Source organism: Kitasatospora sp. NPDC034023 (genome assembly GCF_055575795.1).
Window position 1 is genome coordinate 111,167 of the sequence record NZ_JBVIRY010000019.1, and the last position, 53,656, is coordinate 164,822.

At 73.9% G+C, this 53,656-nt stretch carries 59 protein-coding genes (1 of these 59 only partly in view); 25 read left to right on the plus strand and 34 right to left on the minus strand.

All coding sequences use genetic code 11. The features are described from left to right. Positions 1-171: 171 nt before the first annotated feature. On the plus strand, positions 172-885 hold the full coding sequence (locus ACZ52R_RS24755) for an ABC transporter ATP-binding protein (RefSeq protein ID WP_465754152.1): 714 nt from the start codon (positions 172-174) through the stop codon (positions 883-885). 49 nt (positions 886-934) lie between these two features. Next, on the plus strand, positions 935-3,328 hold the full coding sequence (locus ACZ52R_RS24760) for an FtsX-like permease family protein (protein ID WP_465618685.1): 2,394 nt from the start codon (positions 935-937) through the stop codon (positions 3,326-3,328). A gap of 111 nt (positions 3,329-3,439) precedes the next feature. Here the strand turns inward: ACZ52R_RS24760 and ACZ52R_RS24765 are convergent, their stop codons facing one another. The 8 genes from ACZ52R_RS24765 to ACZ52R_RS24800 all read right to left on the minus strand — a co-directional run bounded on the left by ACZ52R_RS24765 (position 3,440) and on the right by ACZ52R_RS24800 (position 10,659). Then, on the minus strand, positions 3,440-4,198 hold the full coding sequence (locus ACZ52R_RS24765; RefSeq protein ID WP_465663813.1) for a MerR family transcriptional regulator: 759 nt from the start codon (positions 4,196-4,198) through the stop codon (positions 3,440-3,442). Between the two features lie 145 nt (positions 4,199-4,343). Further along, positions 4,344-5,348, minus strand: coding sequence for a DUF2332 domain-containing protein (locus tag ACZ52R_RS24770; RefSeq protein WP_465754153.1), 1,005 nt, complete (start codon positions 5,346-5,348; stop codon positions 4,344-4,346). 138 nt (positions 5,349-5,486) lie between these two features. Beyond that, positions 5,487-6,608 (minus strand): SUKH-4 family immunity protein, encoded by a 1,122-nt coding sequence (locus ACZ52R_RS24775; protein ID WP_465754154.1) that lies wholly within the window; start codon positions 6,606-6,608, stop codon positions 5,487-5,489. 153 nt (positions 6,609-6,761) lie between these two features. After that, entirely contained in the window at positions 6,762-7,712 is a 951-nt protein-coding gene (locus tag ACZ52R_RS24780; RefSeq protein WP_465754155.1) for a hypothetical protein, read from the minus strand. An 85-nt stretch (positions 7,713-7,797) separates the two neighbouring features. Further along, entirely contained in the window at positions 7,798-8,388 is a 591-nt protein-coding gene (locus ACZ52R_RS24785) for a DinB family protein (protein ID WP_360508003.1), read from the minus strand. Positions 8,389-8,510: 122 nt separating this feature from the next. Next, on the minus strand, positions 8,511-9,083 hold the full coding sequence (locus tag ACZ52R_RS24790) for a dihydrofolate reductase family protein (RefSeq protein ID WP_360508005.1): 573 nt from the start codon (positions 9,081-9,083) through the stop codon (positions 8,511-8,513). Between the two features lie 104 nt (positions 9,084-9,187). Further along, on the minus strand, positions 9,188-9,925 hold the full coding sequence (locus ACZ52R_RS24795) for an SRPBCC family protein (protein ID WP_465754156.1): 738 nt from the start codon (positions 9,923-9,925) through the stop codon (positions 9,188-9,190). Continuing rightward, a complete protein-coding gene (locus ACZ52R_RS24800) occupies positions 9,922-10,659 on the minus strand; it encodes an ArsR/SmtB family transcription factor (RefSeq protein WP_465754157.1) in 738 nt (245 codons plus the stop codon). The genes ACZ52R_RS24795 and ACZ52R_RS24800 overlap by 4 nt, the downstream gene beginning before the upstream one ends. A 269-nt stretch (positions 10,660-10,928) precedes the next feature. Here ACZ52R_RS24800 and ACZ52R_RS24805 point away from each other — a divergent pair, with 269 nt between their 5' ends. The 3 genes from ACZ52R_RS24805 (at position 10,929) to ACZ52R_RS24815 (ending at position 16,852) form a co-directional block, all read left to right on the plus strand. After that, positions 10,929-11,696, plus strand: coding sequence for a hypothetical protein (locus tag ACZ52R_RS24805; protein WP_465754158.1), 768 nt, complete (start codon positions 10,929-10,931; stop codon positions 11,694-11,696). Position 11,697: 1 nt separating this feature from the next. Next, on the plus strand, positions 11,698-13,446 hold the full coding sequence (locus tag ACZ52R_RS24810) for a DNA polymerase Y family protein (RefSeq protein WP_465754159.1): 1,749 nt from the start codon (positions 11,698-11,700) through the stop codon (positions 13,444-13,446). Positions 13,447-13,537: 91 nt separating this feature from the next. Then, positions 13,538-16,852: an error-prone DNA polymerase gene (locus tag ACZ52R_RS24815; RefSeq protein ID WP_465754160.1), complete on the plus strand. Its 3,315-nt coding sequence runs from the start codon at positions 13,538-13,540 to the stop codon at positions 16,850-16,852. Between the two features lie 102 nt (positions 16,853-16,954). Here ACZ52R_RS24815 and ACZ52R_RS24820 read toward each other — a convergent pair whose 3' ends face one another. Further along, positions 16,955-17,569 (minus strand): hypothetical protein, encoded by a 615-nt coding sequence (locus tag ACZ52R_RS24820; protein WP_465754161.1) that lies wholly within the window; start codon positions 17,567-17,569, stop codon positions 16,955-16,957. A gap of 49 nt (positions 17,570-17,618) precedes the next feature. Beyond that, positions 17,619-18,434 (minus strand): TIGR03084 family metal-binding protein, encoded by an 816-nt coding sequence (locus ACZ52R_RS24825; RefSeq protein ID WP_360508025.1) that lies wholly within the window; start codon positions 18,432-18,434, stop codon positions 17,619-17,621. Positions 18,435-18,581: 147 nt separating this feature from the next. Between ACZ52R_RS24825 and ACZ52R_RS24830 the strand changes: the two genes are divergently transcribed. Continuing rightward, complete coding sequence (locus ACZ52R_RS24830; protein ID WP_465618708.1) at positions 18,582-19,364, plus strand: helix-turn-helix transcriptional regulator; 783 nt, start codon at positions 18,582-18,584, stop codon at positions 19,362-19,364. Between the two features lie 76 nt (positions 19,365-19,440). On the opposite strand, the gene ACZ52R_RS24835 is transcribed toward ACZ52R_RS24830, so the two are convergent. From ACZ52R_RS24835 to ACZ52R_RS24845, 3 genes are read right to left on the minus strand one after another with little or no spacing between them, the layout of a single operon-like run. After that, positions 19,441-20,976, minus strand: a complete 1,536-nt coding sequence (locus tag ACZ52R_RS24835; protein ID WP_465618710.1) for an AMP-binding protein — start codon at positions 20,974-20,976, stop codon at positions 19,441-19,443. Positions 20,977-21,027: 51 nt separating this feature from the next. Beyond that, entirely contained in the window at positions 21,028-21,426 is a 399-nt protein-coding gene (locus tag ACZ52R_RS24840; protein ID WP_465618796.1) for a MerR family transcriptional regulator, read from the minus strand. A 47-nt stretch (positions 21,427-21,473) separates the two neighbouring features. Further along, positions 21,474-22,238: an SDR family NAD(P)-dependent oxidoreductase gene (locus ACZ52R_RS24845; RefSeq protein WP_465618712.1), complete on the minus strand. Its 765-nt coding sequence runs from the start codon at positions 22,236-22,238 to the stop codon at positions 21,474-21,476. Positions 22,239-22,313: 75 nt separating this feature from the next. On the opposite strand from ACZ52R_RS24845, the gene ACZ52R_RS24850 reads away from it, so the two are divergent. The 5 genes from ACZ52R_RS24850 to ACZ52R_RS24870 all read left to right on the plus strand — a co-directional run bounded on the left by ACZ52R_RS24850 (position 22,314) and on the right by ACZ52R_RS24870 (position 24,886). Further along, positions 22,314-22,556: a hypothetical protein gene (locus ACZ52R_RS24850; protein WP_465754162.1), complete on the plus strand. Its 243-nt coding sequence runs from the start codon at positions 22,314-22,316 to the stop codon at positions 22,554-22,556. 43 nt (positions 22,557-22,599) lie between these two features. Further along, on the plus strand, positions 22,600-23,061 hold the full coding sequence (locus ACZ52R_RS24855) for a group II truncated hemoglobin (RefSeq protein WP_465618716.1): 462 nt from the start codon (positions 22,600-22,602) through the stop codon (positions 23,059-23,061). After that, the gene (locus tag ACZ52R_RS24860; RefSeq protein WP_360508042.1) at positions 23,058-23,609 is read left to right on the plus strand and encodes a GNAT family N-acetyltransferase; all 552 of its coding nucleotides are present in this window, start codon (positions 23,058-23,060) and stop codon (positions 23,607-23,609) included. Before ACZ52R_RS24855 ends, ACZ52R_RS24860 begins: the two co-directional genes overlap by 4 nt. 5 nt (positions 23,610-23,614) lie before the next feature. Next, complete coding sequence (locus ACZ52R_RS24865; RefSeq protein WP_465618718.1) at positions 23,615-24,001, plus strand: VOC family protein; 387 nt, start codon at positions 23,615-23,617, stop codon at positions 23,999-24,001. 237 nt (positions 24,002-24,238) lie between these two features. Further along, on the plus strand, positions 24,239-24,886 hold the full coding sequence (locus ACZ52R_RS24870) for an NAD(P)-dependent oxidoreductase (protein ID WP_465754163.1): 648 nt from the start codon (positions 24,239-24,241) through the stop codon (positions 24,884-24,886). Between the two features lie 34 nt (positions 24,887-24,920). Here ACZ52R_RS24870 and ACZ52R_RS24875 read toward each other — a convergent pair whose 3' ends face one another. Next, positions 24,921-25,703 (minus strand): dioxygenase family protein, encoded by a 783-nt coding sequence (locus ACZ52R_RS24875; protein ID WP_465618722.1) that lies wholly within the window; start codon positions 25,701-25,703, stop codon positions 24,921-24,923. A 126-nt stretch (positions 25,704-25,829) separates the two neighbouring features. On the opposite strand from ACZ52R_RS24875, the gene ACZ52R_RS24880 reads away from it, so the two are divergent. Further along, complete coding sequence (locus ACZ52R_RS24880; protein WP_465618798.1) at positions 25,830-26,297, plus strand: MarR family winged helix-turn-helix transcriptional regulator; 468 nt, start codon at positions 25,830-25,832, stop codon at positions 26,295-26,297. Here the strand turns inward: ACZ52R_RS24880 and ACZ52R_RS24885 are convergent. Beyond that, positions 26,294-27,511, minus strand: a complete 1,218-nt coding sequence (locus ACZ52R_RS24885) for an RNA polymerase sigma factor (RefSeq protein WP_465754164.1) — start codon at positions 27,509-27,511, stop codon at positions 26,294-26,296. The two genes, ACZ52R_RS24880 and ACZ52R_RS24885, sit on opposite strands and share 4 nt — an antisense overlap. 190 nt (positions 27,512-27,701) lie before the next feature. After that, positions 27,702-28,067 carry a YciI family protein gene (locus ACZ52R_RS24890; RefSeq protein ID WP_465754165.1) on the minus strand — a complete coding sequence of 122 codons (366 nt, stop codon included), beginning with the start codon at positions 28,065-28,067 and terminating at the stop codon, positions 27,702-27,704. 272 nt (positions 28,068-28,339) lie between these two features. On the opposite strand from ACZ52R_RS24890, the gene ACZ52R_RS24895 reads away from it, so the two are divergent. From ACZ52R_RS24895 to ACZ52R_RS24905, 3 genes are all read left to right on the plus strand, one after another. Further along, entirely contained in the window at positions 28,340-28,801 is a 462-nt protein-coding gene (locus ACZ52R_RS24895) for a molybdopterin-dependent oxidoreductase (protein WP_465754166.1), read from the plus strand. A 355-nt stretch (positions 28,802-29,156) separates the two neighbouring features. After that, complete coding sequence (locus ACZ52R_RS24900; protein WP_360507303.1) at positions 29,157-29,675, plus strand: GNAT family N-acetyltransferase; 519 nt, start codon at positions 29,157-29,159, stop codon at positions 29,673-29,675. Between the two features lie 249 nt (positions 29,676-29,924). Next, positions 29,925-30,962, plus strand: a complete 1,038-nt coding sequence (locus ACZ52R_RS24905) for a sphingomyelin phosphodiesterase (RefSeq protein ID WP_465618728.1) — start codon at positions 29,925-29,927, stop codon at positions 30,960-30,962. A gap of 78 nt (positions 30,963-31,040) precedes the next feature. Here the strand turns inward: ACZ52R_RS24905 and ACZ52R_RS24910 are convergent, their stop codons facing one another. From ACZ52R_RS24910 to ACZ52R_RS24940, 7 genes are all read right to left on the minus strand, one after another. Then, a complete protein-coding gene (locus ACZ52R_RS24910; RefSeq protein ID WP_465754167.1) occupies positions 31,041-32,075 on the minus strand; it encodes a LacI family DNA-binding transcriptional regulator in 1,035 nt (344 codons plus the stop codon). A gap of 182 nt (positions 32,076-32,257) precedes the next feature. Then, entirely contained in the window at positions 32,258-33,037 is a 780-nt protein-coding gene (locus ACZ52R_RS24915) for a GNAT family N-acetyltransferase (RefSeq protein ID WP_465618732.1), read from the minus strand. 173 nt (positions 33,038-33,210) lie between these two features. Beyond that, positions 33,211-34,305, minus strand: coding sequence for a WD40/YVTN/BNR-like repeat-containing protein (locus ACZ52R_RS24920; protein ID WP_465754168.1), 1,095 nt, complete (start codon positions 34,303-34,305; stop codon positions 33,211-33,213). 185 nt (positions 34,306-34,490) lie between these two features. After that, on the minus strand, positions 34,491-35,945 hold the full coding sequence (locus tag ACZ52R_RS24925; protein WP_465618736.1) for a dihydrolipoyl dehydrogenase family protein: 1,455 nt from the start codon (positions 35,943-35,945) through the stop codon (positions 34,491-34,493). Beyond that, complete coding sequence (locus ACZ52R_RS24930; protein ID WP_360507286.1) at positions 35,942-36,397, minus strand: OsmC family protein; 456 nt, start codon at positions 36,395-36,397, stop codon at positions 35,942-35,944. Before ACZ52R_RS24930 ends, ACZ52R_RS24925 begins: the two co-directional genes overlap by 4 nt. 207 nt (positions 36,398-36,604) lie before the next feature. Beyond that, positions 36,605-37,339: an alpha/beta fold hydrolase gene (locus tag ACZ52R_RS24935; RefSeq protein WP_465754169.1), complete on the minus strand. Its 735-nt coding sequence runs from the start codon at positions 37,337-37,339 to the stop codon at positions 36,605-36,607. Positions 37,340-37,507: 168 nt separating this feature from the next. Next, positions 37,508-38,011 carry a thioredoxin family protein gene (locus ACZ52R_RS24940; RefSeq protein WP_465754170.1) on the minus strand — a complete coding sequence of 168 codons (504 nt, stop codon included), beginning with the start codon at positions 38,009-38,011 and terminating at the stop codon, positions 37,508-37,510. Positions 38,012-38,092: 81 nt separating this feature from the next. On the opposite strand from ACZ52R_RS24940, the gene ACZ52R_RS24945 reads away from it, so the two are divergent. Genes ACZ52R_RS24945 through ACZ52R_RS24955 form a run of 3 tightly spaced genes read left to right on the plus strand, consistent with a single transcriptional unit; the run spans position 38,093 to position 40,002 of the window. Continuing rightward, a complete protein-coding gene (locus ACZ52R_RS24945) occupies positions 38,093-38,632 on the plus strand; it encodes a hypothetical protein (RefSeq protein WP_360507278.1) in 540 nt (179 codons plus the stop codon). A gap of 3 nt (positions 38,633-38,635) precedes the next feature. Next, entirely contained in the window at positions 38,636-39,238 is a 603-nt protein-coding gene (locus ACZ52R_RS24950) for a sigma-70 family RNA polymerase sigma factor (RefSeq protein WP_396287933.1), read from the plus strand. Next, on the plus strand, positions 39,235-40,002 hold the full coding sequence (locus ACZ52R_RS24955; protein ID WP_465618742.1) for a zf-HC2 domain-containing protein: 768 nt from the start codon (positions 39,235-39,237) through the stop codon (positions 40,000-40,002). The genes ACZ52R_RS24950 and ACZ52R_RS24955 overlap by 4 nt, the downstream gene beginning before the upstream one ends. Positions 40,003-40,073: 71 nt before the next feature. Here the strand turns inward: ACZ52R_RS24955 and ACZ52R_RS24960 are convergent, their stop codons facing one another. Genes ACZ52R_RS24960 through ACZ52R_RS24975 form a run of 4 tightly spaced genes read right to left on the minus strand, consistent with a single transcriptional unit; the run spans position 40,074 to position 42,842 of the window. Beyond that, positions 40,074-40,787, minus strand: coding sequence for a hypothetical protein (locus ACZ52R_RS24960; protein WP_360507270.1), 714 nt, complete (start codon positions 40,785-40,787; stop codon positions 40,074-40,076). After that, positions 40,784-41,413, minus strand: a complete 630-nt coding sequence (locus ACZ52R_RS24965) for a hypothetical protein (protein WP_465754171.1) — start codon at positions 41,411-41,413, stop codon at positions 40,784-40,786. The genes ACZ52R_RS24960 and ACZ52R_RS24965 overlap by 4 nt, the downstream gene beginning before the upstream one ends. A gap of 41 nt (positions 41,414-41,454) precedes the next feature. Then, positions 41,455-41,967, minus strand: coding sequence for a DUF1990 family protein (locus ACZ52R_RS24970; protein ID WP_465618748.1), 513 nt, complete (start codon positions 41,965-41,967; stop codon positions 41,455-41,457). Further along, positions 41,964-42,842: a YndJ family protein gene (locus ACZ52R_RS24975; protein ID WP_465618750.1), complete on the minus strand. Its 879-nt coding sequence runs from the start codon at positions 42,840-42,842 to the stop codon at positions 41,964-41,966. Before ACZ52R_RS24975 ends, ACZ52R_RS24970 begins: the two co-directional genes overlap by 4 nt. 167 nt (positions 42,843-43,009) lie before the next feature. On the opposite strand from ACZ52R_RS24975, the gene ACZ52R_RS24980 reads away from it, so the two are divergent. Both ACZ52R_RS24980 and ACZ52R_RS24985 read left to right on the plus strand, forming a co-directional pair. Next, positions 43,010-43,279, plus strand: coding sequence for a DUF1876 domain-containing protein (locus ACZ52R_RS24980; protein ID WP_360507261.1), 270 nt, complete (start codon positions 43,010-43,012; stop codon positions 43,277-43,279). Beyond that, positions 43,276-43,479, plus strand: coding sequence for a hypothetical protein (locus ACZ52R_RS24985; protein ID WP_360507258.1), 204 nt, complete (start codon positions 43,276-43,278; stop codon positions 43,477-43,479). The genes ACZ52R_RS24980 and ACZ52R_RS24985 overlap by 4 nt, the downstream gene beginning before the upstream one ends. 191 nt (positions 43,480-43,670) lie before the next feature. On the opposite strand, the gene ACZ52R_RS24990 is transcribed toward ACZ52R_RS24985, so the two are convergent. From ACZ52R_RS24990 to ACZ52R_RS25010, 5 genes are all read right to left on the minus strand, one after another. Further along, entirely contained in the window at positions 43,671-44,111 is a 441-nt protein-coding gene (locus tag ACZ52R_RS24990) for a PPOX class F420-dependent oxidoreductase (protein ID WP_360507255.1), read from the minus strand. A 29-nt stretch (positions 44,112-44,140) separates the two neighbouring features. Continuing rightward, entirely contained in the window at positions 44,141-45,751 is a 1,611-nt protein-coding gene (qcrB, locus tag ACZ52R_RS24995) for a cytochrome bc1 complex cytochrome b subunit (RefSeq protein ID WP_465754172.1), read from the minus strand. Between the two features lie 237 nt (positions 45,752-45,988). Further along, positions 45,989-47,524 carry an MFS transporter gene (locus ACZ52R_RS25000; RefSeq protein ID WP_465618754.1) on the minus strand — a complete coding sequence of 512 codons (1,536 nt, stop codon included), beginning with the start codon at positions 47,522-47,524 and terminating at the stop codon, positions 45,989-45,991. A gap of 193 nt (positions 47,525-47,717) precedes the next feature. Then, positions 47,718-48,398, minus strand: coding sequence for a TetR/AcrR family transcriptional regulator (locus tag ACZ52R_RS25005; protein ID WP_465665704.1), 681 nt, complete (start codon positions 48,396-48,398; stop codon positions 47,718-47,720). Between the two features lie 105 nt (positions 48,399-48,503). After that, entirely contained in the window at positions 48,504-48,974 is a 471-nt protein-coding gene (locus ACZ52R_RS25010; RefSeq protein WP_465618756.1) for a MarR family winged helix-turn-helix transcriptional regulator, read from the minus strand. Between the two features lie 125 nt (positions 48,975-49,099). On the opposite strand from ACZ52R_RS25010, the gene ACZ52R_RS25015 reads away from it, so the two are divergent. The 3 genes from ACZ52R_RS25015 to ACZ52R_RS25025 all read left to right on the plus strand — a co-directional run bounded on the left by ACZ52R_RS25015 (position 49,100) and on the right by ACZ52R_RS25025 (position 50,653). After that, on the plus strand, positions 49,100-49,549 hold the full coding sequence (locus ACZ52R_RS25015; RefSeq protein WP_465665706.1) for an SRPBCC family protein: 450 nt from the start codon (positions 49,100-49,102) through the stop codon (positions 49,547-49,549). Between the two features lie 68 nt (positions 49,550-49,617). Beyond that, entirely contained in the window at positions 49,618-49,746 is a 129-nt protein-coding gene (locus ACZ52R_RS25020) for a hypothetical protein (RefSeq protein ID WP_465618758.1), read from the plus strand. A gap of 121 nt (positions 49,747-49,867) precedes the next feature. Next, complete coding sequence (locus ACZ52R_RS25025) at positions 49,868-50,653, plus strand: VOC family protein (protein ID WP_465618760.1); 786 nt, start codon at positions 49,868-49,870, stop codon at positions 50,651-50,653. A 76-nt stretch (positions 50,654-50,729) separates the two neighbouring features. Here ACZ52R_RS25025 and ACZ52R_RS25030 read toward each other — a convergent pair whose 3' ends face one another. Then, the gene (locus ACZ52R_RS25030; RefSeq protein WP_465618762.1) at positions 50,730-51,182 is read right to left on the minus strand and encodes a hemerythrin domain-containing protein; all 453 of its coding nucleotides are present in this window, start codon (positions 51,180-51,182) and stop codon (positions 50,730-50,732) included. A 147-nt stretch (positions 51,183-51,329) separates the two neighbouring features. Next, positions 51,330-51,926: a TIGR03086 family metal-binding protein gene (locus ACZ52R_RS25035; RefSeq protein ID WP_465754173.1), complete on the minus strand. Its 597-nt coding sequence runs from the start codon at positions 51,924-51,926 to the stop codon at positions 51,330-51,332. A 210-nt stretch (positions 51,927-52,136) separates the two neighbouring features. Between ACZ52R_RS25035 and ACZ52R_RS25040 the strand changes: the two genes are divergently transcribed. Continuing rightward, positions 52,137-52,709, plus strand: a complete 573-nt coding sequence (locus tag ACZ52R_RS25040) for a DoxX family protein (RefSeq protein WP_360507229.1) — start codon at positions 52,137-52,139, stop codon at positions 52,707-52,709. Positions 52,710-53,025: 316 nt separating this feature from the next. Further along, positions 53,026-53,656: the 5' portion of a M9 family metallopeptidase gene (locus ACZ52R_RS25045; RefSeq protein WP_465618766.1), read on the plus strand. Its footprint extends 1,673 nt past the window's final position; only the first 631 of its 2,304 coding nucleotides appear in the window; the start codon lies at positions 53,026-53,028; its stop codon lies beyond the right edge, outside the window.

Here is a 53,656-nt window from a genome sequence, read left to right on the forward strand (position 1 = left end):
GCCGGGGCGGTCGGTGCTCTAGGCCTGAACACCCAGTTCGGGGTGTATCTGAATACACCTGGGAGAGGCCGTCCAGACGGCTGTCCGCACCCCGGCCGCGATTCGTAGCGTCATGTCCCGTCAGCCGGCCCCAGGTCTCCCCGGTGCCGGACCCCGAACCGTGGAGGGCCCGTGAACGCGCCGATCATCCGGATCCGCGGCGTCAGCAAGACGTACGACCGATCCGACGCCGCCCGCCCCGCCCTGGCCGGCCTCGACCTGGAGGTACGGGCCGGCGAGGCGCTGGCCGTGCTCGGTCGCTCCGGCAGCGGCAAGTCCACCCTGCTGAACCTGATCGCCGGCCTCGACCGCCCGAGCGAGGGCGCGGTGGAGGTCGACGGCGTGGCCGTCCACGAACTCGGCGAGGCCGCGCTGGCCGAGTACCGGCGCCGGCGGATCGGCATGGTGTTCCAGTTCTTCAACCTGCTGGACGACCTGAACGTCGAGGACAACGTGCTGCTCCCGGCCCAGCTCGCCGGGATGCGGCGCGACCAGGCCCGCGCCCGGGCCGATGAGCTGCTGGAGCGGCTGGGGGTGGCTCGGCACGCCAAGGCCTTCCCGGGCCGGCTCTCCGGCGGCGAGCGCCAGCGGGTCGCGGTGGCCCGGGCGCTGATGAACCGTCCGCCGCTGCTGCTGGCCGACGAGCCCACCGGCGCGCTGGACACCGCCTCGGCCGCCGACGTCCGCGACCTGCTGCGCGGGCTCAACGCGGAGGGCCAGACGATCCTGCTGGTCACCCATGACACCGCGCTCGCCGACTCCTGCGCGGACCGGACGATCGAACTGCTCGACGGCCGGCTGGTGCGGGACACCACGGCGGTACCGGCCCCCGGGAGCGCGCTGTGAGCGAGCGGCTGAACGAGCGGCTGAACGAGCGGCGGAGCGGGGTGGACGCATGAGTGCGCTCGGCAAGGTGGTCCGGGCGGGGGTGGGCCGCAAGCGGGTGCAGACCCTGGTCATGGTGCTCACCACGATGATGTCCGTGACGGCGTGCATCCTCGCGGTCGGGCTGCTGGTCGCCGCCCAGGGCCCGTACCAGCGGTCCTTCACCGCCCAGCACGGCGCGCACCTCAATGCGCTGTACGACTCGGCCAAGGCGAGCCCCGCCCAGCTCGCCGCGGCCGCCCACGCGGCCGGTGCGACGGCCACGGCCGGCCCGTACCCGGCGGTCACCGTCCAGCCGCGCTCGGGGGAGGACACCGAGCTTCCGCCGCCCGGCAGCCTGCTCCCGCCGATGACCCTGGTCGGCCGGGCCCAGGACGGCCCGATGGACGGCCTGCGGATCACCATGGGCCGCTGGGTCGCGGGCCCGGGCGAAGTGGTGTTCCTGGACGGCCACTCCCCGCTGACCGTTGGTGACAGCATGCAGTTCCCGGACCTGCCCGGGCACCCGACGCTCAAGGTGGTCGGGCTCGCCGCCTCCGTCTCCTGGAGCGCGGACGGCTGGGTCGCCCCCGAGCAGGTCGCCGGGCTGACCGCGCCCGGCACCACCCCCGCCGCCCAGTACCTCTACCGCTTCGCCCACGCCGACACCGACGCCGAGGTGGAGGCCGACCACGCCGCGCTCGCCGCCGCGGTGCCGGCCGGCGCGCTCACCAAGGCGACCTCCTACCGGCCCGCCCAGGAGGAGGCCAACCGGACGGCCTCGACCTTCGTCCCGTTCGTCACGGCCTTCGGGGTGCTCGGCCTCGCCATGTCGGTGCTGATCATCGGCGTGGTGGTCAGCGGCGCCGTCACCGCCGCGACCCGGCGGATCGGCATCCTCAAGTCCCTGGGCTTCACGCCGGCCCAGGTCGCGCGCGCCTACGTCGGGCAGGCCCTGATCCCCGCCGGGATCGGCACGGCGCTCGGCGTGCTCGGCGGCAACCTGCTCTCCGTACCGGTCCTCGGCATTGCCCATAAGGCCCTGCGCGGCGGCCTGCTCGGCATCCCGCTCTGGGTGGACCTCGCCGTCCCGGCGGCGGCCCTGGCCGCCGTGACGGGCACCGCCCTGGTGCCGGCGCTGCGGGCCGGACGACTGCGCACGGTGGAGGCGCTCACGGTCGGCCGGACGGCGCCGGGCGCCAAACGCGCCGCCGCCCAGGGCGACCGGGGCCGGGCCGCGTCGGCAGGCCTCCTGACGAGGGTTCGGAACGGGATCGGCCGACTTCCGGTGCCGCGCTCGCTGAGCCTCGGACTGGCGAGCCCGCTCAACCGACCGGCCCGGTCCGCGACCACGGGGGCCGCGGTGGTGCTCGGCACGGCCGGGGTCACCCTCTGCGTCGGCCTGACGCTCTCGCTCGGCCTCCTCCAGGACGGCCTGGAGGCCGGGCGCGCCGGCAAGGTCGTGGTCCAGACCCCGATGGAGGGCACCGCGAAGTCCGCCGACGGCGTGGACGAGGCGGCCGTGGCCCGGGCGATCGGCGCCCGCCCGGGCACCCGGGCCTGGTACAGCAGCGTCCCGACGCCGGTGTCCGTGGCCGGGAACACCGGGCGCTCCGAGATGGTCGCGTTCACCGGCGACGTCTCGTGGAGCGGCTACCAGCTGGTCTCCGGCCGCTGGTTCGACGGCCCCGGCGAGATCGTGGTCGGATCGGCCTACCTGCGCGCCAACCAGGCGAAGGTCGGCGACACCGTGACCCTCACCGACCACGGGCGCACCACCCCGGCGAAGATCACCGGCGAGGTCCTGGCCACCAACGACTTCGTCTTCCTGGACCGGGCCGCACTGGCCCCGCTCGGCGGCGCCGTCGCCGCCGAGGCGATCTCCTTCCACATCGACCTCACCCCCGGCACCGACGCGAAGGCGTACGCCGACGCGCTCGACAGTGCGGTCCAGCCGATGGGACTGAGCGCCGAGCCCGGCGAGCAGCACATCAACGTCGTGGTGCTGGCGATGAACACCCTGGCCGGGACGCTCACGCTGCTGCTCTCGGTGGTCGCGGGGCTCGGGGTGCTCAACACGGTGCTGCTGGACACCCGGGAGCGGGTGCACGACCTCGGGGTGCTCAGAGCGCTCGGAATGTCGCCCCGGCAGACCGTCGGCATGGTGCTCACCTCGGTCTGCGGCAGCGGGCTGGTGGCCGGGCTGATCGGGGTGCCGATCGGGATCGCGGTGCACCACCAGGTGATGCCCGCGATGGCCCGCGCCGCCGGGATCGGCGTGCCCGACGCGGACCTCGGCGTCTTCGACCCGTCGGTGGTGGGGCCGCTGATACTCGGCGGCCTGGTGCTGGCCCTGCTCGGCGCCGCCCTCCCCGCCACCTGGGCGGCCCGGACCCGGACGGTCACGGCGCTGCGGACGGAGTGACGGCGGCGGGCCGTTCCTGAGGCGGCCGCTCCCGCGGGGCTGGTCCCCCGCAGGAGCGGCCCGCCCAGAGGCAACCGCGCCCAGGGACAACCGCGCTCAGGACAACCGCGCTCAGGAGAGCCGCGCCGCCGCGTACGCCTCCATGGCGGCCCGCTGGTACGCGGCCAGGCCCGGGGCGATGGCCTCGTACGCGGCGCGCCACTGCTCGTTCTCGGTGCAGGAACGCGCCATCGCGCGGTACTCCTCCACCGAGACCGACCGGATCGTGCCGAGCAGCCGGTACTCCTCGTCGATCATGCTCTGCACGGGCTCGGCGCCGGCCGGGTGGCCGGACGCCACCAGCTCGGCCAGCCGGACCATGCGCGCGGTCCGCTCGCGCTGCCCGGCCGCGATCTCGTCCGGGCTCATCGCGGCGGTCGCACGCCGGGCCGCCTCGGCGTGCTCGGGGAAGTCGCGCAGGCCGGCGTCGACATCGGCGGGCTGGATGCCCTCGAACAGGTTCTCGGGGCGGTTGATGGTCATGAGTGTGCCGTCCTTCCGGGAGCGTTCCAGGTCGGCGATCGTGCGGGAAACGGTGGCGGCCAGGGCGTCCAGCCGGTCGCGTTCGGCGACCAGCTGCCGGTGGTGGCCCCGCAGGGCGTGCAACTCGTCCACCTGCTCGCCCAGGATCCGGGCGATCTCGGTCAGCCCCACGCCCAGCGCCCGCAGTACGAGGATCTGCTGCAGTTGCAGCAACTGCCGCTCCTCGTAGTAGCGGTGGCCGTTGGTGCCGATCCGGGCCGGGGGAAGCAGTCCGATCTCGTCGTAGTGCCGCAGCGTCCGGGCGGTCACCCCGGACATCCGGGCGACCTCCGCAATCGGCCAGGCCATGGCCGCCTCCCTCGCTTCCGGGTCCCCACGTTCGTCGTACCGGGGCCGGTTCCTCCGGCCCCGGTACGACGGTAGAAGCTGCCGCTGCGGCAGCTTCAAGCCCGGACTTCCGGGGCTGCCCGCGACCCCGTCCCAGCCCGGCCGGCTACGCCTCGCCGAACCAGTCCAGGGACTGTCCGTGCGGCCCGGTGAAGGCCACCGGCCGCTCGTCCAGGGCGAGCGCGAACAGCCCGGATCCGGCCGGGGCCGGTCGGGGCAGGCGCCGGGAGACGGTCGGCACCACGGAGACCGCCTCGTTGGAGATCCAGTGCCCGGGCAGCTCGCGCATGGTCACCGCGAACTCCTCCCGCGCCTCCGGCGGCAGGTACGCGAGCACGGCGCTGTGGAACACCACCGGCGTCGCCCCCGTCGGCACCCGCTCCACCAATTCCCGTACCGTCGCGTTGAGATCGCCGCGCACCAGCAGCGGCGGCTCGGCCCGGGCGACCCGGACGGCGCCGCGCAGTCGGTCCAGCCGGTGGGTCTGCTCCGGCCAGACCAGCGACTCCAGCCAGCGCATGTCCTCCTCGGCCCGGACATCCAGCGGGTTGAGGTCGACCCCGGCCCGCCACACCACCTCGGGCAGCCGCTCCGGCAGGAACGCGGGGAGCGGCACCGGCCCGCTCACCGCGCAGTCCAGCGTCACCGGGCTCGCCGCGTCGCCGAACTCGGCCGGCGGGGCGCCCACCCCGTCCGCGGGCAGGTAGCGGTAGCGGTACCGGTCCGGGTACAGGCAGAGCCCGGCCGAGGCGCCCACCTCGATCAGCGCGAGCGGCTGCGGCAGGGTCGCCAGCAGCGGCAGCAGGGTGGCGCAGCGGCCCGACTCGTTGGTCTGGGTCAGGCGCTCCAGCATGGTGGCCGACACCTCGTCCCAGAGGGCCGTCACCCAGTCGCGGAAGGCCGGCCAGCCCTCCGACACCGGCCCGCCCAGGTGCCGGACGGCACCGAACAGCAGGTTCGGCTGTCGCTTCACGGCCGGCAGCCCGTCCAGCATCGCGCACAACTGCCCGTCCTCGGCGAGGTGCTCGGCCAGGTCCTGGTAGATCGCGGAGTTGCCGCGAGCCTCTCGCTCCGCGAACGCGCGGTAGAGGTCCCCCGTATCGCTGTGCATCTCTCTTGCACCCTTTCGAGTGATCGAATCGGCACTGCCTACGCCCGCCCACCGCGCCCTCCGGCGCCCCTCCCGGCCGCGTTTCCCGCGGCCGGCACGCTGCCCCAGCGGTGGACAGCGCCGGCACCCCGCGCGCTGTCACCCCAGCATGCCGCCCATGTGCCCGTCCTCGGCGAGCAGCCGCCAGGAGCAGCCCGGCGAGGCGAAGGCTTCCGGGTCGACGGCCTCCACCAGCCGGTCCACCACCGTGCTCAGCAGTGACTGCGGGTCGAACACCGCCCAGGTGTCGTGGCCCCGGCCGTAGTCCCAGCGCTCCCACTCGGCGCGCAGCCGCTCGTACGTCCAGAGGGCGTAGAGCAGGGCGGACAGGTCGCGGTTCAGGTAGGCCTCGGGCTGGCCGTCGTCGTACCAGTCGGGCAGTTCGAGTCGGCCGGTGGCGCCGTCCAGGGCGATCGTGAGGTCCGTCGGCCAGTCCCCGAGGGCGATGAAGTCCCGCTGGTACGGGCGGTCCTCCTCGCCGTCGAAGTACTCCGGGTACGCCTCGCCCATGGTGACCAGCGGTTCCTCGCACACCCCGAACATCGCCCCGCCCAGCGGCAGCCCGACTTCGGTCAGCAGCCGCCGGGTCGGCTCGTGCACCAGGGCGGCGGGCAGGTACTCGGGCCGGAAGCGGTGCACCTGGCCGGGGCCGTCGTCCTCGTCCGTCAGCGCGGCGAGCTCCGCCACCAGCTCCGGTCCGACCTCGTACGCGGGCCCGCCCGGACCGCCCGGCAGCGCGCCCCAGCCCAGCGCGCGCACCAGCAGCGCGGTGCCCCAGTGCGCCGGTGGCGTGGAGTCGCTCGCGAACAGGCCCGGATCGACCTCCCGCATCCGCCGTTCGGCCTGCGCCATGACCTCGGCCACCACGGCCGGGCCGCGCCGCCCGTCCAGGGCCTCCGGCCGCCGGGCGGCCTCGGCGACCGCCTCGACCTCCCGTATCAGGCCGGCCAGCGTGGTCAGGTCGGAGGCCAGCGGATCCCGACGGGGGCCGCCGTTGTCCAGGAACACCTCACCGGTCGCCCCGTCCAGCAGCACCAGGTTGCCGACGGCGGCGAAGGGGGTGCAGTAGTCCGTCTCGCCGAGGACGAACAGCCGCTCCGCGTCCGCCGGGAACGGCCGCAGCACCCCGAACTCCAGGAACGCCCCCGCGGTCGGCAGCCCCTCCCGCGCCAGGAACTCCCGGCTCTCCGCGTGCACCACACCGTCCGGCAAACCCGCCACTTGCTCACACCCCACGAACCCCACCCTTCCCCGGCCCTGACCCCCAGACCCTAGCGGCCCGGCCCGACATCGCCGCGCGGGTTTCGGGGCACACCCCCGGTCCGGCTGCTACACCTCCAGCTCCTGAACCGTCGGCTCCCGCACCTCCGGCCCCTACGCCGCTGCCGCCTGCGTTCCTGCCGCCGGGTCCACGTTCCAGTGCGCGGGCAGGTCCGCGTCGCAGAAGGCGCAGGCGTAGTGCTCCTCGCGGACGAGGTTGCACGCGGTGCACCGGGGGCAGCGGCGGAAGACCGCCGCGTACGTGAAGGCACCCGGGTGCGGCAGGCCGACGCGGGTGAGGGCGGCGGTCACGGCGGGCCAGGAGGTGGTGTCGGGGCAGTAGCCGGTGGAGTGGTTGCTGATCGTCTCGACTTCCCAGCCCCCGCCCGACCGCCGGAACCCGATCTCTCCGGCGCTCAGCACCAACCGCCCGCCCGCGCAGGCCACGTGCTCGCTGCGGCGCGGGGCGAGCAGCAGCGCGCCGCCCAGGTCGACCACGAAGGTGAACGGCTCCGCCAGTTCCTCCGCCGTCCGTCCGTCCACCCAGGCGGTGAACTCGTCCGCCGTCCGGACCGGTCGGCCGCCGGGCCCGGCGGCCGACCGCAGTTCCGGCGGCCCGACGTACCGGTACGCCCGGCCGAAGCCGTCCGCGACCTCCGCGGCGATGCCCCGCTCGGTCAGCCGTACCTTCCAGTACGCCATCTCGACGGCTGTCCCGTGGAGCCCGAAGTCCCTGAGTTCGGCGAGGAGTTCACGGGTCCGCTGCAGGGAGGACGCCGAGCCCTCGCGGAGCGTCCGCAGGGCCGCCAGCGGGTCGGTGAGCGATCCGGCGAGTCGGAGCCGGGCCGGCCCGTGGGTGGTCAGCAGTGCCTCGCGGACGTCCTCCGGTACCGTCGCCGGGCCCCAGTACTCGCAGAGGGTGGTGCCGCAGTGCGGGCAGGAGCTGTCGGCGTCCCACCACAACTCCCGCCCGTGCATCAGGAACTGCCCGACGCTGCGGATGGCGGTGCCCCCGCAGGCCCCGCATCGGACGGTCATCTGCACACCCTGTTCCGCACCGGTCATGCCCGACACCCTACGGCGATCACCGGGCGTGGCAGGGCGCCGGGACGAGGCGCTCCCCGGACGAGCCGGAGGGCGGGCGAGTGGGTCAGGCGAGCCCGCCGGCCTTGCGGGCCCCCTGCTCCACCCGGTCGTGGTGGGCCTGCCACCAGTCCGCGTCGCCCTCGGCGGTGTTGATGCCGTCGGGGCGCTGGCCGATGGCGCCGTCCACGAGCTCGCGGACCAGGTCGGCGTGGCCGACGTGGCGGTGGCATTCGGCGATCATGTGGACGAGGACCCGGTGCAGGGTCTGCTCGGGGCGGTCGCCGAACGGGAGTCGGCCGGTCGCCTCCAGCGGCAGGGCCTCGATGGTGGCGTCCGAGTGCGCCCAGACCCGCCGGTAGCGCCCGACGATCTCCTGGGTGGTCTCGTCCGGCCGCGCCCACAGGTCGGCGTTCGGCTCGGTGTCGCCGGTGAACCACAGCGGGGTCGGCTCGGGGAAGGGGCGCCCGAAGGTGTCGCCGAAGTACATCGCCTCGGCTCCGGTGAGGTGCTTGACCAGGCCCAGCAGGTTGGTCCCGGTGGGGGAGAGCGGGCGGCGCAGGTCGTATTCGGAGAGGCCGTCGAGCTTCCAGAGCAGCGCGTCGCGGGCGTCCTGGAGGTAGATCCGGAGGTCGGTCTTGTCGTCCGTCACAGTCATGGGACCAGTCTGTTGATCGCCGGAGGCCTGTCCATCGATTTCCGGTGCCGGTCCGAGGTGTTCGACAGGTGCCCCCACAGGAAGAATTGACGTACCGTCAATCATCCCTGCGGGGGCGGAAGTCAGCGCACCACGTCGAAGACCTGCTTCTGCAGGCCGTTGCTGTAGACCTCGTGCTCGACCAGCTTCAGCTTCTGGGCGTCCTTGTCCGTGGTGCTGAACAGGCGCTTGCCCGCGCCGAGCAGCAGGGGGAAGACGATCAGGTGGTAGCGGTCGATCAGGCCGGCGTCCGAGAGGGCCCGGTTCAGGGCGGCGCTGCCGTGGACGATGATCGGGCCGCCCTCGGTCTCCTTCAGGGCGGCGACCTCGTCGAGCGAGCGCAGGATGCTGGTCTCGCCCCAGTTCGACACCAGGTCGTCGTTGGTGAGGGTGGTGGAGACGACGTACTTGGGCAGGGCCTTGTAGCGGGCGAATTCCGCCATGTCCGGCCACACCGGGCTGAACGCCTGGTAGCTGACCCGGCCCAGCAGCATCGCGCCGGCCTCCTCCTGCTCCCGGCCCTTGATCTCGAAGGCCTCGGGGACGAACTCGATGTCCTTGAAGGTCCATCCGGAGTTCCGGTAGCCGGGCTCGCCGCCGGGGGAGTCGACGACGCCGTCGAGCGAGATGAAGGCGGTGCTGATCAGGGTGCGCATCGGTGGTTCCTCTGTTCCTCGTTCTCGTGTCTGTTCGGGTGGTTCGGGCGCTCAGGCGTGGCACTCAGGTGTCCGGGCCAGCAAGGGCGCTCAGGCTCGGGCCTTCAGGCGAGGAGCCCGGTCAGCCACCGCTGCCAGGCGGCTTCGGCCTCCTCCGGCGCCGGGCCGAAGAGGTGGTGGAACATCAGCACCAGGCCGGAGCCGTGGTGGAAGGCGTAGAGCCCGTCGGCGGTGCGGACCTCGAAGCGCTCGTCGTCCGACCAGACCACCTCGCCGTCCAGTGGCGGCAGGCCGGCCGGTTCGGCGTGGGCCCGTGCGCCCACGGCGACCGGGAGGGGCAGTGACAGGGCGCCGGCGAGGACCGTCCGGACCTCCGGCTCCGGCCGTCCGGCGGACGGTGCCGCGGCGAAGACCGGGACGGCGGTGCGTCCCGGGAAGTGGGCGAGGTACTCGCGGAGCGTGTGGAGGTGGAAGGGCCAGCCGCGGCGCAGCGCGTCGTACTCGTCCTGCCAGTCGTCGCCGAGCAGGCCGCTGTGGACGACGCGGAGCACGGTGGAGCCGCCGTCCCGGCCCTCGATCAGGTACTCGAAGGCCATGAAGCGGCCGTCCTCGGCGGTGGCCGTGCGGGTGGCCAGGCGCTTGCCGGGTTCGTAGGCGGTGATCACCGCCTCTTCGCGGTGGCCTCCGGTCTCCATGGTGGCGGTGCCGCCTTCGCGCGGGTCCAGCTCGTTGCGGCCCATGAACCAGGAGTCGATCCCCGGCCCGGTGGCGATCGCCTCCCAGACCTGCTCCGGGCTCGCCGGCAGGGCGGTCTCCAGCTCGATCTCGAACGGGTGGGTCATCGTGGGTCCTCCTGTTCCGGGGCGGCCCCGGTCGTTTCTGCGGCGGTCCCGGCGGTCCCGGCGGTCCCGGCGGTCCCGGCGGTCCCGGCGGTCCCGGTCGTTTCTGCCGGGGTCCCGGCCGGCTCCGGCGCGGTGGCGGGCGGCGCCGCCTGCGCGGCCGCGGGGATCTGGTGGAGTCCGACGATCACCCGGTGGCTGCGGCCTCCGGGGGCGGACTCGTCGTGGTAGCGGCTGACGAGGGTCGCCACGGCCTGGGCCAGGTCCTCGGCGAAGGCGGTCCGGTCGGCCGCGGAGGCGAACCGCACCTGGGCGTCGATGCCGAAGGTGGCGACCCGCCGCCGGGCCCGGGCGGCGCCGGTCAGCAGGCTTCCGACCTCCTGCACCAGCCGGGAGCCCAGGGCCAGCAGCCAGCGGGCGGAGAGCTGGTCGGGGGAGCGGTCGGGGTCCGGGCTGACGGCGGCCAGGACGCCGGGGGAGATCACGTAGGAGGCCGCGGTGGCGCGGTACACCCGTTCGGTGACGTTGCCCTTGCGGCGCTCCTCGGCGAGTTCGACGAGTCCGTGCCGCTCCAGTTCCTTCAGGTGGTAGTTGACCTTCTGTCGGGGCAGGGCCAGGCGGCCGGCCAGCATGGCGGCCGAGCCGGGTTCGGCCAGGGCGGCGAGGATCCGGGCCCGGATCGGGTCCAGGGACGCCTCGGCCGCGGCGGGGTCTTCGATCACAGCGACGTCCAGCACCCCTCCAGGATCCGTCCGACAAAAAAATTTGTCAAGGAAAAAAGACTTGTCGGTAGCCCGGTCGGCCGAGTGATATCGCCCGTCCGGCCCCACGCCTCCGCCCGCCCGTCGGCCGCGCCTGCCGCGACCTGGCACGGAGAGTGACGGGAGGGGCTACCGGGTCGGACTTGAATCTTTACGAACGGATGTTCGATCCTGGGGTTGTGCCCGTTTTCGAATCTGTTTTCGAATCTACCGCCGAGCAGCCCGCACGACCCGTGCTCCGGCCGGTGGCGCTCCCGGCTGCCGTGCCGGGGGAGCCGGGCGACGGACAGGCGCAGGCCCGGGGCCTGCTGCCAGTGCCACCCGCGCTACGGGAGGTCCTGCCGGACGGCGGGCTGCGACGCGGCACCGCGGTGTCGGTGGCGGGCGGGGACACCGGGCTGCTGCTGGCGCTCGCCGCCGGGGTACGGGAGACCGAGGGCGGCTGGGCGGCGGCGGTCGGGCTGCCGGACCTCGGGCTGGCCGCCGCCGAGGGATACGGGCTGGACCTGCGCCGACTGCTGGTCGCGGACGACCCGGGGCCGCACTGGGCCGAGGTGGTGTCGGTGCTGGCCGGCGCGGTCGAACTGGTCATGCTGCGTCCGGACGGGCCGGTGCCGCCGAAGCTGGCCGCCCGGCTGGCGGCGGTACTGCGGCGCAGCGGCTGTGTGCTGCTGGTGGCCGGACCGTGGCCGGGCGCGGCGCTGCGGCTGGGAGTGCGGTCCGGGCGCTGGTTCGGACTGGGCGACGGCTACGGGCAGCTCGTCGGCCGGCAGGTCGAGGTGGTGGCCGAGGGCCGCGGCTCGGCGGTGCGCGGCCGGACCGCCCGGCTCTGGCTGCCGGACGAGCACGGCGCGGTGCGCCCGCTTCAGGAACGGCCGCTCCTGGAACGTCCATTCCAGGAACGCCCATTCCAGGAAAGCTCGTTCCAAGAGCGTCCGGCCCAGGAGCAGCCGCAGCTGCAGCTGCAGCCCGTGACGGAACCGGCGGCACCACACGTCGCGGCGGTGGTCTGAGATGCCCGGGAACGAGTGGTCCGAGGTGCCCGGGAACGAGGTGTCCAGGGGCGAGGTGCCCGGGAGCGAGCTGTCCGGGACCGCCGAGGACCGAACCCCCCGGGTGCTCGTGGTCTGGTGCCCGGACTGGCCGGTGGCGGCCGTCACCGGCGACGACCCGGTGGCGGTGACCGAGGGCGGGCGGATCCTCGCCTGCTCGGCGGGCGCCCGGGCGGCCGGGGTGCGGCAGGGGCAGCGGCTCAAGCTGGCCCAGCGGCTCTGCCCGGAGCTGGAGCTGCGCGATCGCGACCCGGAGGCGGAGACCCGCCGCTTCGAGCCGGTGGTCGCGGCGGTGGAGGCGTTCACACCCCGGGTGGAGGTGATCCGTCCCGGTCTGTGCGCGATCCCGGTGAAGGGTCCGGGCCGCTACTTCGGCGGCGAGGAGGCGCTGGCCGCCAAGGTCCGTACGGCGGTGGCGGACGCTCTCGGGCGGCCGCCCGTCCCGGACGCCGTCCCGGGCGCGGTGACCCCCCGGGCCCCCAAGACCCCGGCGACCCCCAAGACCCCGGCGACCCCCAAGACCCCGGCGACCCCCGAGACCCCTGACGCAGCGCCGCCGAACACCCCCCACGCCCAGGTCGGTGTCGCCGACGGCCTGTTCGCCGCCGTGCTGGCCGCCCGTGCCGGGGTGCTGGTCCCGGCGGGCCGGACGGCGGAGTTCCTCTCCCCGTACCCGGTGAGCGCGCTGGGCGACGAGGCGCCGGCCGAGCTGCTCGGGCGGCTCGGCCTGCCCACCGTCGGGGCGTTCGCCGCGCTGCCGCCCGAGGCGGTCGCGGACCGTTTTGGCCCGTCCGGGACGGCCGCGCACCGGCTGGCCCGCGGGTTGCAACCGCGCCCGCTGGTGCCGCGCGACCAGGAGCCGGACCTCGCCGTCGAGCAGCGCTTCGACCCGCCGGAGCCACTGGCCGAGCCGCTGGTGTTCGTCGCCCGCACGCTGGCCGAGGCGTTGCACCGGCGGCTGGCCGGGGCCGGGCTGACCTGCCGCCGGGTGGCCGTCGAGGTGGCCTGCGCGGACGGCCGGACGGCCTCCCGGCTGTGGCGCCACGAGGGCCGGCTGTCGGCGACGGCGCTGGCCGAGCGGGTCCGCTGGCAGCTGCAGGCCTGGCAGGGTGCGGGCGTCTTCGCGGCCGCCGACGAGGGCCCCGACACCGGTTTCGTCCTGCTTCGCCTGGCGCCCGACGGCCTCTCCCCGGACCAGGGCCGCCAGTTGGCGCTGTGGGGCCAGGCCGTCGCCGACGACCGGGTGGAGCGTGCGGTCGCCCGGGTGCAGGCGGTGCTCGGGCACGCCGGGTTGCGCCGGATCGAACCGGCCGGGGGGCGCGGGCCGGGGGAGCAGGCGGTCAAGGTGCCGTGGGGCGAGCCGTACGGGGCGGCGGTGCCGGCCGACGCGCCCTGGCCGGGGCGGCTGCCGGAGGTGTGGCCGGCTGTGGTGCTGCGGGAGCCCACGCCGGTGCGGGTGCTGGATGAGGCCGGGCTGCCGGTCACGGTGGACGGCCGGGCGGGGGTGTCGGCCCGGCCGGCCCTGGTCGTGGTCCGGGGGCGGGAGGAGCCGGTGGACGGCTGGACCGGGCCCTGGCCGGCGGTCGAGTACTGGTGGGACCAGGCGCTCGCCCGCCGCCGGGCGCGGTTCCAGGTCGTGGTGGGCGGCGGCCGGGCGTTGCTGCTCACCGTGGAGGGGGGTGCGTGGTACCTGGAGGCCGGCTACGACTAGCGGCCCCGGGGCCCGAAAGCCGGAGCCCGAAAGCCGGAACCCGGAGCAGGGGGGAGCAGGACGAGCACGAGAACGACGAAGGCGACCCCCGATGGGCTTCACCAGCCACCCCACCCTCCCCTGGAGCGAGCTGCACCGCCGACTGACCGGCGCGGCGCCGGACCGTACGCCCGCGGCGCCGGACCGTACGGTCATCCCGCTGCGCCGCCCCGGTCCGGAGGACCCCCCGGCCGCTCCGAAGAGCTCCGCCGAACCCTGGGCCGAGCTGCACGTCCACTCCGCCTTCAGCTTCCTGGACGGCGCCAGCGACCCGGAGGACCTGGTCGCCGAGGCGGCCCGGCTGGGTGTGGAGACCCTCGCGATCACCGATCACGACGGCCTGTACGGCGCCGTCCGGCTCGCCGAGGCGGCCCGGGGCACCGGTGTGGCCACCGTGTTCGGCGCCGAGCTGACCCTCCGCCACGAAGCGGCCGGACACTCCCCGGGGGCGACCGGACACCCGGAGCGCGAGCACCCGGAGCGCGAGCACCTGGAGACCGAGCACCTGCTGGTCCTCGCCCGCGACCCGGCCGGCTACCGCCGCCTCTCCGCCGCGATCGCCGCCGCCCAGCTGGCCGGCGGCGCGAAGGGCCGCCCGGTGTACGACCTCGCGGCGCTGGCCCAGGCGCACGGCGGCCACTGGGCGGTGCTCACCGGCTGCCGCCTCGGCCGGGTCCCCGCCGCCCTCGCCGGGAAGCGCGGCGCCGATCCGGGCGCGGCCGAGCAGCGACTGCGCACCCTCACCGAGGCGTTCGGCCGCGAGAACGTGTACGTCGAACTGATCGACCAGTGGCTGCCCGGCGACGACCGGCGCAACGACGCCCTCGCCGCGCTCGCCGCCGGGCACGGGCTGACCGCCGTCGCCTCCACCAACGCCCACCACGCCGGCCCCGCCCAGGGCCGCCTCGCGCAGAGCCTCGCCGCGCTGCACGAGCGCCGGACCCTGCAGGACGCGGTGGGCTGGACCCGGGCGGCCGGCACCGCGCACCTGCGCTCGGGCCGCGAGATGGCCGGTCGGCTGGCCCGCTTCCCGGGCGTGCAGCGGGCCACCGTCGAACTCGGCCGGGCCTGCGCCTTCGACTTCGCCGCACTGGACCCGGAGCTGCCGGGCTTCCCCGTCCCCGAGGGCGGGACCGAGATCGGCCACCTGCGCGCCCTGGTCGCGTCCGGCGGCCCGGCCCGCTTCGGCCCCGGCAACGCCGCCGCCCGCCGCCAGCTCGCCAAGGAGCTGGACGTGATCGAGGACCTCGACCTGGCCGGCTACTTCCTGATCGTGCACGACATCGTGGACTTCTGCCGGAGCCGGGAGATCTGGTGCCAGGGCCGCGGCTCGGCCGCCAACTCCGCGGTCTGCTACGCCCTCGGGATCACCGCCGTCGACCCGATCCACTACAAGCTGCTGTTCGAACGCTTCCTCTCCACCGCCCGGGACGGGCCGCCCGACATCGACCTGGACATCGAGAACCGCCGCCGCGAGGAGGTCATCCAGTACGTCTACGGCCGTTACGGGCGCGAGCACGCCGCGCAGGTCGCCAATGTGATCACCTACCGGCCCCGGCTGGCGATCCGCGACGCCGCCCGGGTGCTCGGCTACCCGCAGGGGCAGGTGGACGCGTTCAGTCGGCAGACCGACTTCCGCTCCGCCCCCGGCGCGGACGCCGTCATCCCCGCCGACGTGCTCTCGCTCGCCACCCAACTCCACGGCCTGCCGCGCCACTTGGGCATCCACTCGGGCGGCATGGTGCTCACCAAGGAGCCGATCGGCGAGATCTGCCCGACCGAGTGGGCCCGGATGCCCGGGCGCTCCGTCCTGCAGTGGGACAAGGAGTCCACCGCCGGTGCCGGATTGGTGAAGATCGACCTGCTCGGCCTCGGCATGCTCGCCGCACTGCACGACGCCTGTGACCTGGTCGCGGAACACCACGGCCTGCGCCACGACCTGGCCACCATCCCGGACGACGACAAGGGCGTGTACGCGATGCTGCGCCGGGCCGACACCGTCGGCGTGTTCCAGGTCGAGTCCCGCGCGCAGATGGCGACCCTGCCCCGGCTCAAGCCGGACCACTTCTACGACCTGGTGGTCGAGGTCGCACTGATCCGCCCCGGCCCGATCCAGGGCGGATCCGTCCACCCGTACCTGCGCCGCCGCGCCGGGGCGGAGCCGCCCGGCTGCCCGCACCCGCTGATGGAGAACGCGCTCGGCAAGACCCTCGGGGTGCCGCTGTTCCAGGAGCAGATGATGCAACTCGCCATCGACTGCGCCGGGTTCAGCCCCGCCGAGGCCGACCGGCTGCGGCAGGCGATGGGCGCCAAGCGCTCGCACGAGCGGGTCGCCCGGCTGCGCGAGCGGCTGCTGGGCGGGATGGCCGAGCGCGGCATCCCGCCGGAGGTCGCCGAGGACGTCTACGGCAAGATCGAGGCCTTCTCCAACTACGGCTTCCCGGAGAGCCACGCGATCAGCTTCGCCTACCTGGTGTACGCCAGCGCCTGGCTCAAGTACCACTTCCCCGCGGCCTTCACCTGCGCCCTGCTGGCCAACCAGCCGATGGGCTTCTACTCGCCGCTCAGCCTGGTCGCGGACGTCCGGCGGCACGGCGTGCGGGTGCGCGGGGTGGACGTCAACGCCAGCGGGGCGCGCCCCACCCTGGAGCCGTACCGGGGGCCGACCCCGAAGCCGCCGCTGACCGCCGGCCGCCCGCAGCCGGCCATCCGGCTCGGCCTGGAGACCGTCCGAGGCATCGGCACCCCGCAGGCCGAGACGATCGTGGCCGGACAGCCGTACGCCGACCTGGAGGACTTCGCCCGCCGCACCGGCCTGCCCGCGCCCGTCCTGGAGGCACTGGCGACGGCGGGCGCCTTCGACTGCTTCGGTCTGACGAGACGTCAGGCGCTGTGGACCGCAGGGGCGTTCGCCGGGATCTCGGCCGAACTGATCCCCGGCACCACGCCCGGCACCGAGGCGCCGGACCTGCCCGGCATGAGCCCGGTCGAGGAGACCATCGCCGACCTGTGGGCCACCGGAACCTCCGCCACCAGCCACCCGCTCCAGCACCTGCGCACCCAGCTGGAACGCGGCGGAGCGCTGTCGGCCGCCCAGCTCCCGGACGTGCCACCGGGGACGGCGGTGGTGATCGGCGGCCTGGTCACCCACCGGCAGCGGCCGCCGACGGCCGGCGGGGTGCTCTTCCTCAGCCTGGAGGACGAGACCGGCCTGATCAACGTGATCTGCAACCGCCCGGTCTGGGAGTCCCAGCGCCGCACCGCCCTGGACCGGGCCGGACTGCTGGTCCACGGCCACATCGAGCGCGACCGGGGTGCCACCAACCTGATCGCCACCCGGCTCACCCCGCTGCGGATCGGCCTCTGATCGGCCCACCGAACGGATCGGTTCACCGAACGGATCGGTTCACCGAACGGATCGGTTCACCGAACGGATCGGTTCACCGAACGGATCGGCTCCCCGAATGCATCAGCCCGCCGGGTAGCCGATCTCCGCGAGGTCCTCGGCCAGTTCGTCCAGGTCCGTCTCCGCGTTGAGCGCCGCCACCACGGCCGGGGTGAGCGGGCGCAGCGCCAGGACGTGCCCGATCGCGGTGAGGTCCAGCGCCTGCTCCGGCTCGAAGTAGTCCTCGGCCCACTCCCGGTAGGCCTCGGCCGACCCGTTGGCGAGCAGCTCGAACAGGTGGTCCGCGCCGCGCTCGGCCGCCGCACCCCGCCAGGAGTCGTCGCCCTCGCCGCGCCAGAAGCAGCGGGTGACCGTCGGCCCGTCCTCGTCTCCGAGGGCGGGCTCCTCGGCGAAGCGGCGGAACTCCTCGGGCACGGCCGCGAGCAGCTCCGGGGCGTTGGGCGCCTCGTGGTCGAAGGCCCGCCCGTAGGCGCCGACGGGGGAGAAGATCACGCACCAGTCGTCGCCCTGGCCGTTGCGCATCGAGGCCAGCTCCTCGCCCTCGTCCCAACGGGAGTCGAAGGAGTGGTACCGCGACTCCCAGTCGTCCGGGCTGAGGATCGCGTCGAGCATGGCGAGGCCGCGGCAGCGGTCGCGCAGGGCAGGGACGTCGGGCAGGCGGCTGAGCAGGTCGTTCATGCCCGCCATTGTCCCCGAAAGGCCCGATACCCCTGACGGCCGGGGCCGTTCAGGCGCCGGAGGCCGGCTGCCGCCCCTTGCCGGGAGGCCCCGCGAAGGTCTGGGCGATCGGCAGCCAGGCGGTGGCGACCGGGCCGGTGGCGGTCAGGGCCAGGTCGTCGCGGTGGCGGCGCTGGGTCACCAGCAGGCAGAAGTCCAGGGCGGGGCCGGTGACCACGTCCGTGGCGTCGGCCGGTCCGAGGGGCCACGAACTCCCGTCGGGGGCGGTCAGTTCGAGCCGGACCGGGGCCTCCGGCGCGGGTAGCCCGTGTGCGGCGAAGGCGAAGCCCAGGGTGCGCAGGCCCAGATGGGCGATGTGCCGCAGCCGGTCGGTGGGCTCCCGGGCCGCGCCGAGGGCGTCCGCGACGTCCTGGCCGTGCGCCCAGGTCTCCATCAGCCGGGCGGTGACCATCGAGGTGGGCTTCATCGGCGGGCCGAACCAGGGCAGCCGGACGTCGGCGGGGGCGGCGGCCAGGGCGGCCTGCACCTCCTCCCGGCCGGTGCGCCAGCGGTCGAGCAAGGCGTCGGGCTCGGCGGCCGCGCCCTCCCGGGCACCCTCCTCGACGGGGTCGGCCCCGGCGGCCAGGAGCTCGGTGAAGCGGCCGCCGAGCGAGGCGGTGAAGCCCTCCGGGTCGCGGGCGGCCAGCGCGGTCCAGCCGTCGGTCCAGGCCAGATGGGCGATCTGGTGTGCGACCGTCCAGCCTTCGGCGGGGGTCGGCCGGGCCCAGTCCTCGGCCGGCAGTCCGGCCACCAGCGCGTCCAGGACGGCGGTCTCGGCCCGCAGGTCGGCCAACAGGCCGCGCAGGACCGCGTTCGGGTCGGTCATCGTCTTCCCTCCGGGGCACGGCAGTTGCTACCCGTCGGTAGCCTGCGCCCGCACCCTATGCCCGGCGGGCCGACGGCGTCCGCCACTCCACGAAACACCCACGTCAGGACTCTCGCCACCGGCCGTACCGCGTGTGACAATTCCGCGATGACCAGGGCTGCGGACTCCCTCGCCGCTGCGCGACCCGTCGACGACGCCGCGCGACCCGAAGGCGACCCCGACGTCGCCGTGCGGGCCGCTGAGCTGGTGCGGGACGCCGTGCTCGGCGACCTCGCGCGGCGGGTGGTGGCGGAGTGCGGCGTGGACGTCGGGCTGGTCGGGGTGCCGGAGCCGCTGCCCGGGCGTGGGAAGGGCGGCGAGGGCATGGTGCTGCGCCACTGGGCCGGCACCCGGGCGGACCTGCTGCACAACGTGGCGGTTCCGGCCGGGCTCGGTCTCGGCGGACGCGCGCTCGCCGAGCGCGCGCCCACCTGGGTGCCCGACTACCGTGCGGCGACGACCATCTCGCACCAGTACGACCCGGCCGTCGCCGCCGAGGACCTGTACGCGATGCTGACCGTCCCGCTGATGGACGGCGACACCGTGCACGGCGTGGTGTACGCCTCGGTGCGCGCCGTCGTCCCGTTCGGGGACGTCCGGATCTCCGCCGTCGGCACCTTGGCCCGGGCCGCCGCCCGGGCGCTCGCCGGGGCCGCCGCCTGGAGCCGCGCCAAGCCCCGGCCGGCCGCCCCCGTGCGGCCGTTGACCCCGCGCGAGCACGAGGTGCTGCGCTGGGCGGCGACCGGCCGGACCAACCCGGAGATCGCCGCCCGACTGGGCCTGACCTGCAACACCGTGACCGGCTACCTCAAGTCCGCGATGCACAAGCTCGGTGTCCGCAACCGGACCGAACTCGCCCTGGCGGCCAGGGAATCAGGCCTCGTCCACTGAGTCGCTGCCAAGCCGCTGCCGAGCCGCCGCCGAGCCGCCGCACCAGGTGGGCCGCCGGATCACGTGAGCCGCCGGATCAGTTGACCTGGCGCTCCCGCCCGGTCCAGTACGGCTCGCGCAGCCGGAACTTCTGCAGCTTCCCGGTGGCGGTGCGCGGCAGCGCGTCCCGGAACTCCACCGAGGTGGGCGACTTGTAGCCGGCCAGCCGCTGCTTGCAGTGCGCGATCAACTCGGCTTCGCTGACCGGCCCGTGGCCCTCCCGGAGGACCACCAGCGCCTTCACCGTCTCGCCCCACTTCTCGTGCGGCACCCCGATCACCGCGGCCTCGGCGACTGACGGGTGGCTGTACAGGCAGTCCTCCACCTCGATCGAGGAGACGTTCTCCCCGCCGCTGATGATGACGTCCTTCTTCCGGTCCGAGATGGTCAGTTGGCCGTCCACGAGGGTGCCGCCGTCGCCGGTGTGGAACCACTCGTCGCGCAGCGCCTCGGCGGTCGCCTCCGGCTGCTGCCAGTAGCCGTCCAGCACGGTGTTGGAGCGCACGAGCACCTCGCCCTGGCCGTCGACCCGCAGCTGGGTGCCGAGCGCCGGGGCGCCGGCCTGCACCAGCTTCTCGGCCCGCTCGGCCGCCGGCAGCGCGTCCCACTCGGCCCGCGAGCGGTTCACCGTGACGATCGGCGCGGTCTCGGTCAGGCCGTAGAGCTGCATGAACTCCCAGCCCAGCTGCTCCTCGACCTGCTGGACCACCGAGGTCGGCGGCGGGGCGCCGGCCACGATCATCCGCACCCGGTCGCGGCCCGGCACCGGGCCGTCCCAGTCGGCGGCCGCGTCCAGCACCATCTGGACCACGGCGGGCGCACCGGACAGGAAGGTCACCCCGTGCCGCTCGACCCGGCGCAGGATCTCCGCGCCGTCCACCTTGCGCAGCACGATGTGCCGGGCGCCGAGCCCGGTAAGGGAGAACGGCAGGCCCCAGCCGTTGGCGTGGAACATCGGCAGGGTGTGCAGGTAGACGTCCCGGTCGTTGGCGCCGTAGTGCAGGCCCATCAGCGTCGCGTTCAGCCAGACGTTGCGGTGGGTGAGCTGAACGCCCTTGGGGCGGGCGGTGGTTCCGCTGGTGTAGTTGATGGTGGCGGTGTCGTTCTCGGAGACCGCGTACCGCCGGGGGGAGTTGTCGAAGTCGTACAGCAGGGCGTCGCTGTCCGCGCCGATCACGAACTTGTGCTTGGCCACCACCCCGCTCAGCGCGTCGGCGAGTTCGGGGTCGACCAGGAGGACGGAGGCGCCGCTCTGCTCGACGATGTACGACACCTCCTCGGCCTTCAGCCGGAAGTTCACCGGCACCAGCACCCGGCCGTGCCCGCTCACGCCGAAGAAGGAGGTGAGCAGCCGCGCCGAGTTGTGCGAGACGACCGCGACCCGCTCGCCGGGCCCGACGCCCAGCCGGTCCAGCCCGGCCGCCTGGGCCCGGGCGAGTTCGGCGACACGGCGGTAGCTCAGCTCGCCCCAGGATTCGGCAGGCTGCACCGGCTCGTCGACGATGCCGACCCGGTCGCCGTAGACCAGCTCGGCCCGGTCGAGGAAGTCCATCACGGAGAGTGGAATCTGCATGCGCCTACTGTCCTCTCCCACCTGCTCCCTGCACACCCCCGATCGGGGGTGTCACCCTTCCGCAGCACCTCCGGTCGCCGTCGGGGCGGTCGCTCCGGTCGCTTCGGGAGCGGCCGCCAGGGCCGCCGCCAGCCGGTCCCGCGCCTCGGTCTGGGCGGCGATCCGGCGCTCAAGCACCGCCAGCCGCTCCCGGGCGACCGCCAGCACCCGCTCGGACGGCCGGTTCGCCAGCACGTCCCCGTCCAGGCAGCCGAGCAGCGGCCGGACGTCGTCCAGAGTGAGCCCGGCACCCACCAGCGCGCGGATGTTGCGCACCCGGGCGGCCGCCGACTCCGCGTAGTCGCGGTAGCCGTTCGGCTCGCGCTCGGAGTCGATCAGCCCGGCCTGCTCGTAGTGCCGCAGCGCCCGGACCGTCGCGCCCGTCGCCCGCGCCAGCTCGCCGATCCGCACCCGTACGGCCCCCATCGTCCCTGCACCGGGCATCGCTTCACCGGTCGTCACTGCACCAGCGCGCCCCCGTCGACGGACAACACTACGCCGGTCACGAACGAGGCCTGCGGCGAGGCGAGTTGCACGATCGCCCAGGCCACCTCCGCCGGGTGGCCGATCCGGCCCAACGGGGTGTGCGCGAGCTGCCAGGCCCGCAGCGCCGCCAGCCGCTCGGGGCCGTGCCCCGCGTGCTCGCCGATGGGCGTCTCGATCGCCCCCGGTGCCACCGCCACCACCCGGACCCCGCGCGGGGCCAGCTCCACCGCCCAACTGCGGGTCACCGTCTCCAGTGCGGCCTTGCTCGCCGCGTACACCGAGCCGGAGGGCCAGCCGCGCTGCCCGACGGCGGTGCTGACGTTGACCACCACGCCCCGGCTGTGCGCCAACGCCGGCAGCGCGGCCTGCCCGAGCAGCACCGGGGCGACCAGGTTGGTGGCCAGCAGCGCCTCGACGCCGTCCCGGGTGTACCCGCCGAGCTGCCCGCCGCTGCCGGTGATGCCCGCGTTGTTGACCAGTACGTCCAGCCGCCCGAACCGTTCCAGCGCCGCCCGGACGATCGCCTCCGGCGCGTCCGGCCCGGTCACGTCGACGGCCAGCGGTTCGATCAGCGACGGGTACGCGGCTGCCGTCTCTGCCAGCGGCTCCGGCCGCCGCCCGACCGCCAGCACCCGCGCCCCTTCGGCCGCGAAGGCCCGCGCGGTCTCCCGCCCGATCCCCGTTCCGGCGCCGGTGACCACCACGCCCCGACCCTCTGCTGCGTTCACAGTGTCCATGGGGCAACCCTCCGACCCTGCCGCCAGCGGCAGGGTCAAGCGGGAGTGTCGGAGCCGACCGTCAGAATGCGGCGCATGACCGACCACGACACCGTGCCCGCACCCGTACCCGCACCCGCTGCCGAGGAGGACACCCCGCTGACCGTCCGGGCCGCCGCCCACGGCCTGCCAGTGGTGCGGCGCGGCGTTGTCCCGCCGAACGTCCGGGAGGCGTACGCCCGCTCCCTGGCCGGGGGACAGGAGCCGAGCCCTCCACTTGCTGAGCCCGACGCGAACAACGGGCCCGCAGCGCCTGCCGAGCCGCCGCCCGCCTGCTAGGAAGGTCGCAACGCACGGTCAACCACCTACGGGGAGAACACCCATGAGCGACCAACGGCCCGAGAGCCTCTACGACGCCGTCGGCGGCATCGACGCCCTGCGCCGCCTCAGCCACACCTTTTACCGGGGCGTCCTCGCCGACCCGCTGCTCGCGCCCGTCTTCGCCGACTTCACCCCCACCCACATCGAGCACGTCGCCGTCTGGCTGGCCGAGGTCTTCGGCGGCCCGACCGCCTTCACCGACGAGCTCGGCGGCCACCAGGCCCTGCTGCACGCCCACCTGGGCCTGGAGATCACCGAGGAACAGCGGCTGCGCTGGATGGAGCTGATGGCCGAGGCCGTCCGCCAGGAGCTGCCGGCCGACGAACTGCTGCGCCGCCGGGTGCTGGAGTACTTCGACTGGGGCACGAAGATCGCCGAGGATGTCTCCGCCTCCCCGGCCGGCACCGACCTCGGCGAGCCCGGCCCGACCCCGCGCTGGAACTGGGAGGGGCTGGAGAAATGACCGTCACCGCGCACCCGACGGCCGACGGCCTGCAGCTGCGCCCCTTCGAGGACGCCGACGCGCCGGCCCTGATCGAGGCCTACCGGGACGAGACGCTGCGCCGCTTCACCCGCAACCCGGTGGACAGCGCCGAAGGGGCCGCGCACTGGCTGGCCGCGCAGCACGAGGGCCGCGCGGCCGGCACCCGGTACGCCTTCGCCGTCCTGGACGCCGGCGAGCTGGTCGGCAACGTCGTGCTCAAGCGCGGCACCCCGGGCGGGGAGACGGCCGAGGTGGGGTACTGGACGGCGGGCCCGGCGCGCGGCCGGGGCGTGGCCCCGCGCGCGGTGGAGGCCCTCACCGCCTGGGCCTTCGCCGCCTTCGCCGAGGACGGCCTGTGTCGGATCGACCTGCTGCACGAGGGCGACAACCACGCCTCGTGCCGGGTCGCGGAGAAGAGCGGCTACGCGTTCACGGAGGTCGTCCCGGCCTTCCCGCCGTACCCGAGGGACGGCCACCGGCATTCCCGGAAACGGCTGGACGGATCCGGACGACGCAGTTCAGAGTAGGGCGCATGGCTTCTCTGGCACGGCATGTGACGATCGACTGCGCCGACCCGCACGCCCTGGCCACGTTCTGGGCGCAGGCACTGGACGGCACCCTGGGCGAGGACGACAACCCGGGTGACGAGGAGGCACTGGTGGACTCGGCCGGCGCCTCGCTGCTGTTCATCCGGGTGCCCGACGGGAAGTCGGCGAAGAACCGGGTCCACCTCGACCTGCAGCCGCAGGACCGCAGCCGGGACGAGGAGGTGGAACGCCTGGTCGCCCTGGGCGCCACCGTGCTGGCCGACCGCCGCACCCCGGACGGCAAGGGCTGGTTCACCCTGGCCGACCCCGAGGGCAACGAGTTCTGCGTCGAGCGCAGCAAGGCCGAGCGCGCCGCCACCGGGGACGCGTAGCCGTCCGGCTGTACCGGCCACTGGCCCATGGCCGCCCGTCAGTCCCACGAGGACGTGCGCGGGCGGCCGTTCCGTTCTCTCGGCCGTTCCTTCGGCCGCTCGTCGAACGCAGCTGCGCCAAGCCGTCACACGACAGGCCCAAGCCCCGGGCCGGCGCCGGGGATCCGCCCGATAATCGACCCTGTCCGACGCCCTTCGGCACACACAGCCCCCACCGAGCCACCAGGCAGGTACCCCATGGCCAGGATCGCCGTGATCGGCGCCAACGGCAGCATCGGCAGTGCGGTCGTCGCGGAGGCGGCGGCACGTGGCCACGAGGTCACCGCCGTGGTCCGGGATCCGGACCGCTACCGGGGCGGGGCCGCCGCCGTGGAGCGCGGGGACGTGCTGGACCCAGCGGACGTGGCCCGGGTGGCGGCCGGCCGCGACGTCCTGGTGAGCGCCGTCGGCGGCGGTGACGGCCCGGGCCACCTGGCGCTGATCGAGCCCGCCGCCCACGCCCTGGTCGAGGGCCTGCGCAGGCTCGACGGCGCGGCGCCCCGGCTGATCGCGGTCGGCGGTGCGGGCAGTCTGGAGACCGCGCCGGGCGTGCGGGTCTGGGACACCCCGGGGCTGCCCGAGACGGTCCTGCAGATCATGCACGCGCACGGCGCGGCGCTGGACTACTACCGGACGGTCTCCGACCTCCGTTGGACGGTGCTCAGCCCGGCCGCCGAGATCGGCCCGGGGGAGCGGACCGGCCGCTACCGCACCGGCCTGGAGCAACTGCTCACCGACGCCGAGGGGCGCAGCCGGATCTCGGTGCCGGACTACGCGGTCGTCCTGGTGGACGAGATCGAGCAGCCCGAGCACATCGGCGAGCGCTTCACCTGCTGCTCGCTGTGATCCGTTGCTGCTCGCTGTGATCCGTCGAGTCCGTTCAGCCCAGCTGGATCGAGCGCTTGGCCAGTCCCATCCAGAACCCGTCGATGACGCTGCGCTGGCTGTCCAGGTCGGCCTCGCCGGCGCCGAGGGTGACGAACAGCGGGGCGAAGTGCTCGGTGCGCGGGTGGGCGAGCCGCCCGGCGGGGGCCTTGTGCTCGAAGTCGAGCAGTGCGTCCAGGTCGTGGGCGGCCAGGGCGCGCCGGCCCCAGTCGTCGAACTCGGCCATCACCGAGGTGACCCGGCCGTCGTTGCTGAGTGCCCGCAGGTTGTGGGTGAAGAAGCCGCTGCCGACGATCAGCACGCCCTCGTCGCGCAGCGGGGCGAGCTTGCGGCCGAGCTCCAGCAGCCGCTGCGGGTCGAGGGTGGGCAGCGAGACCTGGAGCACCGGGACGTCGGCGTCCGGGTACATCTCCACCAGGGGGACGTACGCGCCGTGGTCGAGTCCGCGGTCGGGGATGTCCTGGACGGGCGTGCCGGGGGCGCGCAGCAGCTTGCGCACGCGCTCGGCGAGCTCCGGCGCGCCGGGGGCGGCGTACCGGACCCGGTAGTAGTGCTCGGGGAAGCCCCAGAAGTCGTAGACCAGCGGTGTGGTGGTGACGGCGCCGAGGGCGAGCGGCGCCTCCTCCCAGTGGGCGGAGACCATCAGCACGGCCTTGGGCCGGGGCAGGTCGGCGGACCAGGCGGCCAGCTCGCCCGGCCAGATCGGGTCGTCGGCCAGCGGCGGAGCGCCGTGCGACAGGTACAGAGCGGGCATGCGCTCGGGGGCCGCGGTGCTCATGGCGTCCTCCTCGGGACCGGTGGGACCGTTCGTCCGATGGTAGTTCAAATTTGAACGTCTACTCCGATCGACGGTACACCTTTGTTCGAATTTGAACAACAGGAGTAGGCTTCATCCATGTCCTCACTGAACGAACCCCGCTGGCTGGACCCGGACGAGATGGCCGCCTGGCGGGGCTTCGTCACCGCGAGCAACCTGCTGAACCGCCGGCTGGAGCGCCAGCTCAAGGAGGACTCCGGCCTCTCGCACCAGCAGTACGAGATCCTGGTGCACCTGTCCGCCGCCCCCGGCGACTCGCTGCGGATGACCGAACTCGCCGACAAGCTGGTCACCTCCAAGAGCGGCCTGACCTACCAGGTCACCCAGCTGGAGCGGATGGGCCTGGTCTCCCGCCGCTCCTGTCCCAGCGACGTACGCGGCGTCTTCGCCGAACTCACCGACCAGGGACGGGAGATGCTGCGCCAGGCCGCGCCCGGGCACGTCGCCCTGGTCCGCGAGCTGCTGATCGACGTGCTCACCCGCGACCAGCTGGCCGTCCTCGCCGAGGGTCTCGGCGAGGTCAGCGCCCGGCTGCGCCTGGACGAAACCCCCTAGTCTTCCTCGGGCACCCAAGGCCCCCCGAGGCCCGCGGCCCGCTCCCGCAGCAGCTCCCGCTCCCGCTCGTTGCGGGTCAGTTCCGCCGCCCGCTCGAACTCCGCCCGGGCCTCGTCCGCCCGCCCCAGCCGGGCCAGCAGATCGCCCCGCACGCTCGGCAGCAGGTGGTAGCCGCGCAGCGCCGGCTCCGCCGCCAACGCGTCCACCAACTCCAGTGCGGCGGCCGGACCCCGGGCCATCGAGACGGCCACCGCCCGGTTCAGCGCCACCACCGGGGACGGCGACAGCGCCAGCAGCCGCTCGTACAGTGTGGCGATGGTCGCCCAGTCGGTGTCCGCGTAGCGCCGCGCCTTCGCGTGGCAGGCGGCGATCGCGGCCTGCACCGAGTACGGCCCGGTACCCGCCCGCTGCAGGGCGTCGAAGCCGCGCCGGATCAGCAGCCCGTCCCAGCGGGCCCGGTTCTGGTCCGCCAGCAGCACCGGCCGGCCGTCCGGGCCGGTCCGGACGGCCGTGCGCGAGGCCTGGAACTCCAGCAGCGCGGCCAGCCCGTGCACCTCCGGCTCGGCCGGCATCAGCGCGGCCAGCACCCGGGCCAGCCGCAGCGCGTCCTCACACAGCTGGGGGCGGAGCAGGTCGTCCCCCGTCGTCGCCGAGTACCCCTCGTTGAAGATCAGATAGATGACCTCCAGCACCGACGACAGCCGCCGCGCCCGGTCCTCCCCGTACGGCACCTCGAACGGCACCGCCGCCTTCGCCAGCGCCCGCTTCGCCCGGACGATCCGCTGCGCCACCGTCGGCTCGGGCACCAGGAAGGCGCGGGCGATCTCCGGGGTGGTCAGCCCGCCGAGCAGTCGGAGGGTGAGGGCGATCCGCGCCTCCGCCGACAGGACCGGGTGGCAGGCGGTGAAGATCAGCCGCAGCAGGTCGTCGTCGATGTCGTCCGGCTCGACCGGCTCCGGGGGCGCCACGTCCTCCGCCGACCGCCCCACCTCGGCGAGTTTGCGGGCGTAGACCTCCCGGCGGCGGACCAGGTCGATCGCCCGGTGCTTGGCGGTGGCCGTCAGCCAGGCGCCCGGATTGTCCGGGACGCCCTCCTGCGGCCACCGCTCCAGCGCGGCCACCAGCGCGTCCTGCGCCAGCTCCTCGGCGATGCCCACGTCCCGGACGATCCGGGCCACCCCGGCGATGATCCGCGCGGACTCGATCCGGAACACCGTCTCGACGGCCGCCGCCGCGGTCCTGGCTGGCGCAGCGCCGTCCGGCGTAGTGCCGTTCGTCGTAGTGCCGCCCGGCGTAGTGCCGTTCGTCGCAGTGCCGTTCGTCGCAGTGCCGTTTCTCGCAGCCCTCTCCGTCACGGCGACCCATCAGAGCAGCCGACGGCGGGGGAGGCAAACGCACTCACCGTTACGGCTGGGGCATTTCCTCGATCTGCCGGACCTCCGCCTCGACGCTCCACCCCGCCGGGTGGGTCTGCAGGAAGCGCCGGGTCCACTCCAGGGCTTCGGCCTGGTCCTTGCACTGCAGGATGGCGTAGCCGCCGACGACCTCCTTGGTCTCGGTGAACGGCCCGTCGGTGTAGCCGACCTTCCCGTCGTTCCAGGTCACCCGGGTGCCCTGGGAGGTCGGGGTCAGCCCGGCGGTCTCCAGCATCACCCCGGCCTTGGTGATCTCCTCGAACAGGGCCCCCATCCGGTGCTCGAAGCTCGGGTCCGGCTCCCAGTCGGCGCGGGCCTGCTCGTCGATCCGGATCAGTGTCATGAAGCGCGGCATGGTGACTCCTCGGTCGGTCGGGCGGGGCCTCTCCCCGCCTCTCACCCCTGCGTCGAACGGGCCGGCGCCGGATCGACACCCGCCACGAAAAATTTTCCGCAGGTTCCGAGCCCGAGGGTCGGCCGCAGTGCAGATTCGATCGGAACAGCAGATTCGTCATCGCAATTGCGATGAATATCCGTCTTCAGCCTGGCAGCTGCGAATGTCCGAGCGGTCCCTCGGGTAGTCCTCTTCCCGGGCCGCGGCGCAGCGGCCCGGGAAGAGGGAGCACCATGACCCCGGCGAGACCCACCGTCCGGCTGCACGGCCATCTCGAGCGGCCCGCCGAGCTGACCGTCGACCAACTGCGCGCCCTCCCCGCCCACCGGGTCGTGGTCAGCTTCGACTGCCGGACCGAGGGCGAGCAGCGGCACGGCTACGAGGGCCCGGCACTGCTGGACGTACTGCGCGAGGCCCGGCCCCGGATCGACTTCTCCGGCCGCAAGCAGCGGCTGCGCTTCCTGCTCTCCGTGGTCGGCGCCGACGGCCACCGGGCGGTGGTCTCCTGGGCCGAGATCGACCCGGACTTCGGCGGCCGGCGGATCCTGCTGGCCACCAGCATGGACGGCGCGCCGCTGGACGCCGTCGGTCCGCAGCTGGTCGTCCCGGACGACCACTGCGGTGCCCGCTACGTCAGTGCCGTCACCACCGTCTGGCTCGGCCCCCTCGGCGACCCGGCGCACCCCACCGCGTAACGCGCCGCAGTGCACGTCGCACCCCGGAACTGCTCCGGCGCGATGCGGTACGGCCCGGCCTTGCCCGCGTAGTGGGCGAGCAGGTGCCGCAGCATCGGCAGCCGCCCGTCATCCGGGGGGCCTGCGCCGGGGCGGCCGCGACGTTCCGCATGCCGTACGCGGGCGCGTCGAACTCGGCCTGTGCCCAGCTCCGGGCCCAGTTCTTTCGGATCATGACCACGGCGGCGTAGCCGAGGATGCCCGACAGACCGAGGACGAGGTGGGTCACGGCGCAGCATCATCCCTGGTCGCGGGGGTCCGGGCAATGCGGTAAAAGCACTCGCCGGAGCCGGGTTTCCGTGCCAACATGCCCCATATGGGGACGATTCTGCACGGCGCCCTGGTCACGCTGCGACCGGCCACCACCGACGACATCCCGGCCCTGGCGGCCATCCGCGGCACGCCGGAGGTGTTCGCCCGCTGGCGGGGCGGTGACGACCTGCCCGCCGAGGTCGCCAACGACCTGGAATCACCCGACACGGAGACGTTCGCGATCGACCTGGGCGGCCAGGTGGTCGGCGCCATCCAGTGGTACGCCAACAACGACGACGAGTACCGGCACGCCGGGATGGACCTCTACCTCGATCCGACGGTGCACGGCCTGGGTCTGGGGACGGACGCGGTGCGCACCATGGCCCGGTACCTGGTGCACGACCACCACTACCACCGGCTGGTGATCGACCCGGCCGCGGACAACCTCGCCGCGATCCGCTGCTACACCAAGGTCGGCTTCCGTACGGTCGGCACCATGCGCCAGTACGAGCGCGGTTCGGACGGCACCTGGCACGACAACCTGCTGATGGATCTGCTCGCGGACGAACTGCTCGACGGCTGACGGCGGTTCGCGCGGGCCCGGCGGGCGGCGCGTGGCGGCGCGTGGGCGGTGCAAGGGTGTACAGACATCTTGTCGCCTACCCGCCCAGACCTGTACAGACATCTCGCGGCCACATGATCGGCCGGAACTGATCTCCTGGCGTTCTTCCCGACGTACCGATCGGTAGCTAGCGTTCGTCCGCCAGTCCCCGACCGCCGGCCACCCCGGCGCCGGGCCCCGCAGGGTAGACGAATCCCCAGGAGAACGCCCATGCTCTCGCGTCGCACGGCCACCGCCCTCACCTCGGCGGCCGCCGCCGCACTGCTGGTCGGCGGCACCGCCCCGGCCGCCACCGCCGGCACCCCGGCGAGCCCCACCACGCTGTCCGTCTTCGCCTTCAACGTCGACCTCGGCACCGCCGTCGTCGACAGCACCCAGAACGAGCAGGCCGCCCGTCGCACGCCGGTGATCGAGCAGATCGTCCGTCAGCACAACGCCGATGTCGTCATCCTGGACGAGCAGTTCAACAACAGCTCGACCGCCGACATCAACGCCAAGCTCGCCGACCTCTACCCGTACCGCACCCCGGTGGTCGGCGGCACCTGCTCCGGCGGCGGCTGGACGGGCATCAGCGGCAACTGCTCCAACTCGTGGTTCGTCATCAACGGCGGCACGATGATCCTCTCCAAGTACCCGATCGCCGCCCAGTACGCCCACGTCTTCGCCAACTCGACGTACGGGACCTGGGACTACCACGCCAACAAGGGCGCGGCGCTGGTCAAGGTGACCAAGAACGGCAGCGCCGCCTGGGTGGTCGGCACCCACCTCCAGGCCGACGAGTCGGACGTCTCCACCGACACCACCCAGTCCACCCGGCTCGGCCAGCTCTCCGAGATCCGCGCCTGGGTGGACGGGATCGTCGGCAGCGGCGCGCCGGTGCTGATCGGCGGCGACCTCAACGTCGAGTACGTCCACGGCCAGGGCCGCGGCGACTACACCAACGCCCAGAACGCGGTGAACGGCGTGCTCGGCACTCCGGCCACCGACCCGGGCCAGAACCTGACCACCATGGACTGCTCGGTCTCCGCCTGGTGCCAGTACATGTCCGGCGTCGAGACCTTCCCCAAGGACTACCGGGACGACCTCGACTACATCGGCTACCTCAACGCCCCGGGCCGCCCGGTGCCGACCGGGATGTCGACCGTGAAGGTCGACTTCGACCCGCAGGCGGGCTGGGCGCCGGGGCAGCTCGACACCAACGCGCCCAGCGACCACTACCCGGTCGAGGCCACCTTCCAGCTGAACTGACGCCCGGCGGCCGAACCGACGCGCGGTGCTGAACTGACGCGCGGTGCTGAACCGACGCCCGGCGAGGTCGAGCAGCGGTCAGTCCAGGGCCGCCCGGTCCGGTGCCGGGCAGCCGCAGGAGCGCCGCACCACCAGTCGGGCCGGGAAGGTCCGGGCGCCGGTGGCGCGGCGCTCGGCCCCGCCGAGGACGAGCTCCAGCGCGGTGCGGGCCATCTCGTCCTGCGCGGTGGTGACGGTGGTCAGCGCGGGCCCGGCGATCACCGCCTCGGCGATGTCGTCGAAGCCGGCCACCGCGAGGTCCTCCGGCACCCGGATCCCCAGGTCGTCGGCGGCCCGCAGCAGGCCGATCGCCTGGTCGTCCGTCGCGCAGAACACGGCGGACGGCCGGTCGGGGCGGGCCAGCAGGGCGAGCGCCTCGGCGTGCGCCCGGACGCGGTCGAACGGCGCCGGGGTGAGCCGCCCCTCGGTGGGCAGCCCGGCGTCCTCCATGGCGGCGACCCAGCCGGCCGTCCGCCCGGTGACCGGGTCGTGCGGGCTGAGCGCGCGGGTGCCGCCGAAGCAGTGCACCTCGGCGTGCCCGTGCCCGAGTAGGTGGCGGACCACCTCGCGGGCGCCGCCCTCGTCGTCCGCGACCACGGCGACGCCGTCGGCGCTCTCCGCACGGTGGTGCAGCAGCACGACCGGGGTGCCGTCGGCCACGTCGAAGCCGGTCAGCCCGGGGGTGGCCGGGTCCTGGGTGACCAGGATCAGGCCGTCCACCTGCATCCCGAGGAAGGCCCGGATGTAGTGCGCCTCCCGCTCGTCGGCGTAGTCGGAGTTGCCGATCAGCAGCAGCCGGCCGTGCTCGGCGGCGGCCTGTTCGACGGCGTGCGCGAGCCCGGCGAAGAACGGCTGCCGGGCGTCCGGCACGACCATCCCGAGCAGGTTGGTCCGCCGCCGCGCCATCGCCTGGGCGACCCGGTTGGGCCGGTAGCCGAGCTCCTCGACCGCCGCGAGCACCCGCGCCCGGGTCGCCGGCGCCACCGGCCGCGGCCCGTCGTTGATCACATAACTCACGACCGCCGTGGACGTCCCCGCTGCCCGCGCCACATCGTCCCGTGTCACCCTTGCCATGACCGTTGAGCCTACACACCGCCTCCGACCAGCCGGTTTCCCGTGGGTCCGGCGGTCCCCGATCGGCTTGCCGAAGTCGGCCCGGCCGTCACTGTCCCGGCTGTGAGAACCCCCGGCCGTGAGCACCCCCGGCCGTGAGCAGCCCCGGCCGTGAGCAGCCCCGGTCCTGAGCGCACCCGGGCTCAGTCGGCGTCCGGGACGAGCACCGTCAGCGAGGTCTCCTGCAGCAGGAAGCCCAGCGACTCGTAGAGGCGGCGGGCCGGGTTGCCGTCGGTCACCGCCAGGTGCAGGTCGGCGATCCCGCGCGCGGCGGCGTCCGCGACCGCCCGGCGCAGCAGGTCGGCGCCGAGGCCGCGGTAGCCGCGCTGTGGGTGGCGGAAGACCTCGGCGACCCACGGCCGGCCGTCGCGGTCGGTCAGGATCACCCCGGCGACCACGCGGTCCTCGGCGTCCACGGCGAGCAGGCTGGACGGCAGGACCGGGCCGATGGCCTTCCCGGCGAGCAGCAGGCCGAGTCGGTCGGAGAGCGCCTGGGCGTCGTCGCCCGGGAAGCGGTCGACGTGCCCGGGCCCGAAGGCGGCCCGCCAGGCCTCGAACAGCTCCTCGGGCGCCCGGTCGCAGGGCACCGCCCGCAGGCCGTCGCGCAGTCCCCCGCGCAGGCCGTCGGGCAGCGGCGCCCCGGCCCAGTCGGCGGGCGGGGGGTCGGCGCGCAGGTCCCGGCGGAAGGTGTGGGCGTGCCGCAGGACCGTCGCGCCGTCCGCCGCCAGGCGCTGCCCGAGTTCGGGGCTGCCGGAGACCACCCACCCGGGCAGCTCGGCCCGGATGAACCCGGCCGCGTCCACCGACTCGTCCAGCACCTGCAGCAGGTCGGCCCAGGGCAGGCCCTCCCGCTCGCCCGGCTGGTAGCGCAGTACCGGATTGCCGTCGCCGTCGTGCCTGACCACCCAGTCGGCCTCAGCCATGGCCCACCCCTTTTCGCGAGTTCGCCGGAGATCGTTCGTCGGCGGCTCATGCTGGCCAGAACCGGGCGCTCGGGGCAACCGGTTTTCCGGCAGCGGGCTTCGGGACAGCGGGCTTCGGGGCAGCGGACTTGGGGGCGGCAGGCCGTCGGGAAGCGCGGCGGCCGGCGCCGGGCTCAGGCCACCACCGCGGCGCGGACGCAGAGCACGTCCGGCAGGTGGGAGATCAGCAGCGACCAGTTCTCGCCCTCGTCCCGGCTGCCGTACACGTCGCCGGTCCGGTTGCCGAAGTAGATCCCGGCCGGGTCGGCGTCGTCGGTGCGCAGGGCGTCGCGCAGCACGATGCCGTAGTGGTCCTCGCCGGGCAGGCCGTCGGCGAGCTGCTGCCAGCTGGTGCCGCCGTCGGTGGTGCGGAAGACCCGGCAGCGGCGGTCGGGCGGGATGCGGTCGTCGGAGCCGCCGAGCGGGAAGAGGTAGGCGGTGTCGCCCCGGCGGGGGTGGGCGGCGACGGCGAAGCCGAACTCGGCGGGCAGCCCGTCGACGATCGAGCGCCAGCCGGCGCCCCAGTCGTCGCTGCGGTAGACGCCGCCGTGGTTCTGCAGGTAGAGCCGGTCGGGGTTGACCGGGTCCGGGGCGATCTTGTGCACGCACTGGCCGAACTCGGGGTACTGGCTCTCCTGCGGGAGGAACTCGGCGCGCAGCCCGGTGTTGGAGGGCTCCCAGCTGTCGCCGCCGTCCTTGCTGCGGTAGACGCCGCCGCTGGAGACGGCGACCAGCAGCCGTTGCGGGTCGTGCGAGTCTGTGAGGATGGTGTGCAGGCCCTGGCCGCCGTAGCCGGCGCCCCACTGCGGCCGCTGGGGGTGTTCCCAGAGCGACTCCACCAGGGCGAACGTCTCGCCGCCGTCGGTGGAGCGGAACAGCGCGGCGGGCTCGGTGCCCGCGTAGACGACGCCGGGGGCCTCGCCGCCGGCGGGCTGCAGCTGCCAGACCCGGGTGAGCGAGGCGCCGGTGGACTCGGGGAAGCGGATGGCCGGCTGCGGCGGCTCGTACCAGTGCGCGCCGAGGTCGTCGGAGCGCCAGACCGAGGGCCCCCAGTGGCTGCTGTCGGCGCCGACCAGGATTCTGGTGCGGCCCTCGCGGCGGTCGACGGAGACGGAGTAGATCGCGTTCATCGGGAAGTGCGGCCCGCTGAACTCCCACGTCAGCCGGTCGCGGCTGCGGCCGAGAAAGAGGCCCTTCTCGGTTCCGACGGCCAACAGCACTTCGGTCATGCCTCACACCACCCTGGTCACGAGCGCGGCCCCCGGGACGGCCCCCGACTGCCAGTGTCCCGCCGTCCACCGGTGGTCACATCTCGCCGCGCCGTTCACCCGGGAGGCCGTCCTTGACCCGGAAGGCCGTTCGCCCGGCCGGGGGCCGCACTTGCGGCCAGGGGCCCTACCCCCGGCCAGGGGCCCTACCCCCGGCAGCCCTCCAGCAGCCGCAGCCAGACCTCGCTGATCGTCGGGTACGCGGGCACCGCGTGCCAGAGCCGGTCGATGGGCACCTCGCCGACCACCGCGACGGTCGCCGAGTGCAGCAGTTCGGCCACGCCGGGGCCGACCAGGGAGGCGCCGACGAGCACCTGGCGGTCCAGGTCGAAGACCACCCGGGCCCGGCCGCGGTAGTCGTCGCCGTACAGCGAGGCCCCGGCGACGGCGCCGAGGTCGTGGTCGACGGTCTTGACCCGCAGCCCGGCCTCCTCGGCGGCGGCCAGGGTCAGGCCGACGGCGGCGACTTCCGGTTGCGTGAACACGACCTGCGGCGCGCCCGCGAGGTCGGCGGACGCGGCGTGCGCGCCCCAGCGCGCGGTGTCCAGCGGGCGCCCCTGGGCGCGGGCGGCGATCGCCGCGCCCGCGATCCGGGCCTGGTACTTGCCCTGGTGGGTGAGCAGCGCCCGGTGGTTGACGTCCCCGGCGGCGTACAGCCACTCGCCGTCCACGCCGAGCACCGTGCAGCTGTCGTCCACCTCCAGCCAGTCGCCCGGCTTCAGCCCGACCTGTTCCAGCCCGATGTCGGCGGTGCGCGGGGCCCGGCCGGTCGCGTACAGCACCTCGTCGGCGGTCAGCTCCGCGCCGTCCTCCGCGCCGCTCCTGAGCGTCAGGGTCACCGGCCCGGAGCCGTCCGCCCGCTGCACCCCGGTGACCTCGGTGCCGAAACGGACGTCCACCCCGGCCTTGCGCAGGCCCTCGGCGACCAGCTCGCCCGCGAACGGCTCCATCCGCGGCAGCAGCCCCTCGCCGCGAACCAGCAGCACCACCTCGGCGCCGAGCGCCCGCCAGGCGGCGGCCATCTCCACCCCGACCACCCCGCCGCCGACCACCGCCAGCCGCCCGGGCACGGCCGGCGAGCCGGTGGCCTCCCGGTTGGTCCACGGGAGGGCCTCGGTCAGCCCCGGCACGTGCCCGGGCAGCACCGGACGGCTGCCGGTGGACACCACGACGGCGTGCCGGGCGGTGAGCACCCGCTCGCTGCCGTCCTCGGCCTCCACCGTCACCGTCCGCTCGCCGGCCAGCCGGCCGTGGCCGCGGACCAGGTCGATGCCGGTGTCCCGCAGCCACCGCACCTGGCCGTCGTCGCTCCAGTGCGAGGCGAAGGAGTCCCGCCGGGCCAGCACCGCGGCCGGGTCCAGCCGTCCGTCGCCGACCGCCTCCCGGGAGCCGGCCACCGCGCGGGCGTCGGCCAGCGCGGCCGACGGGCGCAGCAGCGCCTTGCTCGGCATGCAGGCCCAGTACGAGCACTCGCCGCCGACCAGCTCGGCCTCCACGATCACCGTGCGCAGCCCGGCGGCGACCGTCCGGTCCGCCACGTTCTCGCCGGTCGGGCCGGCCCCCAGGACGATGACGTCGTACTCCTCGGCGGTGCTGGTCATGCCCGGTCCTCCGTGGTCTCGATGGCCACCCCGGCCCGCAGGGCGAGGGTGACGGGCGTGCGTTCGCAGATGTCGAGCAGTCGGGCGCGCTGGGCCCCGTCCAGGTCGCCGGTCAGGGCGACCCGGCGGGAGATCCGGCCCCGGCTGCCGTCCGTTTCGTACCCGAGCCTCACCCGGACCGCCTGCAGCGGCCACTTCTTGCGGTCGGCGTACATTCGCAGGGTGATCGCGGTGCAGGAGCCGAGGGAGGCGAGCAGCAGCGCGAACGGTTCCGGCCCGCTGTCCGAGCCGCCGCGCCGCACCGGCTCGTCCGAGGTCAGCGCGTGGGTGCCGGCCTTGACGTCCACGTGGTACGGCGGGTCGGCGGCGCTCCCGGTGACCAGCGCGGTGGTGACCCGTCCGAACTCGGGCCCGGCGGCAGGCGGTTCGGTACGGCCGGTCTGCTCGCTCATGAGTCTCGCTCTCCGCTCGGGTACGGCGTTGGGCCCATCCTGCCGGGTCGGGCGTGCCTTCGCGACGGTCGGACACGCGCAGGACGCGCAGGGGACACGCCCGTGCACGCGGGGGACAGGCCTGCGCACGCGGGGGCACCCAAGACACGCGGGGGCACCCCAGGACACACGGGGGACGGGCCCGGGCATGGGGGACAGGCCGGGGGCTCAGATCGCGGCGAGCTCCGCGAGCACCGCCGCCGTGTCGGCCGGACGGGAGAACATCGGCCAGTGCCCGGTGGGCAGTTCGCGCAGTTCCCAGTTCGGCGCGGCCATCCCGGCGAAGTACGGGTGGCCCGCCGCGATCAGCTCGCGGACCTGGGAGAGCGGGAAGGAACAGGACACCAGCGCGTGCGGCAGGGCGCCCCCGGCGCCGGTCAGCCGGAGCTCGTCCCGGTACGCCCCGGCCGGGTGCGGGGTGGCGAGGGAGCGGACCCGCGCCAGGGTGGCCTCGTCCAGGCCCCCCAGGCCGGCGCCGTGGGTGTCCAGGTACTCCCAGGACGGCATCGGGAACCGGCCGTCGACCACCGAGGCCTCGGCCATCTGCCGGTAGTCGGGCTGCCAGAGGTCGTGGAGCGCGGAGCCGTCGACCAGCGGGACGCTGTCCAGGTAGACCACCCGGCGGATCCGCTCCGGCATCCGGTCCGCGAGCCCGCCCACCGGGGCGCAGGCGCCGCTGTGGGCGACCAGCACGACGTCCCACAGGTCCTCGCGGACCAGCAGGTCGGCCAGGTCGGCGATGTGCTCCTCCAAGCCGAACTCGCCGGACTCGGCCGCCCGTTCGGCCACCCCGGGCAGGCTCACCGGGTGGACGCGGTGCCCGGCGGCGCGCAGCGGCGCGGCCACCTCGTCCCAGGCCCAGGCACCGAGCCAGAACCCGGGGACCAGTACGAACGTGCTCATGGCGGATCACTCCTTCGTCGGCGGGGCCTCCGCGGAGGCCGCTGTCACCGACGACTCTAGGAGCGGATCCCGATCGGCACCCGCGGCGTGGTCCCGGAAGCGGGGGAGCGGGCACGGCGGGGGCCCGGGGGGACGACGCTCCCCGGGCCCCCGCCGACCGCTCGCGGCTCAGGCCTGGCCGCCGGCCGCCTGCTCCTCGGCGACCTTGCGCTTCACCTCGGCCATGTCCAGGTTGCGGGCCTGGCCGATCAGGTCCTCGAACACCGCCTCCGGCAGCGCGCCGGCCTGCGAGAAGACGAGCACGCCCTCACGGATGATCGCCAGTGTCGGGATCGACTGGATGCCGAACGCGGAGGCGAGCTCCTGCTGCGCCTCGGTGTCCACCTTGGCGAAGACCAGGTCGGAGTGGCGCTCGGCCGCCTTCTCGTACACCGGGGCGAACTGGCGGCAGGGACCGCACCACCCGGCCCAGAAGTCGATGAAGACGAAGTCCTTGCCCTCCGGGCCGGGGACGATGTCGTCGAAGTTCTCCTTGGTCAGCTCGACCGTGCTGCTCATCTCGCGATTCCTTCCCTTCCGGAGGCTGCGGTACAGGCCATGTGCCCGCGACAACGGTGCTGCTCGGCACCGTATTCCGGGGTGTCCGGCATTCCGTGGCCGTCCTGCGGCCATCCGGCGCCCGGCATTGAGCAACCGGCCGCCACCGCCCGTACAGAAGGGTGTCCAGTCCGTTCAGACCGCGGGAGGCACCCCATGCGCAGCACACCCCGCACCCGCCGGGCCGCCGTGCTGGCCGCCTCCGGCATCGCGGTGGCTGCCCTGATCGCCGGCTGCGGGTCGTCCGGAGGAAGCAAGTCCAGTACGCCGAGCATGTCGGGCAGCCCGACCGCCCCGGCGAGCGCGACCCTGCAGACCGCCACCGACCCCAAGCTGGGCACGATCGTCACCGACAGCGCCGGCTTCACGCTCTACCGCTTCGACCAGGACGAGAGCAACCCGCCGGAGTCCTACTGCAACGGCAGCTGTGCCACGACCTGGCCGCCCGAGCACGTCAACGGCGACGTCACGGTCAAGGGCATCGACAGCAAGCTGGTCGGCACGGTCACCCGCTCCGACGGCACCAAGCAGGTCACCGTCAACGGCTGGCCGGTCTACCGCTACTCGCCGGACGCCAAGCCCGGCGACACCAAGGGCCAGGGCGTGGGCGGCACCTGGTTCGCGGTGACCCCGAGCGGTGGCAAGGCGGGCACCGGCACGAACTCCAACCCGATGCCCAGCACCCCGGGCTACTGACCGATGTCGACCGCCCTCGACCAGGAGGCCCGGGTGCGCAACGATGAAGTGGTGACCGAGGAGCACCCCGTCGACGGCACGGCCGGCCACGGCACGAGGGCGTCCGACGAGGAGTTGATGCGCGCCCTGTACCACGAGCACGCCGGTCCGCTCTTCGGCTTCGTGCTCCACCTGGTCGCCGGCGACCGGCAGCGGGCCGAGGACGTCGTCCAGGAGACGCTGGTCCGCGCCTGGCGCAACATCCACCGCCTCGACCCGGCGGCGGGCTCGCTGCGGCCCTGGCTGGTCACGGTCGCCCGGCGGATCGTGATCGACGAGCACCGCAGCGCCCGGGCCAGGCCCCGCGAGGTGGACGCGTCGGCCCTGGAACTGCTGCCCGCCGAGGACGAGCTCGACCGGGCACTGCGGATGATGACCGTCGCGGACGCGCTCGGCGACCTCTCGCCGGCGCACCGCGAGATCATCGTCGAGACCTATCTGAAGGGCCGCACGGCCAACGAGGCGGCCGCCGAACTCGACATCCCGGCCGGGACCGTACGGTCGCGGGTGTTCTACGCACTGCGCTCGCTCAGGCTCGCGCTGGAGGAACGGGGAGTGACATCGTGACCAAGCGCCCCGACCCCGAGCCCGGCCGCCCGGAGCACATTCCCGGCGGGCCGGACGGCGTGCCCGGCGGCCCGGAGCACACCGACGCCGGCGCCTACGTCCTCGGCCTGCTGGAGCCCGCCGAGCGCGCCGCCTTCGAACGGCACCTGGCCGACTGCCCGCAGTGCGCCGAGCAGGTGTCCGAACTCGGCTTCGTTGAACCACTGTTGGCCGAGTACGCGGCCTCCGCGACGGCCGCCGGGCTGGACCCGGCCGGCCCCGCCCCGCACCCGGATCCGCGGCTCCTGGACCGGCTGGTCGCCGAGGTCGGCACCGTTCGGCGGCGGGGCCGGGTGCGGCGACTCGTCCTGGCCCTGGCCGCGACCGCGATGGTGGCGGCGGGCCCCGCCGTCACGGCCGCGGTGCTCACCGCCGACAGCACCCCCGCCGTGGTCGCCGTGGCCGAGCAGTTCAGCGCCACCGACCAGGCCACCGGCGCGCACGCCACCGTCGGCGTGGACGGCACCACCTGGGGCAGTCGGGTCAGCATGCAACTCTCCGGTGTCCAGGGCCCGTTGACCTGCAGTCTGGTCGCCGTCTCGCACAGCGGCGGACAGCAGACGGTGAACACCTGGACCGTCCCGGCGAGCGGCTACGGGGACCACGGCGGCGTGCTGCGCACCACCGGCGGCGCGGCCCTCCAGCCGGGCGACATCGACCACTTCGAGGTGCGGGTCCAGACCACCGGCGCCCTCCTGGTCGCCGTCCCCGCCCACCAGGCCTGACCCGCCTCCCCGCCCACGAGGGCCCGACCTGCCCCGCCTCCCCGACCCGCCCCCCGCCTACGCGGCCCGACTCAGTACGGCCCGTGCACGTAGTGGTACGCGGCCAGCCGCTCGATCCGGGCCGTCCCCCGGACCCCGGGCCAGTGCGGATTCGGCTCGCCGGTGCCGGACATGTGCTCCCGCCGCCACGTGCGGCTCCAGCCGACCCGGAGCGTCGGCTCGAAGCTGTGCCAACGCCCGCACGGGCAGGGCGTCAGCACCCGCGCGCAGGAGCGGCACAGCTCGGCGTGGCCGTCGCAGCTCGGCAGTGACACCGGCGGGCCCTCCTCCCCGCAGGCCGGGCAGCCGGGCAGCTCGGCGCCGTCCAGCAGCGCGTTCTGCCGCCGGACGTAGTCGGGCAGGCTCAACGGCGGGTGCAGAAAGGGGTCGTGGTGCCACGCCGTGTCCGGCGAGCCCCACCGGTAGCGGTACCGGTCCCACCACGGCGTCACCGGCGGCTCCCGCAGTCCGGCCCGCTTCTGCGCCCGGCGCTGCGCCCGGTACTCCTCGGCCCGGGCCCGCCACAGCTCCCGCGCCTCGTGGAGCTCCTCCACCGCGCGGAGCAGCGAGTCCGGGTCCGTCTCCAGGTACCGGGGCATCCGGGCACTGACGGTGAGGTGGTGGTACGTCGCCCGCAGGCCGTAGGGGGCGAAGCAAGTCAGGCAGGTCCGCAGCGCGCTGTGCCGCCGGTACAGCGGGAGGGAGGTGTCGTGCACCCGGGCTCGGTGGGTGTGGAAGCTGGTCATGCCGGTGGCTCCAGGTCCAGTGCCCGGGCGAGGGCGGCGGTGACGGCGGCGGCGTGGTCGGGCAGCTGCCGCTCGGCCCAACCCGTCGCCAGGGCCAGGAAGTCGCGCAGGTCCTGTTCGGCGCCGGCGAGCAGCCGGCGCAGCTCGTCCAGCGGCAGCTCGATGACCGGGCTGTCCGCGTCCTCGGCGTCCTGGGTGAGCCGGACGACCCGGCCGACGCACTCGGCCCGGGCGTCCGGGTCGTGGCCGAACCAGGCCGTGCCCGTGCCGTCGGCCACGGTCAGCCACTGGCGCCACTCCTCCAGGCCGGTGCAGCAGCCCGGTTGGAAGACGGTGCCGGTGGCGGGGTCGGTCACCCGGAACCCGCCGGGGGCGAAGAGGTCCGGCATGGTGAGCAGCCCGTGCAGGAAGGCGCCCAGCGGATCCTCCGGGCGCGGACCGCGCTCGTCGTCCTCGTCGGGGTCGACGTCGTTGCAGTCGGTGAGCCGCCACACCGCCGTGCCCACCTCGGCCGGCGTCAACTCCCCGTTCAGCACCAGGTATCCCCAGGGCTGCTGCTCGCCCGTGGGCCAGAGCGCGAAGTCGTCGGGGGCGAAGATCTCCAGGACCGGCTGCATCGACATCATCCGGCGATCATGCCGGAGGGCGGCTGCGCCGGGCACGGCATTTACGCCGCGTCCGCCGCGATCCCGGCCGGCACCCGCCCGCAGCGCCGGGCGAAGGCGCGGTGGGCGAGCGGGAGCAGCGGGCCGGCCAGCCGGGCGTACCGGGCGACGGGTCGGCTGAAGGCGGTGACGGTGAACCAGACCGCCTGGTCCGGCCCCATCTCGACCAGGAAGGTCTCCTCGCCGCGGGCCGGATGGCCGTGCCGCGTCCCGTGGGTGAAGCCGTAGCGGTCCGGGCCGTCGACGGCGGTCAGGACCCGGTTCGGGGCGCCGACCCGCAGCGGGCCGACGCCGATCGCGCAGTGGACGGCGACGCCGGGGGCCGCCTGGTCCGCCTCGGCGTCGATCCGTACGCCCGCCAGCCGGTGCATCCGCCAGCCGAGCAGGGCGGCTCCGGCGACCCCGAGTGCGGCGTGGCCGTGGCCGATCAGCGCCCGGTGCCGCAGGTGGTGGTAGCCGTCGGGCAGTGCGCCGGTGGCGCTGGCGCCCTGTTCGGGGTAGCTGTAGTCGTTCACCGGTGGGCCTTCGGGGTGTTGAGCCGGCGCCAGGCGAGGAGGGCGCAGAGGGCGAAGCCGAGCGCGTTGCCGACGCCGTGGGTGGCGGCCATCCAGGTCAGGGTGGGGTGGGGGAGTCCGGCGGCCCGGCCGAGGGCCCACCAGAGGGCGAGCACCATGGTGAGCGCGAGGACGGCCGAGGAGAGGGCGAACAGTCGGGCGGTGGCGGCGTCGCCGCCGCGGGGGCGCAGCTCGCGCCAGGTGACCAGGCCGACCAGCCACATGCCCGTGGTCAGCACGAGGGCCCCGGCGAACTGCCACCAGTCGCCGAGGAAGTACCCGGCCAGCACCAGCAGGGTGCCCGCCGGGACGCTGAGCGCCGCGCAGCGGGCCGCGGTGGAGGTCGCGGCGGAGGGCGCGGTGGAGCCGAGGCCTGCGGCCGGGGCGGCGGCGCGGCAGACCAGCCCGGCGACCAGGGCGGCGGTGAAGCCGGCGTAGTGGAAGTGCGGGACGGTGAGCGCCAGGACGTGCGGCTCGAAGCCGAACAGCGGGTAGCCGGAGCGTTCGGCGACCAGGGCGACCCCGGCCACCGAGGGCGCGGCGAGCGCGGTGAGCACGGCGATCTCGGCGGGCACCAGCGAGCGGGTGCGGGCCAGCCGCAGCGGCGCGTGCAGGGCGATGACCAGGGTGCCCAGGGCGTAGACGGTGGCGGGCCCGGCGGCGAGGCCGCCGCGCGGCAGCCAGAGCGAGAGCGCGCCGGGTACGGCGGCGAGTGGCCAGAAGCGGCGGACCCGGGCGAGCCCGGGTTCGTCGATCAGGGCGAGGCCGAGCGGGACGACGGCGCCCATGCCGAGCAGGACCAGCAGGTCCACCAGTTCGGTGGTGCCCTTGCCCATGGCGGACACACCCCCCTTGAACGCGTTCAAATGAGCTTCGCGGCCGACTCTACGCCGCTGACTTGAACGCGTTCAACCTGCCCCCGACGGAGGCCCGGTCCCGGCTGCCTGGTGTTCACGGTGGGTGCGGCGCACTCTGGAGGAGTAACCGATGGAGGTGATCCGCCATGCAGACTCTGGTCGGTTGGCACATCGACATGGAGTTCCGTGAGGACGGTCCGCGCACCAGCGCCGCCGCCCTGCTCCGGCTCGGCGACGGGACCGAACTGCGCGCCCACGGCTACAGCAGCCGCCACCCCTCCGACCCGGACCAGCTACGGGTCGGCGAAGAGGTCGCGGGCGCCCGCGCGCTCAACGACCTCGCCTCCCAACTGCTCACCAAGGCCCACGGTGAGATCCAGGAGGTCAGCCCGATCCCGACCCACCCGCTGACGTGAGTGCCCCGCACCCGGACGGCGGCGGCACCGGACCGGCGCCGTCCCGTCCACGGATCCCGCTGATCTGCCCGCGCTGCGGGCACGAACAGCAGGTCGTGCCCGGCGGTCCGGACCGGGCGATCAAGGTCGTCCACGTCGGGACCGGCCGCGAGGCCTGCGAGCCCGGGGACCTGGCGCGGGCGCCGGACGACGACACCTGAGCCGCCGGGGCCCGGGCTGTCGAGCCCCGAGCCGCAGGCCCCGGGCGAACCCTGCGCCGACGCCGACGCGACGCTGACGCCGACGCCGACAACGCCGTGCGCCGGAAACGCCGTGCGCCGGAAACGCCGTGCGCCGGGACCCCGTCCCCGGGTCCCGGCGCACGGCGGGCTCTGCTGCCCTGGCGGCGGTCTCAGTTGACGCAGTACGTGCCCGGCGGCCGCCACTCCGGCCCGACCAGCCGCTGCTCCAGCGTGTTCGGGGTGATCCGGATCCCGACCGTCCCGTCCAGCCCGACCCGGAACCGGCTGCGGGCCAGCACGATCAGGGCCGTCAGGCCGTACTTGTTGATCAGCGAGGTGCGGTAGCGCGCGGTCGCGTCGGCGTCGCAGAGCCGGGCGCGGGCCGGGACGCTGCGGCCGGTCGGGCGCCCGTGGGCGTCGCAGGGGCCGATCAGCACCCGGGGGTGGCGGCGGATCCGTTCGGCCTCGCCCGAGTGGGCGGGGGTCCAGACCCCGAGCGCCGTGCCGTCCGGCACCACCCAGAGCTGGGAGTCGATCCGGGTGCCGTCCTCGTCGAAGGTGGTGAGCAGGAGGTGTCTGCTGTCGGCGAGTCGGTCGGTGCGGTCGTGCACGATGTCCTCCCTCTGGCGTCGGGGGCGGGTCAGTGCCCGTGGCCCTCGGTGATCTCGCGGTACTCCTCGACGGTGGGCTTGGGAATCTGTGCGTGCTCGCCGTGGAATCCGCGGGACAGCCTCGCGCGGGTGCGGGTGAGCACCCCTGCCGGGTGGGCGACTCCATTCTCGTCCACCGGGGCGGGCAGTTCGAGGGGGCGCGGCTGATCGTGTGCCGTGAGCCGGTGGAGTTCGGCGGGCGTGAGCCCGGCGTGCACCTCGGTGAACTCGCCGTGCGGCAGCCGCTTGATGACGCCGGTCTCGCGGCCGTGCAGCACCTTGTCGCGGTCCCGGCGCTGCAGCCCGAGGCACCAGCGCTTGGTGACGGTGAAGACGATCACCGGGACGGCGAAGAAGCCGACGCGGGCGGCGTAGGTGATCGCGTTGAGGGACAGGTGCAGGTGGGTGGCGATGAGGTCGTTGCCGCCCGCCACGAGCGCCACCAGGTACAGGCTGATCCAGGCGGCGCCGAGTGCGGTGCGGACGGGCGCGTTGCGCGGCCGGTCGAGCAGGTGGTGCTCCCGCTTGTCGTCGGTGAGCCAGTTCTCCACGAACGGGTAGACCGCTATGGCGCCCAGGACCAGCGGGAACAGGGTGAACGGGATGAGCACCCCGAGGTTGAGGGTGTGGCCCCACGGGCCGACCTCCCAGCCCGGCATGATCCGGATCAGGCCCTCGGCGAAGCCCATGTACCAGTCCGGCTGGGCGTCGGTGGAGACCTGGTCGGGACGGTACGGTCCGTACGCCCAGATCGGGTTGACGGTCGCGATCGCCGCCAGCAGCGCGATGATGCCGAACATCAGGAAGAAGAACCCGCCGGCCTTGGCCAGGTAGACCGGCATCAGCGGCATGCCGACGACGTTCTTCTCGGTCCTGCCGGGGCCCGCCCACTGGGTGTGCTTGTGGTAGAAGACCAGGATCAGGTGTGCCACCAGGAGCCCGAGCATGATGCCGGGGATCAGCAGCACGTGGATGGTGAAGAACCGCGGCACGATGTCGTGGCCGGGGAACTCGCCCCCGAACAGGAACATCTGGACGTAGGTGCCGATCAGCGGGACGGCGAGGATCGCGCCCTCGATGAACCGGAGGCCGGTGCCGGAGAGCAGGTCGTCCGGCAGCGAGTAACCGAAGAAGCCGTCCAGCATGCCGAGGAAGAGCAGCAGGAAGCCGAAGACCCAGTTGATCTCGCGCGGCTTGCGGAACGCGCCGGTGAAGAACACCCGCATCATGTGGACGAACATGGCCGCGACGAAGACGATCGCCGCCCAGTGGTGGATCTGCCGGATCAGCAGGCCGCCGCGCACCTCGAAGCTGATGTCCACGGTGGAGGCGTAGGCCTCCGACATCGCGATGCCCTTGAGCGGCACGTACGAGCCGGCGTAGACCACCTCGCCCATCGACGGCTTGAAGAACAGGGTCAGCCAGACGCCGGTCAGGATGATGATCAGGAAGGTGTAGAGGCAGATCTCGCCCAGCATGAAGGACCAGTGGTCCGGGAAGATCTTGCGGAGGTTCGCCCTGGCCAGGGTGTAGATCCCCAGCCGGCCGTCCGCCCAGTCGGCGGCCCGCTGCCCCCGCCCTGGGCTCTGATTCCGGGTCATGTCGCACGCACCTCGGTCCGAAGGAAACGGGGAGATGTCCCCGATTCGCACTGGGGTCCACCCTAAACGGGGGGTCATCCCCACTTCCAGCCGGGGGTCGGGTGAGGTGAGCATCGGGCGGAGGCGGAGGCGGAGGCGGAGGCGGAAGCAGTGAAGCGGCGGAAACGGCGAGCGGCCCGTCCGGTGTCGTGAGACACCGGACGGGCCGCGTACGCACCCGAGTGAAACCCCTGGGCGTCAGTGCACCAGCACCGGCACCTCGTCGGCCTTCGCGGCGCCCGCACCGGCGCCCGCACCCGACGTCGCGTCGGGGCGACCGGCGTTGATGAAGGTGAAGGCGACGGCGGCGGCTGCCACCAGGATCCCGAAGGACACCCAGATCGCGGTCGAGAAGCCGTGCACCATGCCCTGGAACTGCAGCGCCTTGGCGGCCTCCGGGGAGGCGGCGGCCGCGGCGGTGGCGTGCGAGGCCAGCCAGCTGGTGGTCGCGCTGGCCGCGATGGTGTTCAGCAGCGCGGTGCCGATGGCGCCGCCGACCTGCTGTGAGGTGTTGACCATCGCGGAGGCCACGCCCGCGTCGCGCGGCTGGACGCCGTACGTGGCGAGGCTCATGGCCGGCATGAACGCGGTGCCCATGCCGAGGCCCATCAGGATCAGGCCGGGCAGGATCAGCGCCGGGTAGGACGTGTCCAGGCTGATGTGGGTCAGCAGGAACATGCCCGCCGAGGCGACCAGGAAGCCGGGCGCCATCAGGTAGCGGGCCGGAACCCGGGTCATCAGCCGGGCGCCGATCTGGGTCGAGCCGGTGATCATGCCCGCCACCATCGGCAGGAAGGCCACGCCGGTCAGCACCGGGCTGTAGCCGAGCACGATCTGCAGGTAGTAGGTCAGGAAGAGGAACAGACCGAACATGCCGATCACGGCCATGCCCAGCGACAGGTACACCCCGCCGCGGTTGCGGTTCAGCACCACGCGCAGCGGCAGCAGCGGGGCCTTGACCCTCAGCTCCACCATCACGAAGGCGAACAGCAGCACGGCGGCCGCGGCGAACAGGCCCAGGGTGCTGCCGGCGGTCCAGCCGCTGGTCTCGGCCCTGGTGAAGCCGTAGACCAGCGAGACCAGGCCGGTGGTCACCAGCAGCACGCCGGGGACGTCCAGCTTGCTGCGGTTGCGGCCCTCGGCGGGTTCGCGGATCACCAGCACCGCGCCGGCGGCGGCGGCGATGGCGAACGGGATGTTGACGAAGAAGGTCCAGCGCCAGTTCATGTACTCGGTCAGCAGGCCGCCGAGGATCAGACCGATGGCGCCACCGCCACCGGCGATCGCACCGTAGATGCCGAAGGCCTTGGCGCGCTCCTTCGCCTCGGTGAAGGTCACGGCGAGCAGCGACAGTGCGGCCGGCGCGAGCAGTGCGCCGAACACGCCCTGCAGGGCGCGGGCGCCGAGCAGCATCGCGGTGTTGACCGCGAAGCCGCCGAGCGCGGAGGCCAGCGCGAAGCCGGTCAGGCCGACGATGAAGGTCCGCTTGCGGCCCCAGAGGTCCGCGATCCGGCCGCCGAACAGCAGCAGGCCGCCGAAGGCCAGCGCGTAGGCGGTGATCACCCACTGGCGGTTGCCGTCGGTGATGCCCAGGTCCTTCTGGGCGGACGGAAGGGCGATGTTCACGATGGTCGCGTCGAGGACGACCATCAGCTGGGCGAGGCCGATGAATATCAGCGCTTTCCAGCGGCGGGGATCGGGCAGCGTCGCCGGTCGGGCGTCGGTTTGAGGCATGGGGGTACTCACTTCACGGTGCGTGGTGTGCGTGAACGGTCAACTGCCGTACGGGAACGGCTGGTTGCCGTACGGTGAAAGGTGCTCGAAGGCATGCCGGGGGCAGGCCGGGTCGGCGCCGCCCAGGAGCGCGGGTCGCCCGGTGCCGCCGGTCGGATCAGGTGTGCCGGTCGGATCAGGTGTGGTGCATCGGTCAGTTCTGGGTCAGGAAGTCCTCGAAGGTCGCGGCCCGGCCGGGCAGGACCGAACGGGCCGGCGCGCGCAGGCCGTCCAGGAACAGCTGCAGGTGCCGGTGGACGAACTCGTCCAGCAGCCGGCAGGAGGTGCCCGGCAGCGGTCGGGTCAGCTGGCTCATCGCGATGAACAGGTCACCGTGGTCGACGTCCGGCCGCAGCTCGCCCGCCGCCCGGGCGCGCTCCATCAGTCCGCTCACGGCGGACCGCAGGCGCTCCCGGATCTCGGTCAACTCCGGGTCGTGCGGGTCGACATGGCTGGTGAACAGCGCGCACAGACCGCCGACCTTCTCCGCGACGGTCGCGTGCGCGAACCGCTGTAGAGCGTCGAACGGGCCACCGCCGTCAGCGGCGTCCGCCTCCGCCGTCGCCGTCTCGGCGAGAGCCAGGATGCGGTTCTTGACCAGCAGTGCCACCTCGCGGATCAGTGCCATCCGATCCGGGAAGTTCCGGTAGAGCGTGGCATTGCCGACCCCCGCCCGCTTGGCGATCTCGTCCAGCGGCACATCCGCACCGTGCTCGACGAACGCCTCCCGGGCCGCCAGCACGATTCGCTCCCGGTTCCGGCTCGCATCCGCACGCAACTTCGGCGTACGGACACTCCCCGCGGGACGAACCGACTCGGCGGCTACGGTGGTCACGACGACTGCTCCTTCAGGATACCGGGGAAGTTCTCCCCGCTTCTGCCAACGTAGTCGGAAACGGGGAATCTGTCCCCGGAATTTCCGCCACCCATGTGACCTGCGTCACACTGCGGGGTCGCCGGCGTCGACGGCGGGGCTCAGATTGAGCTCCAGCCGCCCCAGTAGGCCGGTCAGCGCGGCCCGGTCGGCCTCGTCCAGCCCGGTCAGGGTGACCGCCTCCAGCTCCCGCCAGGACTGCGCGACCTGATCGCGCAGGGCGCAGGCCGCCGCCGTCGCCTCGACCACCACGGCTCGCCGGTCGGTCTCACTGCGCCGGCGCCGGACGAACCCGGCCTGCTCCAGCCGCTGCACCATCCGCGTCACGGTGGAGGCGTCCGTGCCGAGCTCCTCGATCAGTGCGGCCTGCGGCAGCGCCCCGCGCTCCCAGAGCAGCATCATCAGCAGCTCCTGCCCGGCGTGCAGGCCGTGCGGGCGCAGCAGGCGCTCCGCGTTCGCCCGGTGCAGGCGGGAGACCCGGGCGATGGCCTGGCTGATGCCGCCGGCCTCGGCGAGGGGGTTCGGGAGTTCAGGCATGGGTTCATTGTATGCGCAATCAGTTCTTCTCTTCTGGGGCCACCTCTTGCGCTGGGCATGCCTCAAGCGTTTACTTGGCCGCACAAGCAAATTGCTTGGCCGAACAAGTAACTGGGGGATCCGTCATGCGAGTCATCAGCGAGACCGTGCGCGTCAACGACCCGGCCAACCCCGACGAGGTGCACCTCACCCGGGACGACGTCTGGGCCGGCCTGGTGCGCAAGGCCGAGAACGCGGTGCCCGTCGTCGCCGCCATGGACGAGTGCACCGTGCTCGAGCGGACCGAGAAAGGCCTGATCCGCGAGGTCGTCTTCCACGGCGAGCGGGTGCGCGAGGAGATCGTCTTCCACCCGAAGACCCGCGTCAGCTTCTTCCGCGACGACGAGGCCGCCCGCTGGGTGATCCACAACGACATCGACGAGGACGAGCACGGCCTCACCCTCACCTTCCGCGGCGAACTCGACCTCGGCGGCGGAGAAGCCGAGGAAGCCGCCGCCACCCGCATGCACGGCGGCTACCTGCTGGCCATCCAGACCACCCTCAAGCTCACCCGCGAGGTCGTCCGGAACGCCTGACCCCTCGCGTCGCCCACCGGGCTGTCGGCTCAGCTCTGCTGGTCGACCGGGACTCCGCCGAGGTCACCGTGTTCAGCGAGCCCGACGGGGTGCGCTACACGAACGCTCGGACCCTCCCGTTCGGCAGGACCGTTCGGCTGCCGGACCCGGTGGGCATCTCGTTGGACACCGAGGCGTTGAAGAACTGGGTGCGCTGATCCCGGGCATGGCTTCCCCGGGGTGTCCGGGGTGGCGGCCTAGGCTGTGGGCGTCCCGGGCGGCCGGTGGGCCGTGGGAGTCGGGAGGGGCCCGGCGGCCGGGTGGGCGAGGAGGTTCGCGATGGGCAGCGGTGAGACCGCCAGGGTGCGTTGTGTGGCGGCCGTTCCGTGCTGGGTGAGCCTGATGGCCCGGGACCTGGAGAGGGCCAAGGGGTTCTACGGGCCGCTACTCGGCTGGGAGTTCGAGGCCGGGCCGGACCGCTTCGGCCCGTACGTGCACGCGGTGGTCGGCGGGGAGGCGGTGGCCGGGCTCGGCGTCGCGGGCGAGGGGGCGATCCCGCTCGCCTGGACCAGTTACTTCGGGACGGAGAGCGCCGACGCGGCCGCCGACGCGGTGCGTGAGCGCGGCGCGACGCTGGCGGTCGGCCCGCTGGCCTTCGACGCCGGGCGGGTGGCCTTCGCGGCGGACCCGGCGGGCGCGGTGTTCGGCATCTGGGAGGGCCCGCTGGGCCGGGCCCGGAAGCTGGAGCTGCCCGGCGCGCCGGTCTGGATCGAGCTGCGCACCCCGGACCCGTTCGCGGCGGCGCTGTTCTACGGCGAGGTGTTCCGCTGGGACGGCCGCGACCCGGAGCGCTTCGAGGTCCGCTGGGAGCACGACCGGGTGGTGCTGCGGGCCGAGGGGAACAACGTCGCGGCGCTGGCCAGGGAGCAGGCGGGCGGCCCGGCGGGGATGCCACCGCACTGGGAGGTGTCCTTCGCCGTCCCGGACACCGACCGGGCGCTGGCCCGGGCGGTCGAGCTGGGCGGCGCGGTGCTCGGCCCCGCCTTCGACTCCCCGTACGGGCGGGTGGCCCGGCTGCAGGACCACGAGGGCGCCCGCTTCGCGGTGATCAGCCTGGAGGGCTGACGAGGGGCTGACCAAGGGCTGACGAAGGACGACGAGGGGCCGGCCGAAGGACTCGGCGAAGGGCTGACCGGAGGGGTCAGGAGCCGAGCGCCTCGCGGTCCGCCCGTAGCCGGTCGCCGAGTGCGGCGCGTTCGGCGGCGGGCAGGGCCTTGCGGGCGGCGGCGAAGAGCTGCTTCTCCTCGCTGAGCAGGTGCCGCCGCAGGGTGTCGCCGAGGCCGTGCAGCAGGGTGTCGAACACCGGGTCGTCGGGGCGGAGCGCCTGCAGGTCGGAGAGGTACTGCCCGATCGCCAGGTGGTCGTGGATGCTGCTGAACACCAGTGCGCCGCCGTCGGGCACGTCGTGCTGCACGAGCGGGAAGAGGTGTTCCTCCTCGGCGGCGCAGTGGGCGAACAGCAGGTCGGTCAGCCGGGTCACCAGGGGGCCGCGCCCGGGGCTGCCGGCCGGGGCGGCCTCGATCGCGTCGAGTAGTTCGGTGACCGCCCGGTGGTCGGCGGTGAACTCGCCGAGGATGTCCGGCCTGCGGCTCATGGCGCGCCCGCCTCTCGCTCGGAAACTGATCCCCGTACCTTCCAGTATCCGGCGTCGGGCGGTTCGGCCGGCTGGGCCCCCGGTCACCCTCCGTCCCGGTCACGCCGTGGTGCGGTCACTCTCCGTCCTGGCTGCCCCGCCGTCCGGTCACCCGGCGTCCCGCCGCCCGGTGAGGGCGAGCATGTGGGTCTGGGGGCTCGCGTCCTCGGTCACCGGCAGGGGCGGGTCGAAGAGCCCGCTGCCGGAGAGGTCCCCGTAGCCGGAGATCTCGCCGAGCGTGAAGTCGACGAGCTCGGCGGGGAGCCGGGTGCGCCGTCCGATGCCTTCGGCGAGGTCCCAGGTGTGGATGGTCAGGTCGGTGGTGAGCTGGTCCAGGTAGTACTGGCCGGAGACGTCGCCGAAGGAGAGGTGGACGGTCAGCTCGGTGGCGCCGGGGACGGCCCAGGCCTGTCGGGCGGCTTCGGCGGCGTCCGTCCAGGCGGCGACGGGGTCGTCGCCGAGTACGTCGCCGTCGAAGCGGCCGCCGACCTCGGTGATGGTGGCGCCCATCAGCAGTTCGGGCACCCAGAGCTGTTCGCCGGTGAGGTGGTTGACGAGGTCGCGGACGGACCAGTCGGCGCACGGGGTGGGGGAGTCCCACTGGTCGGGAGTGATCAGCCGGACGCGTTCGTCGAAGGCGGCCAGGGCTTCGGGGTACGGGGTGCCGGTGCGCGCGCCCCGCTGGTGTTGCCTGCGTTGAGCCATGTCTCCACCCTGCCCCGGTTCGGGCGGGGGTCGCGAGTCGCCCACGAAGCGTCAGTTGTTCAAATTCGAACTCCACGGTACGGTCGGGGGAGCGGCCGGTTCAAATTTGAACAATGGCGTCGGGGTGACGACCCCCGCCCGCCGCCTCACCGCACCCCCTCACGCCGGCCCCGGCCGGCGACGACCGACCCTCGATCGATGGAGACGCGCATGCCGAGCAGCAGCCCGAGCACGACCGCCGCCACCAGCCCCACCGTCAGCCCGGCCCGGGAGAACTCCGGGTCCGCGACGACCTCCCCGCACGCCTATGACGTCGGACTCCTGCTCCTGCGCCTGGTCCTCGGCCTGACCATGGCCGCGCACGGCAGCCAGAAACTGTTCGGCTGGTTCGGCGGCGGCGGGATCGACGGCACCGGTCACTTCTTCACCATGAGCGGCTACCCGGCCGGTCACGCCATGGCCGTGGTGGCCGGCCTCACCGAGACGCTGGGCGGACTCGGCCTCGCCGTCGGCCTGTTGACCCCGCTGGCGGGCGCCGCGATCGTCGGCACGATGGTCAACGCGATCGCTGTCACCTGGGGCGGCGGCTTCTTCGCCCCGAAGGGCAGCGAGTACGAGCTGCTGCTGACGGCCGGCGCCGCCGCGCTCGCGCTGACCGGTCCGGGCCGCTACGCGGTGGACCGCTTCCTGCCGGTGGTGCGGGCGCACCGCCTGGCGTACGGCGTGGCCGCCGTCGTGGTCGGCCTCGCGACGGCGGGCGTGATCCTGCTGCTCCGCAAGTAGCGGCTCGGCGCGCTGCGCCCCGCACGGAGCGCTCCGCACGTAGTACCCCCCGAACGGCCGGTTCGCCGGCTGTGCGGCAACTGAACGTCCTGGAGACCGTGGTGACGAATCGTCACCATGGTCTCCTCGCGTTTTCCCCGCGAACTGCGCACAACGCCCAGGGTTCCCAAGGGTATGTGATGTGTGCCATGGTACATGTCACACTCCCCACCGGTTCCCGACGGAGTCGCCCCCACGCGGCGCCGTCGCCAACGGTCCTCGATTCCCCCACCGGTCGCGCCCCGATCGCGGCCGACGACGGCCCGGAGGCCCTCACGTGAGTCCCTCACGTCTGCTGCGACTCCCGCAGCTGGCACGATTGTTGACGCTCGTCCTGTCCCTGTTCCTGGCGGTCGGCCTGTTCGCGCCGCAGAGCCAGGCCGCGCCCGCCGCCCCCGGCGGCGCGCCCGCCCCCACCACCCCCGCCGGACCGGCGCCCCAGCCGGCCACCGGCACGCCCGAACGCGGCGACGGTGAGCGGCAGTTCGCCTCCGCCGACCAGCGCGCCCCGCTGTCGCTGGACACCCGGCCGGCCGAGGTGAAGGCGTCCACGGCGCCGAACACCAAGTCCTTCCGGCTCGGCGCGGCGGCCGAACAGGCCTGTACCACCGGCGACTTCACCGGCCGGACCGGCAGCGACCTGGTCCAGCACATCAAGGCCGCCGACATCCAGTGCATCAACAGCCTCTTCCAGCTCACCGGCGGTGACGCGCGCGGCGCGTTCCGCGAGGAGCAGATGACCACGGTGGCGTACGCGCTGCGCGACGCGGCGGGCAGCTACCCGGGCGACAACTCCACCTCCGTCGAGCAGTTGGTGCTCTTCCTGCGCGCCGGCTACTTCGCGCAGTGGTACCACCCGGGTGACGTCGGCACGTACGGCACCGCCCTGCAGACGGCGATCCGCTCCG

Excerpts from the sequence above, each read along its gene's own strand:
- ACZ52R_RS24760 (WP_465618685.1), top strand. The coding sequence starts at position 935 with ATGAGTGCGCTCGGCAAGGTGGTCCGGGCGGGGGTGGGCCGCAAGCGG.
- ACZ52R_RS24765 (WP_465663813.1), bottom strand. The coding sequence starts at position 4,198 with ATGGCCTGGCCGATTGCGGAGGTCGCCCGGATGTCCGGGGTGACCGCC.
- ACZ52R_RS24770 (WP_465754153.1), bottom strand. The coding sequence starts at position 5,348 with ATGCACAGCGATACGGGGGACCTCTACCGCGCGTTCGCGGAGCGAGAG.
- ACZ52R_RS24780 (WP_465754155.1), bottom strand. The coding sequence starts at position 7,712 with ATGACCGGTGCGGAACAGGGTGTGCAGATGACCGTCCGATGCGGGGCC.
- ACZ52R_RS24785 (WP_360508003.1), bottom strand. The coding sequence starts at position 8,388 with ATGACTGTGACGGACGACAAGACCGACCTCCGGATCTACCTCCAGGAC.
- ACZ52R_RS24790 (WP_360508005.1), bottom strand. The coding sequence starts at position 9,083 with ATGCGCACCCTGATCAGCACCGCCTTCATCTCGCTCGACGGCGTCGTC.
- ACZ52R_RS24795 (WP_465754156.1), bottom strand. The coding sequence starts at position 9,925 with ATGACCCACCCGTTCGAGATCGAGCTGGAGACCGCCCTGCCGGCGAGC.
- ACZ52R_RS24810 (WP_465754159.1), top strand. The coding sequence starts at position 11,698 with ATGCCCGGGAACGAGTGGTCCGAGGTGCCCGGGAACGAGGTGTCCAGG.
- ACZ52R_RS24815 (WP_465754160.1), top strand. The coding sequence starts at position 13,538 with ATGGGCTTCACCAGCCACCCCACCCTCCCCTGGAGCGAGCTGCACCGC.
- ACZ52R_RS24820 (WP_465754161.1), bottom strand. The coding sequence starts at position 17,569 with ATGAACGACCTGCTCAGCCGCCTGCCCGACGTCCCTGCCCTGCGCGAC.
- ACZ52R_RS24825 (WP_360508025.1), bottom strand. The coding sequence starts at position 18,434 with ATGACCGACCCGAACGCGGTCCTGCGCGGCCTGTTGGCCGACCTGCGG.
- ACZ52R_RS24830 (WP_465618708.1), top strand. The coding sequence starts at position 18,582 with ATGACCAGGGCTGCGGACTCCCTCGCCGCTGCGCGACCCGTCGACGAC.
- ACZ52R_RS24835 (WP_465618710.1), bottom strand. The coding sequence starts at position 20,976 with ATGCAGATTCCACTCTCCGTGATGGACTTCCTCGACCGGGCCGAGCTG.
- ACZ52R_RS24845 (WP_465618712.1), bottom strand. The coding sequence starts at position 22,238 with ATGGACACTGTGAACGCAGCAGAGGGTCGGGGCGTGGTGGTCACCGGC.
- ACZ52R_RS24850 (WP_465754162.1), top strand. The coding sequence starts at position 22,314 with ATGACCGACCACGACACCGTGCCCGCACCCGTACCCGCACCCGCTGCC.
- ACZ52R_RS24855 (WP_465618716.1), top strand. The coding sequence starts at position 22,600 with ATGAGCGACCAACGGCCCGAGAGCCTCTACGACGCCGTCGGCGGCATC.
- ACZ52R_RS24860 (WP_360508042.1), top strand. The coding sequence starts at position 23,058 with ATGACCGTCACCGCGCACCCGACGGCCGACGGCCTGCAGCTGCGCCCC.
- ACZ52R_RS24865 (WP_465618718.1), top strand. The coding sequence starts at position 23,615 with ATGGCTTCTCTGGCACGGCATGTGACGATCGACTGCGCCGACCCGCAC.
- ACZ52R_RS24870 (WP_465754163.1), top strand. The coding sequence starts at position 24,239 with ATGGCCAGGATCGCCGTGATCGGCGCCAACGGCAGCATCGGCAGTGCG.
- ACZ52R_RS24875 (WP_465618722.1), bottom strand. The coding sequence starts at position 25,703 with ATGAGCACCGCGGCCCCCGAGCGCATGCCCGCTCTGTACCTGTCGCAC.
- ACZ52R_RS24890 (WP_465754165.1), bottom strand. The coding sequence starts at position 28,067 with ATGCCGCGCTTCATGACACTGATCCGGATCGACGAGCAGGCCCGCGCC.
- ACZ52R_RS24895 (WP_465754166.1), top strand. The coding sequence starts at position 28,340 with ATGACCCCGGCGAGACCCACCGTCCGGCTGCACGGCCATCTCGAGCGG.
- ACZ52R_RS24900 (WP_360507303.1), top strand. The coding sequence starts at position 29,157 with ATGGGGACGATTCTGCACGGCGCCCTGGTCACGCTGCGACCGGCCACC.
- ACZ52R_RS24905 (WP_465618728.1), top strand. The coding sequence starts at position 29,925 with ATGCTCTCGCGTCGCACGGCCACCGCCCTCACCTCGGCGGCCGCCGCC.
- ACZ52R_RS24910 (WP_465754167.1), bottom strand. The coding sequence starts at position 32,075 with ATGGCAAGGGTGACACGGGACGATGTGGCGCGGGCAGCGGGGACGTCC.
- ACZ52R_RS24915 (WP_465618732.1), bottom strand. The coding sequence starts at position 33,037 with ATGGCTGAGGCCGACTGGGTGGTCAGGCACGACGGCGACGGCAATCCG.
- ACZ52R_RS24920 (WP_465754168.1), bottom strand. The coding sequence starts at position 34,305 with ATGACCGAAGTGCTGTTGGCCGTCGGAACCGAGAAGGGCCTCTTTCTC.
- ACZ52R_RS24925 (WP_465618736.1), bottom strand. The coding sequence starts at position 35,945 with ATGACCAGCACCGCCGAGGAGTACGACGTCATCGTCCTGGGGGCCGGC.
- ACZ52R_RS24930 (WP_360507286.1), bottom strand. The coding sequence starts at position 36,397 with ATGAGCGAGCAGACCGGCCGTACCGAACCGCCTGCCGCCGGGCCCGAG.
- ACZ52R_RS24935 (WP_465754169.1), bottom strand. The coding sequence starts at position 37,339 with ATGAGCACGTTCGTACTGGTCCCCGGGTTCTGGCTCGGTGCCTGGGCC.
- ACZ52R_RS24940 (WP_465754170.1), bottom strand. The coding sequence starts at position 38,011 with ATGGCCGCAGGACGGCCACGGAATGCCGGACACCCCGGAATACGGTGC.
- ACZ52R_RS24945 (WP_360507278.1), top strand. The coding sequence starts at position 38,093 with ATGCGCAGCACACCCCGCACCCGCCGGGCCGCCGTGCTGGCCGCCTCC.
- ACZ52R_RS24950 (WP_396287933.1), top strand. The coding sequence starts at position 38,636 with ATGTCGACCGCCCTCGACCAGGAGGCCCGGGTGCGCAACGATGAAGTG.
- ACZ52R_RS24960 (WP_360507270.1), bottom strand. The coding sequence starts at position 40,787 with ATGACCAGCTTCCACACCCACCGAGCCCGGGTGCACGACACCTCCCTC.
- ACZ52R_RS24965 (WP_465754171.1), bottom strand. The coding sequence starts at position 41,413 with ATGATGTCGATGCAGCCGGTCCTGGAGATCTTCGCCCCCGACGACTTC.
- ACZ52R_RS24975 (WP_465618750.1), bottom strand. The coding sequence starts at position 42,842 with ATGGGCAAGGGCACCACCGAACTGGTGGACCTGCTGGTCCTGCTCGGC.
- ACZ52R_RS24980 (WP_360507261.1), top strand. The coding sequence starts at position 43,010 with ATGCAGACTCTGGTCGGTTGGCACATCGACATGGAGTTCCGTGAGGAC.
- qcrB (WP_465754172.1), bottom strand. The coding sequence starts at position 45,751 with ATGACCCGGAATCAGAGCCCAGGGCGGGGGCAGCGGGCCGCCGACTGG.
- ACZ52R_RS25000 (WP_465618754.1), bottom strand. The coding sequence starts at position 47,524 with ATGCCTCAAACCGACGCCCGACCGGCGACGCTGCCCGATCCCCGCCGC.
- ACZ52R_RS25010 (WP_465618756.1), bottom strand. The coding sequence starts at position 48,974 with ATGCCTGAACTCCCGAACCCCCTCGCCGAGGCCGGCGGCATCAGCCAG.
- ACZ52R_RS25015 (WP_465665706.1), top strand. The coding sequence starts at position 49,100 with ATGCGAGTCATCAGCGAGACCGTGCGCGTCAACGACCCGGCCAACCCC.
- ACZ52R_RS25025 (WP_465618760.1), top strand. The coding sequence starts at position 49,868 with ATGGGCAGCGGTGAGACCGCCAGGGTGCGTTGTGTGGCGGCCGTTCCG.
- ACZ52R_RS25030 (WP_465618762.1), bottom strand. The coding sequence starts at position 51,182 with ATGAGCCGCAGGCCGGACATCCTCGGCGAGTTCACCGCCGACCACCGG.
- ACZ52R_RS25035 (WP_465754173.1), bottom strand. The coding sequence starts at position 51,926 with ATGGCTCAACGCAGGCAACACCAGCGGGGCGCGCGCACCGGCACCCCG.
- ACZ52R_RS25040 (WP_360507229.1), top strand. The coding sequence starts at position 52,137 with ATGCCGAGCAGCAGCCCGAGCACGACCGCCGCCACCAGCCCCACCGTC.